Origin of the sequence: Streptomyces sp. NPDC000983, from assembly GCF_040299205.1 — a bacterium.
GTDB lineage: Bacteria > Actinomycetota > Actinomycetes > Streptomycetales > Streptomycetaceae > Streptomyces.
Genome location: NZ_JBEPBM010000016.1, coordinates 54752 through 110691, shown reverse-complemented (window position 1 = coordinate 110691; position 55940 = coordinate 54752). Strand labels below are relative to the sequence as shown.

The following is a 55940-nucleotide window of genomic DNA, read 5'->3' as shown; positions in this document are numbered from 1 at the left end:
TTCCCGGGAGGTCCCCATGCCGCTTCGGTCCGCCGGTACCGCCAGGATGCCGCGGGATGCCGTGCACCATCCCCTGTTCGCCCGTTTCTACGCCCGCCTCAGTGTGAACGCCGAGACCGGTCTGGGGATCGGTGGCCTGCGCGGGCGGCTGCTCGCCGGGCTGTCCGGGCGGGTCATCGAGATCGGCGCGGGCAACGGTCTGAACTTCGCCCACTATCCGGGCACCGTCTCGGAGGTCGTGGCGATCGAGCCGGAACGGCTGCTGCGGCGGCTGGCCGTCGAGGCGGCGCTGCGCTGCGAGGTGCCGGTGGACGTGGTGCCCGGGGCGGCGGAGGCCCTGCCGGTCAAGAGCGAGGCCTTCGACGCGGCGGTGGTCTCGCTGGTGCTGTGCAGCGTGCGTGACGTGCCGCGCGCGCTGGCGGAGATCCGGCGGGTGCTGCGGCCCGGCGGGGTGGTGCGGTTCTTCGAGCACGGGCGGGGCGGCGGGCGCGTGATGACGTTCGGCCAGCGGGCCCTGGACCGCACGGTGTGGCCGCTGGTCAGCGGCGGCTGTCACACGGCCCGGGAACCGGTGGCGGCCCTGCGTGGCGCCGGGTTCGAACTCGGCCCGTACCGGCGGGTCATGATCCCCGCGGAGGGGGTGCGGCTGCCGACGTCGTACTGCGTGCTGGGCACCGCCTGGCGGCCGGTGGGCGAGGACTGATCCCACGTACGGCACGGCGGGCGAGGACCGAACTCAGGTACGGCACCGCCCGGCCGCCGACCCAGGCCCCAGCGCCGGTGCGACACCGCCCGGCCACCGGCCCAAGCCCAAGCCCTGGCACCGGCACCGGCACCGGCACCGGCACCGGCGGGGAGCCTCACTCGCACCAGCGGCGCAGCTCCCGTGCGATGTCCTCGACCGTCGCCTCGCCGCTCTTGGCCAGCCGGGCCAGGTCGCGGACCTGTTCCGGCGAGGTGTGGACCTTCAGGCCGCTCGCGGCGAGGTAGGCGTAGGCCACCGCCGAGGCGAACAGGGCGTTGGAGCGCTCCAACGCCGGTACGTGGATGAGCAGTTGGAGCAGTGCGGCGGCCCGGTCGGGCGGGGTCTCGTAGACGGGGACGTCGAATATCTCGGCGTCGTGGCGGGCCACCGCGGCGATCAGCGCGCCCCAGTCGGTGACCTGCGGGTCACCCGGGGTGTGCCGTTCGGCGAGCATGAGCAGCCAGGCGAGGTCGATCCTGAGACGGCTCAACGGTTCAGCGACTGCCTTCGCGCTCCGCGCCGAACTCCTCGGCGAACACGGTCTCGTACTGCTTCATGAAGTCGGCCGCGGCCTCCACGAAGGTGTGGCCGACCTCGCCGGTGTCCTGCCGGACCAGTTCCTCGATGTAGCGGTTGACGCTCATACCGCGTTCCAGGGCGCGTTCGCGGGCCGCGCGGGCGGTTCCCTCGTCCACGCGCACGTTCAGCTGGGTCTTCGCCATACCTCGAAGCTAGCGCCGGGACGCTAGCAGGGGCAAGGGTCTCCTTCCTGGGGTGGAGACCGACTCGGCCCACAGGGGGATGTCGGGTGTGCGCCGGATCACACTAGGCTCGGCCCCGGCGTGGAAGTCGCGTTGTTCCAGGACCGAGGAGGCCGCCTTGTCCAGCCCCGCTCCGCTGCACGACCCGGCCGACGCAGTGGCGGCCCGGGCCCGCGCCCTGACCAAGGCGTACGGCTCGGGCGAGACCGCCGTGCTGGCCCTGGACTCGGTGGACGTGGACATCGCGCGCGGCCGCTTCACCGCGGTCATGGGACCGTCGGGTTCGGGGAAGTCCACGCTGATGCACTGTCTGGCCGGCCTCGACAGCGTCTCGGCCGGTCAGGTGTGGCTCGGCGACACCGAGATCACGGGCCTGAAGGACCGCGAGCTGACGCGGCTGCGCCGGGACCGGATCGGGTTCATGTTCCAGTCGTTCAACCTCATCCCGACCCTGAACGCCGCCGAGAACATCACCCTGCCCATGGACATCGCGGGCAAGAAGCCCGACGAGAAGTGGCTGGACCAGGTCATCGACACCCTCGGCCTCCGGGACCGCCTCAAGCACCGGCCGACGCAGCTCTCCGGCGGGCAGCAGCAGCGCGTCGCCTGCGCCCGCGCGCTGGCCTCCCGGCCCGAGCTGATCTTCGCCGACGAGCCCACGGGCAACCTCGACTCCCGGGCCGGGCTCGAAGTGCTGGGCTTCCTGCGCGACGCCGTGGACCAGCTCGGGCAGACGGTGGTCATGGTCACCCACGACCCGGGCGCGGCCGCCCACTCCGACCTGGTGCTCTTCCTCGGGGACGGGCGGATCGTCGACGAGATGGCCCGGCCCACGGCGGACGCGGTGCTGGAGCGCATGAAGCGGTTCGACGTGATCCGGGGCGGCGCCGCCGCCGCGCCCGAGGAGGACTGACCCGGTGCTCAAGGCGACCCTGCGCAGTTTCCTCGCCCACAAGGGACGGCTGCTGCTCTCCGCCCTGGCGGTGCTCCTGTCCGTCGCGTTCGTCGCGGGCAGCCTGATCTTCTCCGACACCGTCAGCCGCACCTTCGACCGGCTCTTCGCCTCGACGGCCGCCGATGTCACAGTCAGCCCCAGGGAGAACCTCGACGAGGCCCTGCCCTCCGGGTTCACCCCCACCCTGCCGGCCTCGCTGGCGGAGCGCGCGGCCCGGGTGCCGGGCGCCGAGGCCGCCCGGGCCGACGTGGACGTGGAGGGCATCACCGTCGTCGACCGGGACAACGAGTCCGTCGGGCCGACCACCGGCGCCCCCACCATGGGCACCGACTGGAACCCCACCGAACGCAGCCCCGTGGAGCTGACCTCGGGGCACGCCCCCGAGGGCCCCGGCCAGGTGATGATCGACGCGGACACCGCCGACAGCAAGGACGTGGAGATCGGCGACCCGCTCACCGTGATCGCCGCGCCCGGCTCCTTCGACGTCGAGGTAGTCGGCATCGCGACCTTCACCACCACCAACCCCGGCGCCGCGCTGGTCTTCTTCGACACCGCGACAGCGCAGACCAAGCTGCTGGGCGATCCGGACGCCGCGACCGCCATCACCGTCGACGCCGCCGAGGGCGTGAGCGACGCGCAGCTCAAGCAGCGGGTGGCGGCCGCGCTGGGCGCCGACGCCTACGACTTCCGTACGGCCGACGAGCAGGCCGAGTCGGACGTGGAACAGCTCGGCGGGTTCCTCGACGTCATCAAGTACGTGATGCTCGGCTTCGCCGGGGTCGCCGTGCTGGTCGGGGTGTTCCTGATCGTCAACACCTTCTCGATGCTGATCGCCCAGCGCACCCGTGAGCTGGGCCTGCTGCGCGCGCTCGGCGCCGACCGGCGCCAGGTGCGGCGCTCGGTGCTGCTGGAGGCGCTGCTGCTCGGACTGGTGGGCTCCTCGCTGGGCCTGGCCGGCGGCATCGGGCTGGCCGTGGCGCTGATCGAGCTGATGGGCCTGCTCGGCATGAACATCCGCTCCGCCGACATGGTGATCGGCTGGGCGACCCCGGTGTCGGCGTACGCCGTCGGCCTCGGTGTGACCTTCGTGGCGGCGTATCTGCCGGCCCGGCGGGCCGCGACGGTCTCCCCGATGGCGGCGCTCTCCGATGCCGAGATCGCCGGGGTGGGGCGGCCGCTCAAGGTGCGCGCCGCGGTCGGCGCGGTGGTCGGCGCCCTGGGCGCGGCGGCACTCGTGGGGTGCGCCACCTCCACGTCGACCTCGTCGTCGGCCTCGCTGCTGGGGCTCGGTGTGGTCCTGACCCTCGTGGCGACCGTGATCGCGGGGCCGCTCCTGGTCCGGCCGGTGATCCGGGTGCTGGGCGGGGCGTTCCCGGCCCTGTTCGGCCCGGTCGGGCGGATGAGCCAGCGCAACGCCCTGCGCAACCCGCGCCGGACGGGGGCCACCGCCGCCGCGCTGATGGTGGGGCTCGCGCTGGTCGGCGGGATGTCGGTGGCGAGCGCCTCGATGACCAAGTCCTTCGACGAGCAGATCGACCAGACCCTCGGCGCGGACTTCGTCGTGCAGAACACCAACTTCGTGCCCTTCCCCAGGGAGATCACCGAGAGGATCCGCGCCACCGAGGGCGTCGGCCTGGTGGTGCGCTCGCAGCTCACCACGATCGCGGCCGGGCTGCCCGACGGCGAGCGGGTCGAGACGACCGCCGCGGGGTACGGCGAGCGCCTCGACGACGTCGCCAACATCACGTACGCGCAGGGCGACACGGCGGCCGCGCTGGCCCCGGACCGCATGGCGATGGACCGGGACTTCGCGCGCGAGCACGGGGTGCGGGTGGGCAGCACGGTCGCGGTCGAGTTCCGGGGCGGGCGCACGGCCGAGCTGACGGTCGGGGCGCTGACCGACCAGGAGTCCGCCGACGGGTTCGGCACCCAGGGCGGCATGTACTTCGGACTGGAGACGCTGGAGCGGTACGCGCCGGGCGGCCAGGAGTCGGCCGTGTACGTGAACGCGGCCGCCGGCACGGACGCCGACGAGCTGCGGGCGGACCTGGAGCGGACCCTGGAGCCGTATCCCCAGGTGCAGGTCAGGGATCTGGCCGACTACAAGGAGCTGGTGCGCGACCAGATCGCCGTGCTGCTGTACCTGGTGTACGCGCTGCTCGGGCTCGCGATCGTCATCGCGGTGCTCGGGGTGGTGAACACCCTGGCCCTGTCGGTGGTGGAGCGCACCCGGGAGATCGGGCTGCTGCGGGCCATCGGGCTGTCCCGGGTCCAGTTGCGGCGGATGATCCGGCTGGAGTCGGTGGTGATCGCCGTGTTCGGCGCGGTGCTGGGCCTGGCGCTCGGGCTGGTGTGGGGGGTGTGCACCCAGCAGGTGCTGGCCCTCCAGGGCATGACGGCGCTGGCGATCCCGTGGGGCACGCTCGTCGCGGTGGTGATCGGGTCGGCGGTGGTGGGCATCGTCGCGGCACTGCTGCCCGCGCTGCGCGCGTCGCGGATGAACGTGCTGGCGGCGATCGCCCACGACTGACGTCTCCCCGCGGCGCCCTTGCCGTTACCGTGCCGTCCGCATGCCGGAATTCCGGGTCCGCGCCCAGGCGCCCGTGGTCTGATCGCGCCATGACCGAGCTGCGCATACGGGCCGCCGGGCCCCAGGACCTCGACCTCGTACTGGCGTTCTGGAAGACCGCCGCCGAGGGCACGAGCATCAGCGACGACCGGGACGGGGTGGAGCGACTGGTCGCCCGGGACCCCGAGGCGCTGATCCTGGCCGAGCTGGACGGTGAGCTGGTCGGCACGGTGATCGCGGGCTTCGACGGCTGGCGCTGCCATCTGTACCGGCTCGCGGTGCGCCCGGACCGCCGCCGCAGGGGTGTGGCCACGGCCCTGCTCGCCGCCGCCGACGAGCGGTTCGTACGGCTGGGCGGCCGACGCGCGGACGCCATGGTGCTCCAGCGCAACGAGCGGGCGCACCACACCTGGCGCGCGGCGGGCTACACCCCGCAGGACGCGTGGCTGCGCTGGGTGAAGCCCCTCACCGACTGACCCACTTTGCCCCTCCTTTACCATGGGTGGATCACTCTCGGTCCTGTCACGAAAGGTGTGTGAGCGTCCGCCCATGGGCGAGCCTCCCAGTCCGCGACATCGCGCGTTCCCCGTCATCCCGTCCGATCATGGGACGGAGGTGACCCGATGATGACCGAAGTGCTCCTGCTGCTGGTGGCGGTCCTGCTGTCACTGGCCTGCGGCGCGTTCGTCGCCGCCGAGTTCTCCCTCACCACCGTCGAGCGCGGCGAGCTGGAGCAGGCCGCCGCACGGGGTGAGCGCGGCGCCTCCGGGGCCCTGAAGGCCGTACGGAACCTGACCTTCCAGCTCTCCGGCGCGCAGCTCGGCATCACCGTCACCAACCTGGTGGTGGGCATGCTCGCCGAGCCGTCCATCGCCGCGCTGCTCGCCGGTCCGCTCGAATCGATGGGGATCTCCGGGTCCACGGCGCGCACCGTCGCGCTGGTGATCGGTACCGGGCTGTCCACGGTGGTCCTGATGGTCGTCGGTGAGCTGGTGCCCAAGAACTGGGCGATCTCCTCTCCGCTGGCCGTGGCCAAGCACGTGGGCAACGCGCAGCGCTGGTTCAGCGCCGCGTTCCGCCCGTTCATCACCCATCTGAACAACACCGCCAACCGGATCGTCCGCCGCTTCGGTGTGGAGCCCGCGGAGGAGCTGGCCTCGGCCCGCGGGCCCCAGGAGCTGGCGGCCCTCGCCCGGCACTCCGCCAAGGAGGGCGCGCTGGAGGCGGACACCGCCGAGCTGTTCGTGCGGACCCTGAACCTGGCGGACCTCACCGCGGAGAACGTGATGACGCCGCGCGTGCAGGTGATCGCCCTGGAGGCGTCGGCGACCTGCGAGGATGTGGCCAACGCCACCCGCGCGACGGGGCTGTCCCGCTTCCCGGTCTACCGGGGCAACCTGGACACGGTGGTGGGCACCGCGCACATCAAGGACGTCCTCGCCGTCCCCGCCGGGCGCCGTCCGAAGGTCCCGGTCGCGGAGCTGATGCGCGAGCCGCTGCTGGTCCCCGAGACCCTCACCGTCGACCGGCTGCTGGACCGGCTCTCCGGAAGGCGCACCATGGCCGTCGTGATCGACGAGTACGGCGGTACGGCGGGCGTGGCCACGCTGGAGGACATCGTGGAGGAGGTGGTCGGCGAGGTCCGCGACGAGCACGATCCGCACGAGACGCCCGACATCGCCCCCGCAGGCAGCGACGAGACCGGCCGGGTGCTGTACTCCGCCGACGGTTCGGCCCGGGTGGACCGCCTCGCGCGGGTGGGCCTGCGGGCACCGGAGGGGCCGTACGAGACGCTGGCCGGGCTGGTGGCGACGGACCTCGGGCGGATCCCCGAGGTCGGGGACTCGGTGCGGGTCGCCGGCTGGGTCCTGGACGTCACGGACGCCTCGGGGCACCGGGCGGCACGCGTGCTGATGCGCGCGCCCCTGGGCGACGCTTCCGAGGCGGAAGCGGGTCGCGACGGCAAGGAGGAGAAGCTGTGACCGCGGTCCAACTGCTGATCGGTCTGGCGACCCTCGTCGTCAACGCCTTCTTCGTGGGCGCCGAGTTCGCGCTGATCTCGGTGCGCCGCAGCCAGATCGAGCCCTACGCCGAGCAGGGCGACCGGCGCGCGAAGAGCGTGCTGTGGGGGCTGGAGCACGTGTCGGCGCTGATGGCCGCCGCCCAGCTCGGCATCACGCTGTGCACCCTGGTCCTCGGTGTCGTCGCGGAACCGGCGATCGAGCACCTGCTGGAGCCGGTGTTCCACGCGCTGGGTGTGCCGGAGGGCGCGGGGCACCTGGTGTCGTTCGTGATCGCGCTGACGGTGGCGACGTATCTGCACATGCTGCTCGGCGAGATGGTGCCGAAGAACATCGCGCTGGCGGAGCCGGTGCGCAGCGCGCTGCTGCTCGGGCCGCCCCTGGTGACCCTGTCCCGGGCGCTGCGCCCGGTGATCTTCACCATCAACGCCTTCGCCAACGCGCTGCTGCGGCTGCTGCGCGTGGAGACCAAGGACGAGGTCACCGCGACCTTCTCGGACGCGGAGCTGGCCCGTCTGGTGCGTGACTCCGGCGAGGCGGGCCTGATCGACGAGCGGGCCCGGGAACGGCTGCACGACGCGCTGGAGCTGGGCCGCCGCCCGGTGCGTGACGTGGTGCTGCCGCTGGAGCGGGTGGTCTACGCGCGCGTGGGCGTCACCCCGCAGGAGCTGGAGGGCCTGGCGGCGGACTCCGGGTTCTCCCGCTTCCCGGTGGTGGACGAGGGCCGGCGGATCGTCGGCTACCTCCATGTGAAGGACGCCCTGGACGCCCCCGCGCGGGATCAGCGGTTCCGGGTGCAGGACATGCGGCCCATCGCGCGGGTGCGGGAGAGCACGCCGATGGACGACGTGCTCACCGCGATGCGGGGCAGCCGCACCCACCTGGCGGCGGTGCTCGGGGACGACGGGCGGCTGTCGGGCCTGGTGACCATGGAGGACGTGCTGCGGGAGCTGTTCGGCCAGCGGGCGTGAGCGGCCCGGCCCGGAGGGGAACGATCTCCTCCGGGCCGACCGACCGACGGGTATGCCGCTCGGGATACGATATGCCTCGCCATGCGAACGAACGTCGAACACACCAGCCTGGTCGCCGTCGGCGACTCCTTCACCGAAGGCATGTCGGATCTCCTCCCGGACGGTTCCTACCGGGGCTGGGCCGATCTCCTCGCGACCCGGATGGCCGCCCGGACGCCCGGCTTCCGGTACGCCAACCTCGCGGTCCGGGGCAAGCTCATCGCCCAGATCGTCGAGGAGCAGGTCGAGGTGGCCGCCGCCATGCGCCCCGACGTGATCACGCTGGTCGGCGGCCTCAACGACACCCTGCGCCCCAAGTGCGACATGGTCCGCGTCCGCGCCCTGCTGGAGGAGGCCGTCGAGCGCCTCGCACCGGCCTGCGGGCAGCTGGTCCTGATGCGCAGCCCCGGCCGCCAGGGCCCGGTGCTGGACCGGTTCCGGCCGCGCATGGAGGAGCTGTTCGACTGCGTCGACCGGCTGGCCGCGCGGCACGGCGCCCTCGTCGTCGACCTGTACGGCGCCCCTTCCCTCGGCGACCCGCGCATCTGGGACGTGGACCGGCTGCACCTCTCCCCCGAGGGCCACCGCAGGGTCGCCGAGGCGGTGTGGCAGGCCCTCGGCTACGAGCCGGAGGACGCCGAGTGGCGCACTCCGCTCCCGGCCTCCCTGCCGCCCGGCTGGGTCGACCGGCGCGTCGCGGACGTCCGCTTCGCCCGGCAGCACCTGCTGCCGTGGATAGGCCGCCGCCTGACCGGCCGCTCCTCGGGCGACAACCTCCCGGCCAAGCGCCCCGACCTCCTCCCCTTCGAGGACCCGGCCGTCTGACCTGCGCCTGTACCTTCCTCCAAACCCCCCGGTGGCGCCGACCTGCACGAACCGCCAGTAGAATCCGTACACGTGACTTCTGCGCCCGCCAAGCCCCGCATCCCGAACGTCCTCGCCGGACGCTACGCCTCCACCGAGCTCGCCACGCTCTGGTCGCCCGAGCAGAAGGTGAAGCTGGAGCGTCAGCTCTGGCTCGCCGTGCTGCGGGCCCAGAAGGACCTCGGGATCGAGGTGCCCGAGCAGGCCCTCGCCGACTACGAGCGAGTCCTTGACCAGGTCGACCTGGCCTCCATCGCGGAGCGCGAGAAGGTCACGCGGCACGACGTGAAGGCGCGGATCGAGGAGTTCAACGACCTCGCCGGGCACGAGCACGTCCACAAGGGCATGACCTCCCGTGACCTGACGGAGAACGTCGAGCAGCTCCAGATCCGGCTGTCGCTGGAGCTGATGCGCGACCGTACGGTGGCGGTGCTGGCGCGTCTGGGCAGGCTCGCGGGCGAGTACGGCGAGCTGGTCATGGCCGGCCGTTCGCACAACGTGGCCGCGCAGGCCACCACCCTCGGCAAGCGGTTCGCCACCGCCGCCGACGAGCTGCTCGTGGCCTACGGCCGGGTCGAGGAACTGCTCGGCCGCTACCCGCTGCGCGGCATCAAGGGCCCGGTCGGCACCGCGCAGGACATGCTCGACCTGCTCGGCGGCGACGCCGGCAAGCTCGCCGAGCTGGAGGACCGGATCGCCGGGCACCTCGGCTTCTCGCAGGCCTTCACCTCGGTCGGCCAGGTCTACCCGCGCTCCCTCGACTACGAGGTCGTCACCGCGCTGGTGCAGCTGGCGGGGGCGCCGTCCTCACTGGCCAAGACGATCCGGCTGATGGCCGGGCACGAGCTGGTCACCGAGGGCTTCAAGCCCGGCCAGGTCGGCTCCTCGGCGATGCCGCACAAGATGAACACCCGCTCCTGCGAGCGCGTCAACGGCCTGATGGTCATCCTGCGGGGATACGCCTCGATGACCGGCGAGCTGGCCGGCGACCAGTGGAACGAGGGCGACGTGTCCTGCTCGGTGGTCCGCCGGGTCGCCCTGCCGGACGCCTTCTTCGCCCTGGACGGCCTGCTGGAGACCTTCCTGACGGTGCTCGACGAGTTCGGCGCGTTCCCCGCCGTCGTCGCCCGTGAACTCGACCGCTACCTTCCGTTCCTGGCCACCACCAAGGTCCTGATGGGCGCCGTGCGGGCGGGTGTCGGCCGCGAGGTCGCGCACGAGGCGATCAAGGAGAACGCGGTCGCCTCCGCGCTGGCCATGCGCGAGCAGGGCGCCGAGCGCAACGAACTGCTCGACAAGCTCGCCGCGGACGAGCGGATCCCGCTGGACCGTGCGCAGCTCGACGCGCTGATGGCCGACAAGCTGTCCTTCACCGGTGCCGCCGCCGCCCAGGTCGCCACGGTCGTGGGCCGCATCGAGGAGATCGTGAAGCAGCGCCCCGAGGCCGCCGGCTACACGCCGGGAGCGATCCTCTGACGCGCTTCACCGCCGCGGAGCTGGAGGCCGCCCGCGACCGTCCCGTACCGGACGTGGTCGCGGGCGGCCTCCGCGTGCTGTTCTGCGGCATCAACCCGGGGCTGATGACGGCGGCGACGGGCCACCACTTCGCCCGCCCCGGCAACCGCTTCTGGCCGGTCCTGCACCTGTCCGGGTTCACCCCCCGGCAGCTCGAGCCCGCCGAGCAGGCCGAACTGCTGTCCTACGGGCTGGGCATCACCAATGTGGTGGCACGGGCGACGGCCCGGGCGGACGAGCTGAGCACGGAGGAGTACCGCGAGGGCGGACGGCTGCTGGCGGCCAAGGTGGGCCGGCTGAAGCCGGACTGGCTGGCGGTGGTGGGGGTGACGGCGTACCGGGCGGCCTTCGGCGACCGGAAGGCGCAGGTGGGTCCGCAGGAGCGGATGTTCGGGGGGACCCGGGTGTGGGTGCTGCCCAACCCGAGCGGCCTCAACGCGCACTGGACGGCGCAGACCATGGCACAGGAGTACGCCCGGCTGCGGGTCAGGGCGGATCGGTCGTCGTGACCACGACGAGCACCTGGAGCGGTGTGTCGCCGTCCGCGTCGACGACCGTCAGGGTCAGCCGGCGGTCGTCCGGGCGGGGCCAGGTGCGCAGTTCGGTCGCCAGGGCGCCGAGCAGCGCCCACGGCTCGGGTATGTGCTCGCCGCGCGCGAGGCGCTCGACGAGCGTCGTGGTGCCCCAGCGTGACGGCTCGCCCCAGCGGTCCGTCAGCCGCTCGGCCAGGGCCGCCTCGTAGGCGTAGCAGTCCTCCGCGCTCGGCCAGTCGCTCGGCCCCAACACGGCGCGGTGGTAACCGGGCGGGTCGGTGACCGCGTCCGCCCCGAGCGACCCGCCGTGCGCCTCGGGGAGGTCCCGGGCACAGAGCCGGTCGATCAGGGCGAGGTCGCTCGCGATGTCCATGGGATCCAGTAAAGCGGCCGCCACTGACATCGGGCCGGGCGCCGGCCGGCCTTGCGTCAGGCGTCCCTGCGGCGGACGCTCCACGCCCCCGCGGTGAGCGCCGCGGCCGTCCACAGCGCGGTCACCGCGAGCCCGGACCACGGGCCGAGCGTGCCGTCGTGGTGCTCCTGGATCGCCAGCAGACCCGCCCGGTCGGGCAGGAACTCGGTGACGCCCCCGGCCGCGTCGCCGATGACGAACGAGACGACCAGCACGAAGGGGATCAGCAGGGAGAGCGTGGCCACGCCGCTGCGCAGCACGGCCGTCAGCCCGGCCGCGAACAGCGCCATCAGCGTGAGGTAGAGCGCGGCGCCGACGATGCCGCGCGCCTGCTCGCCCGCGCCGAGCCCGTCGGCCGCGTCGCCGAGTCCGGCGCGTCCGGCGGCGAAGGCGGCGCACGCGGTGAGCAGTCCCCCGGCCAGGGCCGGCCCGGCGACCGCGGTCGTCTTGGCCGCGAACCACTGTCCACGGCGCGGGACCGCCGACAGCGACAGCCCGAGCGCGCCACCGCGGTACTCGGCGGAGACGGCCAGGGCGCCGAAGGAGATGGCCGCGATCTGGCCCGGCAGGATGCCCGACAGGGCCGTGGCCAGCGGGTCGAGCCCCGGCTCGGCGGTGTCGGCGCCCGCCAGCGCGGAGAAGGCCGTGGTGACGGCGACGAGGGCCAGGAGCGCCCCGTACAGGGAGCGCAGCGTGCGGATCTTCAGCCACTCGGCGTGCAGGGCGGGTGCGAACCCCATGTCAGACCTCCTGGGCGTGCGGGGCGGACGGGCGGGCGGCGAACTCGGTGTCCGCGGCGGTCAGATCGAGGTAGGCCTGCTCCAGGGTGGCCTCCTCGGCGGCGAGTTCGAGCAGGGGGATGCCCTCGGCGGCGGCGAGGCGTCCGATGTCGTCCACGCGCGCGTGGTGCACCGTCCAGTGCCCGTCGGGGTGTTCCTCCGCGGTGTGGCCGTGCCGGGCGAGCAGTCCGCCGAGGGCCGCCGGGTCGGTGGTACGGACGCGGACGCGGGGCCGTACGCGCGCGTGGATGAAGTCGCGGGTCGGGGTGTCGGCCAGCAGGCGTCCCCGGCCGAGGACCACGAGGTGGTCGGCGAAGGCGGCGGTCTCGTGCATGAGATGGCTGGAGACCAGGACCGTGCGGCCCTCGGCGGCCAGTGCGCGCAGCAGCCCGCGGATCCAGATGATGCCTTCGGGGTCCAGGCCGTTGGCGGGCTCGTCGAGCAGGACGACCTCGGGGTCGCCGAGGAGGGCGGCGGCGATGCCGAGCCGCTGGCGCATGCCCAGCGAGTACGTGCGCACCCGGCGGCCCGCGACCGACGCCAGTCCGGTCTCCTCCAGCAGGCTCTCCACCCGGGTGCGCGGGATGCGGTGGGTGGCGGCGAGGACCCGGAGGTGGTCGCGGCCGGTGCGGGAGCCGTGCGCGGCACGGGCGTCGAGCAGGGCGCCCACCCGGCGCAGGGGTTCGTCGAGGCCGGCGTAGGGGCGGCCGCCGACGGTGGCGGTGCCGCAGGTCGGCCGGTCCAGACCGAGGACGAGCCGCATCGTGGTGGACTTCCCGGCGCCGTTCGGGCCGAGGAAGCCGGTGACCCGGCCGGGGAGGACGCTGAAGGTGAGCCGGTCCACCGCCTTGCGGGTGCCGTACTCCTTGGTGAGGTCTCGGACTTCGATGCTGGTCATGCGCTCAGCGTCGCCGTCCGCACGGGTTCGGGGCCTCCCCCGGGCGGGGAGTCGCTCTCCCCCGTGCGGGGGAGGCCCGTTGTCGGTGGCGGCTGGCACGATGACGCCATGACCCGCCTGTTCCGCCCGCTGCTGAAGGGGATCACCTACACGCGCATGCTGCATCTGTGGGTGCCCATGCTCGTCGTCAGCGTGTGGATGTTCATCGACCCGTCGACCCCCTGGGTGCCGGCGCTCGTGCTCGTCCCGGTCGGCCTGATCCCGGCCGTCCGGACCGGCGAGGGCGTGCAGGCGCGGCTGCTGCTGATGCCCGGCGCCGAGGACCCGTTCGTCTCGGTGCATCCGTCGGCCACCTGGCGGGACCGGCTGCGCACGGTGCTCTGGCTCCAGACGCGGATGGCCCTGGGCGCGGCCACCGTCTTCGCAACCGTGTGGCTGCTCGTGCTCGCGTTCGAGCTGGCGCGGATCTCGGCGGGCCGCGTCCCGGACGACGTCCCCGTGCTGCGGGACGCGTCGGCGCACTGGTCGTACGCCTTCCTGGTCCCCGTGCCGCTCCTCGTGCTGTACGGCGTGGTGGTCGGGCTCGGGGAGCTGGTCACCGCCGCCGCGCGCGGGCTGCTCGGCCCGTCCGCCGCCGAGCGGATGGCGGCGCTGGAGGAGCGCACCGAGCAGCTCCTGGAGCGCAACCGCATCGCCCGTGAACTGCACGACTCCATCGGGCACGCCCTGACCGTCGCCGTCGTGCAGGCCGGTGCCGCGCGCACGGCGGGCGATCCGGCGTTCACGGACCGCGCGCTGGAGGCCATCGAGGAGACCGGGCGGGCCGCGCTGGCGGAGCTGGACCGGGTGCTCGGGGTGCTGCGGGAGTCGGAGCGGCCGGTGAGCGGCAGACCCACGCTGGTGGACGCCGACCGGCTGCTGGAGTCGGCGCGCGCGGCCGGGGCGAAGGTGGACGCCGAGTTCTCCGGGCCCCTCGACACGGTTCCCGGGCCGGTGTCGCGGGAGGGCTACCGCATCCTCCAGGAGGCGCTGACCAATGTGCTGCGGCACGCGGCCGGCATGCCCGCGGGCGTGCGGGTCGCCGTCACCGGGCGGGTCCTCGTGCTGGAGGTGCGCAACGCGCTGGACGGCGGGGCGTCCGGCTCCGGGCGGGGCAGCGGGCTGCGCGGCATCCGGGAGCGGGCCGCGCTGCTCGGCGGGCGGGCCCGGACCGGAGCCGCCGGCGGTGAATGGCAGGTGCACGTCGAGCTGCCGCTGCGTTGATCTACGCTGGCCGGATGCCGGTCACCGTTCTCCTCGTCGACGACGAGCCCCTCGTCCGCGCGGGCCTGCGGGCCGTGCTGGACGCCCAGCCGGACATCGAGGTCGTCGGCGAGGCGGCCGACGGGGCGGCGGTGATCCCGCTGGTCCGCTCGCTGCGGCCGGACGTGGTCGCGATGGACGTACGGATGCCGCTGCTGGACGGCATCGAGGCCACGCGTGCGGTGCTGCGGACGGTGGACTCCCCGCCGAAGATCCTGGTCGTGACGACCTTCGAGAACGACGAGTACGTCTACGAGGCGCTGCGGGCCGGGGCCGACGGCTTCCTGCTGAAGCGGGCCCGTCCGGCCGAGATCGTGCACGCGGTGCGGCTGGTCGCGGAGGGCGAGTCGCTGCTGTTCCCGGCGTCGGTACGGCAGTTGGCGGCCGATCACGGCGCCGTCGGCGGGAATCCCGCGGCGCGCGCGGCGCTGGAGGGGGCCCGGCTGACGGAGCGGGAGGCGGAGGTGCTGCGGCTGATGACGCGCGGGCTGTCCAACGCCGAGATCGCCGCGCGGCTGGTCGTGGGCACGGAGACGGTGAAGTCGCATGTGAGCGCGCTGCTGGCCAAACTGGGCGCCCGGGACCGCACGCAGGCGGTGATCACGGCGTACGAGTCGGGATTCGTGGCACCGGGCTGAGCGCGTGGCACGGGGCGGGGCCGGGGCCGGACGGCGGGAACCGCTCGGCGGGTCCCCCGCCACTCGCCGGGGCCCACGGGGCCGAGTACGATCCGGCCAACACGCGCACGAGCTGGGAGGACGGACGGTGGGGCGGCTGACCGGCGGGGATCCCTCGCTGCTGCGAAGGATCAATTCCGCTGTGGTGCTGCACGCGCTGCGGGCCACGGACAACGCGACGCTGACCGAGATCACCCGGGTGACCGGACTGTCCCGGCCGACCGTCGAAGGGGTCGTGGAGGACCTCATCGCGGCGGGCTACGTCGTGGAGAAGGCCGCCGACGACGGCGGAGCGCGCCGCCAGGGCCGGCCCGCCCGGCGGTTCAGATTCCGGGCCGAGGCGGGACATCTGCTGGGCCTGGACATCGGTCCGCACCGGGTCGCCGCGCTCCTGGCCGACCTCGACGGCAAGGTGCTAGGCGCCGTCGCCAAGGACGTCGAGGAGACGGCCACCGCCGACGAGCGGCTGGAACGGGTGCGCACCGCGGTGGCGGAGCTGCTGCGCCGGGCCGGGGTGGCGCGCGGCTCGCTGCGCGCGGTGGGGGCCGCCACGCCCGGGATCGTCGAGGCGGACGGCACCGTGCGGCTCAGCACCGCCCTGCCGCAGTGGTCGGGGCTGCCGCTCGGGGAACGGCTGAGCCGGTCCTTCAAGTGTCCGGTGCTGGTCGAGAACGACGCCAACGCCGCGGCCGTGGCGGAGCATTGGAAGGGCGCGGCGACCGACTCCGACGACATCGTGTTCGTGCTCGCCGGGCTCAGCCCGGGCGCCGGGTCGCTGATCGGGGGGAAGCTGCACCGGGGGTTCGGGGGCGCGGCGGGCGAGATCGGCGCGCTGCACCTGCTGGGCCGGGGGGTGACGCCGGAGACGCTGCTGTCCACCACGGACGAACCGCTGCACCCGCTCGACGAACAGGCGGTGGCGCAGGTGTTCGCCGAGGCGCGCGAGGGCGACCTGCGGGCCCGGGCGGCCGTGGACCGGTTCATCCAGCGGCTCGTGCACGACGTGGCGGCCCTGGTCCTCGCCCTCGACCCGGAACTGGTCGTGGTGGGCGGCTGGGCGGCCGGTCTGGACGGCGTACTGGAGCCGCTGCGCCGGGAGTTGGCGCGGTACTGCCTGCGGCCGCCGAAGGTGACGCTGTCCCTCCTGGGCGAGGCTGCGGCGGCAACGGGTGCGGTACGGCTGGCCCTTGACCATGTGGAGGCGGAACTGTTCGCGGTGGAAGGGTCGGTGACCGCGCGCGGGTGACGGGGTCCGGGCCCGCCCTGACGGGCCGGCGCCGGTCGGGGCGCGCGGTTGCCCCCGGATCGCGGCATCGGTCGGGGGCCCCGGGGTTGACCCCGGACCCCGGCCTCGGTCGGGGCAAGAGCCGACGCCGGACCCCGGCCCCAGGCAGGCGTGGGGCCTCGCACGACGCGCGCCCCGGAGGTTCTCCGGGGCGCGGTGGTCGGGGAGGCGGGCTCAGGAGGCCCGGCGCTCCGCGTCGGGGTCCGGGTGGATCTCCACGCCGCCCGAGTCGCCGAAGGTGAGCCGGCAGGTGTCCGCCCGGTAGGTGGCCACCGAGAGCGCCGCGGTACGGCCCTCGCAGAAGTAGCGGGTGGTGACGACGAGGACGGGCGCGCCGGGCAGCCGGTCCAACTGCCGGGCGTCGTCCGCGCGGGCCGACCCGAGCTCGACGGCGCTGTCCCTGCCCTCCAGCTCCAGCCGCTGGAGTTCGCGCAGCACCGCACGCGCGCGTGCCGGTCCGGCGGGCGCGTCGATGGCGGTGAGGTCGGGCACCGAGGCCCCGGGTACGTACAGCAGTTCGGCGGCGACGGGCTGGCCGTGCGTCACCCGGGAGCGGCGCACCAGGTGCACCGGCTGCTCCGCGCCGGTCTCCAGAGCCGCGGCGACGGCGGCCGGCGGCACCTCCAGGGCGCTGTCCGCGGGCTGCCAGTCGTCCCCGGCCGCCCCCGGCCAGCTGTGCTGCTCGGCGTCCACCGCGACCCCCACGCGCGGCGGCGCCACCGTAGTGCCGACTCCGCGTCGGCGCTGCAGCCTGCCTTCCAGTTCGAGCTGTTCCAGAGCCTGGCGCAGGGTGGCCCGCGCCACCCCGAACCGGGCCGCGAGTTCCCGCTCGTTGGGCAGGATCTCGCCCACCGAGAACTCCGAGTCGAGCGCCTCGCTGAGCACGGTCCTGAGATGCCAGTATTTCGGTTCCGGCACCGATTCCAGTTGCGTGGTCCCCACCCTGTCCTCCGCAATCACCGTGGTCCGGCGGCGTTTTAACGCCTTTGTTTATTAAAGGTTGTTGCACTTCTCTGCGACCATAGGGCGGCCCTCACCCTTGGTCAATACCAATCCTCGATCCCCTGCGGGCGGCGCGCGGCACCTGCCGCAGAGCGTTCACGGGGCGTTCGCACAAGGCGGTTTTCGTGACGCGGCGGCAAAGTCCCCGCCGTGGAACGAGGGCTTCCGGGGGCGGTGTTCAGCCGAGATTCAGGGACCGCAGTTTGTCGGGATTCCGGATGACGTAGATCGACTGGATACCGCCGTTCAGGATCTCCAACTGGAAAACGCTGTCGGGTTTTCCGTCGGAGAGGGCCAGCAGGGCGGGGCCGCCGTTGAGCTCCAGGAAACGGAACGACACCGCGGGTACGCCCTTGAGGGCCGCGCCGACCAGGAAGCGGCCCACCCGCTCCGCGCTCTCCACGACCCGCAGCGGCGCGCTGGACTTGCCGCCGCTGTCGCCGACCAGGCGCACGTCGGGCGCGAGCAGCGACAGCAGCCCCTCCAGGTCGCCCTCGGAGGCGGCGGCGAGGAACCGTTCGGTCAGGTCACGGCGTTCGACGGGGTCCACGTCGTAGCGCGGCCGCCGCTCGTCGACGTGCCGGCGGGCCCGTCCGGCCAGCTGGCGGACGGCCGGTTCGCCCCGGTCGAGCATGGTGGCGATGTCGCCGTAGGGATAGCCGAAGGCCTCCCTGAGCACGAACACCGCGCGCTCCAGCGGTGACAGCGACTCCAGGACGACGAGGACGGCCAGCGAGACGGTGTCGGCGAGCACCGCCCGTTCGGCGGTGTCCTCGACGGTGTCGCCGAACTCGGTGACGTACGGCTCGGGCAGCCAGGGGCCGACGTAGGCCTCGTTGCGGGCCTTGACCTGACGCAGCCTGTCGATGGCCAGGCGGGTCGTGACGCGGACCAGGAAACCCCGCGGGTCGCGCACACCCGCGCGGTCCGCTCCGGTCCAGCGCAGCCACGCCTCCTGGACGACGTCCTCCGCGTCGGCGACGCGCCCGAGCATGCGGTACGCGACCTCCAACAGGACGGGGCGGTGCTCTTCGAAGACGTCGGTCACGGTGTCGGTGCTCACCGTTCCATCCCAGCCGACGGCCCCGCCCGTGTCCAGGCGAGGCGTCGCAGGCGCAAAGAACCAGGCGCGAATCGTGCGCTGCCGCACCGCCCTCCGGGCGCGTGGCGGAGGGACGGCCGACGGGACTACCCGTCGGTAGCAATCGCTGACAAGCTGTCCACGTCCGTCGACACCGGTCCACGGACGGTCGTCGCCGTCACCTGCCGGCCCATCAGTTCCGACGAGGAGCGCACATGTCCGCCACTGTCTCGTTCCAGGTCCCCTCCCCGGGGGGTCCGCGGTCCGTCACCCTGTCCTACGCGCGCGTGGGCCGGGGCGAGCCGCTGCTCCTGCTGCACGGCATCGGCCACCACCGGCAGGCCTGGGACCCGGTGCTGGACATCCTCGCCACCGAGCGGGACGTGATCGCCGTCGACCTGCCCGGCTTCGGCGCGTCCCCCGCGCTGCCGGAGGGTCTCCCGCACAACCTGCCCACGATCACCGCCGCGCTCGGCGCGCTGTGCGAGGCGCTTGAACTGGACCGGCCGCATGTCGCGGGCAACTCGCTCGGCGGCCTGCTCGCCCTGGAACTCGGCCGGGCCGAGCTCGTACGGTCCGTCACCGCCCTGGCCCCCGCCGGGTTCTGGTCGCAGGCCGAGCGCCGGTACGCCTTCACCCTGCTGCTGTCGATGCGGCGGATCGCCCGCGGCATGCCGCAGCCCATGGTGCGGCGGCTGTCCCGTTCGGTGGCCGGGCGCGCCGCGCTGACCAGCACCATCTACGCGCGGCCGGGCCGTCGTTCACCCGAGGCCGTGGTCGCCGAGACGCAGGCCCTCGCCAACGCGACGGGGTTCACCGAGACCCTGCGGGCCGGGAACACGGTCCGCTTCACCGACGACGTCGCCGGTCTCCCGGTCACCGTGGCCTGGGGCACCAAGGACCGGGTGTTGATCCGTCGTCAGGGCGTGCGGGCCAAGCAGATCATCCCGCGGGCCCGGCTGATCCGGCTGCCCGGCTGCGGGCACGTCCCGATGAACGACGACCCCGCGCTCGTCGCGCGCGTCATCCTCGACGGCAGCAGCAACGCAAGCTGACGGGCGCTCGGGGCCCGGTGCGGGAGCGGCCCCGTCGCCCGAAGGGCGGCGGGCCCCGGCCGGTGTGCGGGAGCCGAGCGCGACCCCGGCGCCGACCAGGGCGCTGCCCACGGCCTGGGCGGCGCCGTAGGAGCCCGTTCCGACCAGGGGCGCGGTGCAGGCCGCGGTGACGGGGATGAGGCCGGAGAAGAGCGTGGCGCGCTCCGCGCCGATCCGCTGCATGCCCATGTACCAGCACACGAAGCCGATCACCGTGACGACGACCGCCTGCCACAGCAGCGCCGCCGTCTCGGTGCCGTCCGGCCTCCGCAGCCATCCCGCGCCGTCGGCGAGCAGTCCGACCGCGGCGGACTCCGCGGCGGCGAGGCCGCACACCGTGGCGGACAGCAGCCGCGGGCCCAGGGGCCGCAGGACGGGCACGGCGAGGACGGCAAACCCGACCTCGCCGGCCAGCGCGCACACCGAGAAGGCGAGGCCCGCCGCGTCGGTACGGCCCCACCCCTGGACGGTGAGGGCGCCGAGCGCGACGAGCAGGGCGCCGCGCAGCACGGCCCGCTGCGGGCGGCGCCCCTCCAGCAGCGGGACGAGGACGGCCACGACCATGGGCGCGCAGCCCACGAACACGCCCGGAACGGCGGGCTCCGCCGTGCGCTCCGCAGCGATCACGGCCAGGTTGAAGCCGACCATCCCGATCCCCGCGAGCAGTGCCAGGCGCACCCACTGGCGGGCGGAGAGCGCCCGCAGCCGGGCCGTCGAGCCCTTTCCGGCGAGCGGGGCCAGCAGCAGGAACGCCAGGCCGTAGCGGAGGAACTGGCCGCCCGCGTACGGGTAGGCGCCCAGGACGCTGTTGGCGGTGAAGGACCCTCCGACGAGGACACAGGCGAGCGCGGCGAGCAGGGCTCCGCGCGTGGTGGTCGCGTTCATGGGAGCGACGCTAGGAAGCGGGGCGGCCCGGTTTAAGGTCCACTTCCATGACGGCATCGCGGACCAATCGTGGCGGGGACAGAGGTGCGGGCGGGGGCTCGGGTGCGGGCGGGGGTTCGGTCGCGTGGGAGGTGCTGCTGCCCGCGGCGGGCGCGCCGGCACGCGCGCGTGGGCGGGCGCTTCAGGCCGCGCTGCGCGAGGCGGTGCGGTCCGGGCGGCTCGTCCCCGACACGCGGCTGCCGTCCAGCCGGGACCTGGCCGCCGACCTCGGCGTGTCGCGCGGGCTGGTCACCGAGGCGTACGAGCAGCTCACGGCGGAGGGCTATCTGCGCAGCGGGCGCGGTGCCGGTACCTGGGTGGGCGGCGCCGTACGGTCGGCTCGGCCACCCGCGCGTGACCTGGCGCCGCGCGCGCCGGGCGCGGTGGCCGACTTCGTGCCCGGCACGCCGGATCTGTCGCTGTTCCCCCGGGCCGCGTGGGCCGCCGCGCAGCGCGGGGTGCTGGCGGAGCTGCCGCACCAGGAGCTGGGGTACCCCGATCCGCGGGGTCTGCCCCGGCTGCGCACGGCACTGGCCGAACTGCTGTCCAGGCGCCGGGGTGTGGTCGCCGATCCGGAGCGGCTGCTGGTCGTCTCCGGGGTGGCCCAGGCGACGACCCTCCTCGGCTTCGCGCTCCACGCGCGCGGGATCGGCACGGTGGCCGTCGAGGACCCCGGCAGCCCGCAGCACAACGACCTGTACACGGCCGCCGGCGTCAGGACCGTGCCGCTGCCGCTGGACGACGAGGGCCTCGCCGTCGGCCCGCTGCGGGCCTCGGACACGCGCGCCGTCGTCACCACCCCCGCCCACCAGTACCCGACCGGCATCGCCTACTCGGCGCGCCGGCGCGCCGAACTCCTGGACTGGGCGCGGTCCGTGGACGGTTTCGTGCTGGAGGACGACTACGACGGCGACTTCCGGTACGACCGCGCCCCGGTGGGCGCGCTCCAGGGCCTGGACCCGGAGCGCGTGGCCTACGCGGGCTCGGTCAGCAAGTCGCTCGCGCCGGGTCTGCGGCTCGGCTGGCTGCTGGTCCCCGAGGCACTGGCCGAGGAGGTCGTCGAGCGCAAGCGGACCATGGACCTCGGCCATCCCACCCTGGATCAGGCGCTGTTCGCCCGGTTCGTGGAACGCGGCGACTACGACCGCCAGTTGCGCCGCTGCCAGCGCGCGTACCGGGAGCGGCGGGACGCCCTGGTCGCCGCGCTGGCGGAGCACTTCCCGGGCTCCCGGGTCTCGGGCATCGCCGCCGGGCTCCACGCGATCGCGGTACTGCCGCGGCGGTTCGCGCCCGAGGCGGGGTTCCTCGCGCGCGTGACGGCGGCCGGGATCGCGGTCCGGGCCCTGGCGGACTGCACGCACGCGCGTACCGGCCATGAGGACGTACGGCTCGTCCTGGGGTACGCGCACCTGCCGCCGGCGCGGATCCGGGAGGGCGTGCGGCTGATGGCGGAGGCCGCCGAGGGGTGAGGGCGTCCCGCTCGGGGCGCGCCGCCGGGGAGTTGTTCACTTCCGGTTCGCGTGTGCGCCGTGAGCCACCAGTAGGTGTGGACTGCACACTGGCCGGATCCCGTCCTGGAGGCGTATTCATGGCACACAGTCCGTTCCCCGGTCGTCGCGGTGTTCTGCGCGGCTCGCTCGCCGCCTCGGCGGCGCTGACCCTGCCCACCGCGCTCGGCGCGGCACCCGCCTTCGCCCGGTCCGGGCGGCCCCGGGCGGGCTGGGGCGTGCAGACCGGCGACGTGACGACCGACTCGGGTCTGGTGTGGGTCCGTTCCGACCGTCCCGCGCGGATGATCGTCGAGACCTCCGCCACCGAGTCGTTCCGTAACCCGCGGCGATGGCACGGTCCGCTGCTCGGCCCGGGCAGCGACTTCACCGGCACGACCCGCCTGCGGGGCCTGCCCCCGGGCGAGCAGATCCACTACCGCGTCCTGCTCGCCGACCCCGACGACCCCAGGCGCACCGGCGAGCCGGTGACCGGCACCTTCCGCACCGCTTCCGCGAAACGGCGCGACGGCGTGCGGTTCGTCTGGTCCGGCGACCTCGCCGGGCAGGGCTGGGGCATCAACCCGGACCTCGGCGGCTACCGCATCTACGACACGATGGCCGGCCTCGACCCCGACTTCTTCCTCTGCAGCGGCGACAACGTCTACGCCGACGGTCCGATCGCGCCGACCGTGACCCTGCCCGACGGGCGGATCTGGCGGAACGTCACCACCGAGGAGAAGTCGAAGGTCGCCGAGACGCTCGCGGAGTTCCGCGGGAACTTCCGCTACAACCTCCTCGACGACAACCTGCGCGCCTTCAACGCGCAGGTCCCCTCGGTCGTCCAGTGGGACGACCACGAGGTCACCAACAACTGGTACCCGGGCGAGATCCTCGGCGACGGCCGCTACACCGAGAAAAGCGTGGACGTGCTGGCCGCCCGCGCCCGGCAGGCGTTCTCGGAGTACTTCCCGATCTCCACCCTGCGCCGCCCCGGGGGTCGGGTCCACCGGGCCCTGCACCACGGCCCGCTGCTCGACGTGTTCGTGCTGGACATGCGCACCCACCGCAACGCCAACTCGCCCGGCGGCCAGTCCACCGACCCGGTCGGCATCCTCGGCCGCGAGCAGCTGGAGTGGCTCAAGCGGGAGCTGTCCCGGTCGCGGGCGGTGTGGAAGGTGATCGCCTCCGACATGCCGATCGGCCTGGTCGTGCCGGACACCGGCGACGGCCTGCCGAACATCGAGGCGGTCGCGCAGGGCGACCCGGGCGTCCCGCTCGGCCGTGAGCTGCAGATCGCCGAACTGCTGCGGTTCGTCAAGCACCGGCGGATCACCGGCACGGTGTGGCTGACCGCGGACGTGCACTACACCTCCGCGCAGCACTACCAGCCCTCGCGGGCCGCGTTCACCGACTTCGAGCCGTTCTGGGAGTTCGTCTCCGGCCCGCTCAACGCGGGCGCCTTCCCGGCGAACGCGCTCGACGGCACCTTCGGCCCGGAGCGGGTGTTCCTCAAGGCGCCGACCGTCGCCAACGTCTCCCCCGCCGAGGGCTACCAGTTCTTCGGCGAGGTCGACATCGACGGCGGCAGCGGCGAGCTGACGGTCCGGCTGCGCGAGCAGGACGGCACGGTGCTGTTCACGCAGGTGCTTCAGCCGGGGCGGGTCGGTCAGTAGCCCCGACGGCCTCGGGCCGGGCCGGGCCGGCCGTGGCCGCCGTAGGCTTCGGACGTGTCGCGCCCCGGCGTCATCCCCCGGGGCGCGGCATGCCCAACCTGACCGCGCCGAGGGTGTTTTGGCTGGTCGGGGCGATTGTCAGTGGTCGCGTCTACGGTTTTTCCCATGACGCGATCACTGCAGGCAGTGGCCTATCGCCGACCCTCCGTGCTGGAATCCGCCGCGGACGGCCGCCGTCTGGGCCTGGAGACCTCCCGGGGTGCGACGCCCACCGGCACCGCCGACCACCCCCGTTTCTTCGCCGGGTTCCTGACGGATCCCCAGGTGGCCTCGGCGGGGCTGCTCGCGGTGGCCGACGTGGCGGCGGCGCGCTACTACCAGCGGCAGCTGCGAGCGTCCCTCGACCCGGTGGTGACGGGTAACGGCGACAGGCTGCGCTTCGAGTCGTTCTCCGGCTGCGGCGGTGTGTACGCCCGGCTGGACGTGCTGTCGGCGGGCCTGGACGGGGCCGAGGTGGGCCACGGCACGACGAACGTGGACGTCAACAACCCGCTGCGCGAGGCCCTGTCGAGGATCGGCACGGACGACCCGCTGCATCTGCGGGTCGGTCCGGACGAGCTGGCGGTGACCACGCTGGACGGGCCGGTGGTGGAGAAGAAGGTTCCGCTCCCCGACCGCTGGCTGCGCGGCTTCGCGGAGTCCCAGGTCGTCGCGGCCGGTTTCGACCTGCGCGCCGAACTGCCCGCCGCCGAGGCGATACGGCTGCTGCGCGCGCTGCCGAAGGCCGGGACCCGGGGCACGGCGGGCGGGCCGCGCTGGCTGGTCCCGGCGGGCCGCACCCTGCGCCCCACCACGCGCGCGGTGCCGGGGGCGGTCTGTCTGCCGGGTCCGGAGCGGCTGATCGCGCTCCAGCGGGTGCTGCGGCACGCCACGACCCTGCGGGTGTACGGACCCGCGGTCGGCGCGGGAGCCGCGGCCACCGCGAGCGCCTGGGAACTGGTCCTGCCGGGCATGCGGCTCACCCTCACGCTCTCCCCCGACGCCTCCCGCGGCTTCTCCGGCGAGGGCGGGGTCCTCGACGCGCTCGCCACGGACGAGGCCGCCGAGGACGCGGAACTGATCTCGGTGCTCCTCGCGTGGGAGCCGCGGGTCGACGTCACCGACCTCGCCGTGGCCTCGGGGCTCGACGCCGGGCGCGTCCGGGCCGCCCTGGTACGCCTGGGGACCTCGGGGCGGGTCGGCTACGACACCGCGGAGGCGGCCTACTTCCACCGGGAACTGCCCTACGACGCCGCGCGCGTGGAACGGCACAACCCCAGGCTGCGCTCCGCGCGGGCGCTGGTGGCGGCGGGCGCGGTCGCCCTGGACGGCGCCCTCGGCACGGTGACCGCCGAGGACGGCCATGTGCACCGGGTGCGGGCGGAGGCGGGCGTGCTCACCTGCACCTGTCAGTGGTGGGCGAAGTACCGGGGCGGGCGCGGGCCCTGCAAGCACGCGCTGGCGGTACGGATGGTGCGGCGGGGCGACACGGGCGCGGTACGGGACACCGGCGCGGCGTCGGAGCGGGACACGGTGGCGGCGCGGGTCGACGGGGGTGTGCGATGAGTTCGCTGATGAGCGTGGTCCGGGCGGGCCGGATCGCCGAGACGGTGAGTCTGCTGGACGGGACGACGGACGCCGAACGGCGTGCCCTCGTGCCCGAGTTGCGGGCGCTGCGCAAGGAGCTGCGCCCGGAGCGCTGGAGCGGGCACAGCCGTGGCACGCTGCCCGCGCTGCACCTGGCCGGCGCGGCCTGCCAGACCGGCGCTGCGGCCGCGGCGGACTGGCTGGGGGCGGTGGACTTCGCCTGGTTCCCCGCGCCGCCCGCGCGGCTGATCGAGGTGCTGGCCGACCGGGACCCCGCCTGGCTCGCCGACGTGGCGCACCGGCTCGCCCGCCGCCCGGAGAGCGCGCGTGTGCCGTACGAGCTGATGAGCGGTCTGGTCCGGCTCGCCGCCTGCCCGGTCCCCACGACGGACACCTACGTGCGGGGCTGGGTGGCCCACATCGGTGGGAGATGGTCCCACGCGGGCACCCTCGCGAAGCGGCTGCGCCAGGAACCGCAGGTGGCCGAGCTGGTGGCCGCGCTGTTCGAGGTCGACGAGATCGGCTGGGCCTTCGCGTGGACCGCCGGAGAGGCGCCCAACAGCTGGCACGTCGCGCTGACCGGACTCGCCGAGGAGGGCGTCCTGGACCGGAAGGCGCTGCTGGACGGGTGTGTGGCCCGTCTGCTGCGGGGCGGCCGGACCTCGGACGTCCGGGCGTTCCTGCATCTGCTGCGCGCGCTGGCCCCGACCCGCGAGGAGGAGCGGGAGCGGGTGGCCGACTGGACGGCGCTCGCCGGGGAGGCCGCGTCCCCGGTCGCCGCGCACGCCCAGGCGGTGCTGGCCGCCCTGGCCCTGGACGGCGAACTCACGCCCCGCCGGCTGGCGGAGACGTCCGAGGCGGTGCTGTTCCGCGCCGAGAAGAAGCTGGTGCGGTCCCAGCTGGTGCTCCTCGGGAAGGTTCTCGCCCGGGACGGGTCCGCCGCCGAGGTGCTGCTGCCCGCCCTGGCGCAGGCGCTCGGGCACCCGGACACCGAGATGCAGGAGCGGGCCGTCAAGCTGCTGGAGCGGCACGCGCCGAAGGTGAAGGACGCGCGGATCCGCGAGGAACTCGTCGCCGCGGCCGAACAGTCGACTCCCGCGCTGCGTTCACGGGTGGCCGACGCGCTCGGGGTGTCCACGGCGCCGGCGGCGCCCTACGAGGAGACCCTGCCCCCGGCACCGGTGCCGGGGCGGCTGGCGCCCGCGCCCGAGTCGGCTGCCGAACTCGCCGAGGAGGTCGGGGCGTTGCTCGCGGCGGAGGACGACGTGGCCGCCTTCGAGCGCACCCTGGACGGCCTGGTGCGCCATGCCCACCGCGACCGGGGCGCGCTGCGGGAAGCCCTGGAACCGGTGCTGGGCCGGCTGCCCTGGCTCTCCTGCGACTCCATCAGCCCCGGTGACTTCTTCGGCCACCGGCATCTGGAACTCGTCCTCGCGGCGCTGCTGGAGAAGACCCCGCGGCACGCGTTCCGCACCCTGCCGCAGGACCGTTGGGCGACGGCGGACTGTGTGCACTCCCCGCTCAGCCGGGCGTTCAACGTCCGCATATGGGAGATCGCCCAGCGGGTGCGGACGGATCCGCCGCCCTTCCTGCTCGCCACTCCGACCTGGAGCACCGGCCTCCTCGAACCGGACGAGCTGGTGTCCCGGCTCGACACCTACCGGGAGCTGGGCGTCCGCGCCGCGCCCGTCGACTTCGCGCACGCCCTGCTGCGGGTCCGGCGGCAGGACCGGGCGGCGGCCGAGTCGGCCGCGGAACGGGCGGCGGCCCTCGGCACCCCGGAGGGCACCCGGCTGGCCCGGTGGCTCACCTCGGGCGCGCCGCACCTGCCGGCCGTACGGCGGCGCACCGCGGGCCCGCGCGTGCTGCTGGAGTTCTCCGAGGTCGAGGAGCTCCAGCAGGACTTCCCGCCGGAGCTCCAGCCCCTGGGCCGTCCGGTGAGCGTCTACCGCGAGCGCTGGTACTGCTACCACTGGGAGGGCGCCCTGCGCCCGCACTGGGCGGCCCTGCTGCCCGAGCGGAGGGAACTGGTCGCCGTACGGCTGCTGCGGGACCTGTCCTCGACCGCCGTGGAGGACACCCGGGGTGCCGCCGCGATCCTCCCGCTGCTCGCGGAATCCGACGGCGAGGCGGGCGCGGCCCTGCATCTGGGGGTGGCGTACGGGCTCGGGGCGCGGCACGAGGCGGACCGGCTCGCCGCGGTGGACGCGCTGCTGGTGCTGGCGGCCAGGGGACAGCTCGACACCGCGCGGCTGGGCGAGGACCTCGGGCAGTTGGTGGCGGGCGGGGCGGTCAAGCCGTCGCGGCTGGTGGAGTCCATCCGGACGGTGGCGGCGACCGGGGCCGCGGCCACCGTCTGGGAGACGCTGCGGCACACGCTGCCCGCCGTGCTGGCCGAGCCGGCGGACGGCCGTCGCCGCCCGCCGGCGCGGGGGCTCGCGGATCTGGTGGCCGTGGCCGCGGACTGCGCCGAGCGTTCCGGGGCCCGGGGCGAGGTGCCGCGGCTGGTCCAGACCGCCGAGCGGGGCGGCTCCTCCCGGCTGGTGGCCCAGGCGCGCCGACTGCGCAGCACGCTGGAGGTCGAGGTGGCCGCGTGACGTAGTCACCGGGGGCCCGGGTGCGGGCCCCCGGTGGACGCCGGTGGGGCGGCCGGGGAGGAAACGCGAGCGTGCGGAGCCGACCGCACAACAGTAAAAAGAGCGGCAAAAGGCGCAGAAGCGATCTTTACCGCCCGGTCACAAAGCGTTCGTGATCACGCAACACCATTCCTTCACAGTGACTGCATGACTCGAGACATGTCTGATGTGACCCGTGCGAAGCACGGCCGTCCCGTCCACCACTGGCGGCGGGACGTCATCGAACTGGCCGCGCTGTTCACGGCGGTCGCCGTGGCGGACGCCGTGGCCAACCTGATCGGGCACGGCCCTGACGGACCCCAGCTGCTGCTGGTGTCGGCGGTCGTGCTGGTCGCCACGGCGCTGTTCCACATCTGGTGGGCACGCCGCCACGGTCACGCACCGCCCGCGGACCATACAGGTGCCCGGTCCGCCGCAGAGCGGCAGGCCGGGCCCGCGGACCGATCGGCGCGTCCGGCCGGGGACACGGCCGCCGAGAGCACGCTGTGGCGGATGCGGACGACCGTGAAGGACGAACCCGGATCGCTGGCCGCGCTGTGCACCGCCCTCGCGGAGCACCGGGTGGACATCCTCAGCCTCCAGACGCATCCGCTGGGCGACGGCACGGTCGACGAGTTCCTGCTGCGCGCCCCGGGCGAGCTGGCCGCCGCCGAGATCACCCGGGCCGTCTCCCTGGCGGAGGGCACGGACACCTGGATCGAGCGTGCCGACGCCCACGACCTGGTGGACGCGCCGACCCGGGTCCTCGGGCTCGCCACCCGCACCGCCCTGGACGCCGCGGAACTGCCCCTGGCGCTGCGGCAGTTGCTGGGCCGCTGCACGATCCGTCAGCTGCCGGGCGCCCCGGTCGCCGGCCGGGCGCCGGAGGGCGTCCCGGTGGAGGGCGTACTGGAGGACACCGTGATGCGGCTGCGGGCACCGGAAGGCGGAGTGATCACCGTGGAGCGGCCGTACCTGCCGTTCACCCCCACCGAGTTCGCGCGGGCGCGGGCCCTGGTGGAGCTGGACGCCCGGCTCGGTCCGCGGGTGCCCGGCGGACAGGACGTGCTGACGCTCCCCGAGGGCAGCGACATCACCGTACGGCGGGCCGACACCGATGACGTCGAGGCCGCCAAGGCCATGCACGAACGGTGCTCCGCGCAGACGCTGAGCAGGCGCTACCACGGTCCGGTGGGCGACGCGGACCGGTATCTGAACCACCTGCTCAGCCCCCGGTACGGGCGCACGCTCGCGGTGCGGACCGCGTCGGGGCGCATCGTGGGCCTCGGGCATCTGCTCTGGGACGGCGACGAGACCGAGGTCGCGCTGATCGTCGAGGACGCCTGGCAGCGCAGGGGCATCGGGACGGAGCTGCTGCGCCGGCTCGTGGCCATGGCCGTCGAGGCCGACTGCGACAGCGTGTACGCGGTGACGCAGGCGTCCAACACCGGCATGGTCGCCGCGATGCGGGGTCTTGGACTGCCCCTCGACTACCAGATCGAGGAAGGCACGCTGGTGATCACAGCGCGGCTCGCTCCGCAGGTGGGGTCGAGGGGCACGGTGGGCGTCACCCGGGCCGAGACCTCGTAGGGGTCAGACCCGGCCGGCCATCGACGGTTCGCCGTGGTGGCCGGCCGCGGTCCCGCCGCCGGCGCCCAGGGCGCCGTCCAGGTCGGACCACAGGTCCTCCACGTCCTCCAGGCCCACCGACATCCGCAGCAGCCGGTCGCTGACCCCGGCGCCCTTGCGGTCGTCGGCGTCGACGATGCGATGGCTGATGGACGCCGGGTGCTGGATGAGGGTGTCGACGCTGCCGAGGCTGACCGCCGGGGTGATCAGACGGACCGCGGCGATCACCTCGTGCGGGTCGCCGTGCACCTCGAAGGCGACCATCGCGCCACCGATGCGCGGGTAGTGCACCCGCGCCACCCGAGGGTCGGCGGTCAGCCGCCGGGCCAGTTCGGCGGCGGTCGCGGAGGCCGCGCGGACCCGGACCGGCAGCGTCGACAGGCCGCGCAGCAGGAGGTAGCCGGCCAGCGGGTGCAGGACACCGCCGGTGGCGAACCGCACCTGCCGCAGCCGTCCGGCGAACTCCTCGTCGCAGGCGACCACGCCGGCCATCACGTCCCCGTGCCCGCCGAGGTACTTGGTCGCGCTGTGCAGCACCAGGCGCGCCCCCTGCTCGGCCGGGCGCTGGAGCACGGGTGTGGCGAAGGTGTTGTCCGCGAGCAGCGGCACCGACCCACAGGCGTGCGCGACCGCGCGCAGGTCGACCTCGGCCAGCGTCGGGTTGGCCGGCGACTCCACCATCACCAGGCCGGTGTCCGGGCGCAGGGCGTCCGCGATCCCGGCCGGATCGGTCCAGGTCACCTCGGAGCCGAGCAGCCCCGCCGTCAGCAGGTGGTCGCTGCACCCGTACAGGGGCCGCACGGCGACCACGTGCCGCAGTCCCGTCGCCGCCCGGGCCAGCAGCACCGCGCTCAGCGCGGCCATGCCGCTGGCGAAGGCGACGGCCGACTCGGTGCCCTCCAGCCGGGCCAGCGCGGTCTCGAAGCGGGCGACGGTCGGGTTGCCGAGCCGTCCGTACACGGGCGGGCCGTCCGGATCGGCGCCCGTCTCGGCGAACGCGTCGATCCGGGCGGCCTCGCCGCGGCTGTCGTAGGAGGGGTAGGTCGTGGACAGGTCGATCGGCGGGGCGTGCAGGCCCAGACCGGCGAGATCGTCGCGGCCTGCGTGCACGGCTTCGGTGGCGAGGGCTCTCGATCGCACAGGGGTCTCCATGGCCGGAAGAGTGAACGCCGACCGGGCCGCGGCGACGGAACCCCGTGTTACGTTCGATTCATGGCCGAATCTGTCGTACTGGATCCGGTGGACCTTCATCTGCTGCGGCTGCTGCAGAACGACGCCCGGGCCACGTACCGGGACCTCGCCGCTCAGGTCGGGGTCGCGCCGTCGACCTGTCTGGACCGGGTGACCCGGCTGCGGCGAGCCGGGGTGATCCTCGGCCATCAGCTGCGGCTGGACCCGGCGAAGCTCGGGCGTGGACTTCAGGCGCTGCTGTCGGTACAGGTCAGGCCGCACCGCCGGGAGCTGGTGGGGCCGTTCGTGGAGCGCATCCGGGCGCTGCCGGAGTCGCTGACCGTCTTCCACCTCACCGGGCCCGACGACTATCTGGTCCATGTCGCGGTCGCGGACATGGCCGATCTCCAGCGCCTGGTTCTGGACGAGTTCACCGCCCACCGGGAGGTCGCACGGGTGGAGACCAGGCTGATCTTCCAGCAGTGGGACTGCGGCCCGCTGCTGCCGCCTTCGCCCTCGGCTCAATCAGGGTGACGTGCGGCGGCCCCCGTTGGAGGATGGGCCGCATGTCAGAGACGAAGAGCCTGCTGCCCCGTGAGGTCGCCGACGCCTATGTCGACGACCTCATCGCCCTCGATCCGGTCACCGGTACGTATCTCGGCAAGAAGGAGAGTTCGAGCAGGCTGCCCGACCTCTCGCCCGCGGGCCAGGAGGCGCTCGCGGAGCTCGCCCGGGCGACGCTGGCCCGGCTCGACACGGCCGAGCGGCAGCCCGGCGCGGACAGCGCCATCGAACGCCGGTGCGCCCGCCTGCTGCGCGAACGGCTGACCGCCGAACTCGCCGTGCACGAGGCGGACGAGGGGCTGCGCGCGGTCGGCAACCTGAGTACGCCCGCGCACTCCGTGCGCGAGATCTTCGCCATCACCCCGGCCGAGACCGAGGAGGACTGGGCGGCGATCGCCGAACGGCTGCGCGCGGTGCCCCGGGCGCTGGCCGGCTACCGCGAATCGCTGGAACTCGGCCTGGAACGCAAGCTGTACGCGGCGCCCCGGCCGACCGCGACCTTCCTGGAGCAGCTCACCGAGTGGGCCGACACAGGCGAGGGCCGGGGCTGGTTCGAGGACTTCGCCGCGGCGGGCCCCGAGGCGCTGCGCACCGAGCTGGACGAGGCGGCGCGCGCGGCGACGGCGGCCGTGGTGGAGCTGCGGGACTGGATGCGCGAGGTGTACGCGCCGGCCGTCGAGGGCGCCCCCGACGTGGTGGGACGGGAGCGGTACGCCCGGCTCTCCCGCTACTTCAACGGCACGGACCTCGACCTGGACGAGGCGTACGCCTACGGCTGGTCGGAGTTCCACCGGCTGCTCGGCGAGATGAGGAGCGAGGCGGAGAAGGTGCTGCCCGGCGCGGAGACGCCGTGGACGGCGCTCGCGCACCTCGACGAGCACGGCAGGGCGATCGAGGGGGTCGACAAGGTACAGAGCTGGCTCCAGGGGCTGATGGACCGGGCCATCGAGACCCTCGACGGCACCCACTTCGAACTCGCCGAGCGGGTACGGAAGGTGGAGTCGCGGATCGCTCCGCCGGGGGGTGCGGCGGCCCCGTACTACACGTCGCCGAGCGAGGACTTCTCCCGGCCGGGCCGCACCTGGCTGCCGACGATGGGCGCGACCCGCTTCCCGGCGTACGACCTGGTCTCCACCTGGTACCACGAGGGCGTTCCGGGCCACCACCTCCAGCTCGCGCAGTGGGTGCACGTCAAGGACGACCTCTCCCGCTACCAGGCCACCGTCGGTATGGTCAGCGCCAACTGCGAGGGCTGGGCGCTGTACGCGGAGCGGCTGATGGACGAGCTGGGCTTCCTCGCGGACGCCGAGGAGCGGCTCGGTTACCTCGACGCGCAGATGATGCGCGCCGCCCGGGTCATCGTCGACATCGGCATGCACCTGGAGCTGGAGATCCCGGCCGACTCCCCCTTCCACCCCGGTGAGCGCTGGACGCCCGAGCTGGCCGAGGAGTTCTTCGGTGCGCACAGCAGCCGGCCGAAGGACTTCGTGAGGAGCGAGCTGACCCGCTATCTGACGATCCCCGGGCAGGCGATCGGCTACAAACTGGGCGAGCGGGCGTGGCTGCTGGGCCGGGAGAAGGCGCGGGAGCGGCAGGGCGACGCCTTCGACCTCAAGACCTGGCACATGGCCGCCCTGTCCCAGGGCTCCCTGGGTCTGGACGACCTCGTCGACGAACTCGCCGCGCTCTGAGGGTGGTTCGGCGCTCTTCGGGGCGGGTTCGGCTCCGGTAGCCGCCCCGTCGGTCGCACGTCGGCCGACGGGACGGGCGGCTTCGTCGTAACTACGCCGCCAGCGGCCGCAGTTGGACGAGGCCGAGCCAGGTCTCCGCGCCCGGTCTCGTCCACGCCGCGCGCACCGCGTACGGGCCCGGAGTCAGCGGGATGCGCAGCGAGGCGGCACCCCGGGTCTCGGTGCCGGGCCGGGCGGAGTCGAAGAGGAACACCGGCCCCGGCACCTTCCAGCGGACCTCCGCGCCCCACTCCGCGCCGGCGAGGGCCGCCGGGAGTCCGGCGAGCAGGTCGGCCTCCGAGCGGGCGGCGGACCACCGTACGAAGGTGCCCTGGTCCGGGAGGTAGGTGGTGGTGGCGGGCTCGTCACCCAGGACCAGGGCCGCGCTGTCCCCCACGGGCAGCAGGCCTACGAGGCCGTCGATCTCGCAGGCCCGGTCGTAGTCGGAGGCGGTCTCGTCGCCGTCGGCGCCCGCCCAGAAGGGCAGGACCGTCTCCGGCACCGCTATGAGCGGACCCCCGCCCGACTCCACCCACCGCACCCTGTGTCGCACCATGGCGCAGAAACCTACACGCCCGCTCCGCGGCCGAGTTCGGTGTCCCGGGCACCTTTCCGACGGGCCGGCGGGGGCCTTCTCAGCAGCCGCAGTCCTCGCTGTCGACCGGCGCGGTCAGCGGGTCGGCAGCCTTGCGGGCCTCGCCCTCCCAGGTCTCGTAGGCGAAGCCCTCGCGGGCCCAGTACTCGAAGCCGCCCAGCATCTCCTTGACCTGGTAGCCGAGTTCGGCGAGGGCGAGGGCGGCCCGGGTGGCTCCGTTGCAGCCGGGGCCCCAGCAGTAGGTGACCACGGGCACCGACCTGTCCAGGAGGCGCTCGGCCTGCTCGGCGATGAGCGCGGTCGGCAGGTGTATCGCGCCCGGGATGTGGCCCTGGTCCCAGGAGGCGGTGCTGCGGGAGTCCAGGACGACGAATCCGGGGTCGCCGTCGGCCGCGAGCGCGGCGGCGACGTCGGAGACGTCCGCATGGAAGACGAGGCTCGCCCGGAAGTAGGCGGCCGCCTCGGCGGGAGCGGCGGGGGCCACCCGCAGGACGGGGTTGACGGCGGTGGCGGGGCTGGTCATCTGCTGGCCTTTCCGGGGTGGCTGCTCATGACCTGAAATCTACGGCGGGAAGATCAACTCCTTGAAGGGCGAATCCCCGGCACCGCTCTTGATCGGCCGGGGAATCCCTGTTAGCTCTGGTTCATGACCACGTTTTCACCGGACGCCACCGACTGGCGCATCCTCGATGTCCTCCAGCGCGAAGGGCGGGCCAGTTTCGCGGAGCTGGCGCGGGCCGTGTCGATGTCGGCCAGCGCGGTCACCGAGCGGGTCCGCAGGCTGGAGGAGGCGGGGGTCATCCAGGGGTACTCGGCGGTGGTGGCGCCGGAGCGGCTGGGGTTGCCGATCCTGGCGTTCGTGCGGCTGCGGTATCCGACGGGGAACTACAAGCCGTTCCATGATCTGGTGGATGTGACGCCGGAGATTCTCGAGGCGCACCATGTCACGGGGGACGACTGCTTTGTGATCAAGGTTGCCGCGAGGTCCATGCGGCATCTTGAGGAGGTGTCGGGGAAGATCGGGGCGTTGGGGTCTGTGACGACGTCTGTGGTGTATTCGTCGCCGCTGCCGCGGCGGCCTCTTGGGCGGTGACGCTTTTCGGGTGCGGCGGCGTTGTGGCTTGTCGCGCAGTTCCCCGCGCCCCTGGGTGGATGGGGCCGGCGGTTGCTCGGTCGGGTGCGGCGGGGTTGTGGCTCGGCGCGCCGTTCCCCGCGCCCCTATGGGGCGCCCTGGGGGCGCGCCCATGGCGGTGTTAAGGGCCGGTTGTGGTTTGTTGGTTGAGGGTTGAGCCTGATCGGGTTTTGGTTACTTCCAGTTGGGTGTGGACTCTGCGGCGGAGGTCGGGGACGTGGCTGACGATTCCCACGCTGCGGTCGCGTTCCCGTAGGGAGTCGAGAACGTCGAGGACCTCGTCGAGGGTCTGGTCGTCGAGGCTGCCGAAGCCCTCGTCGATGAAGAGGGTGTCCAGCCGGACCCCGCCCGCCTCGTCGGTGACCACGTCGGCGAGGCCGAGGGCGAGGGCCAGCGAGGCGAAGAAGGTCTCCCCGCCGGACAGGGTCGCGGTGTCCCGCTCGCGGCCGGTCCAGGCGTCGACGACATGCAGCCCCAGACCGCTGCGGCCGCGTCCGGCGCGGTCGTCGGAGTGGACCAGCGTGTAGCGGCCGGACGACATCCGCCGCAGGCGTACGGTCGCGGCGGCCGCGACCTGCTCCAGCCGGGCGGCCAGGACGTAGGACTCCAGGCGCATCCGGCGTTCGTTGTCGGCCGACGTGCCTGCGGTGAGGGCGGCCATGCGGGCCACCCGGTCGTACCGCGCGCGCAGCGGGGCGAGCCCTCGGGCGGACTCCGCCGCGCGGGCGGAGAGCCGGTCGAGTTCGGTGCAGCGGCGGGCGGCGGCGTCGTGCGCGGAGGACGCCTCGCGCAGGCGTCGGGCGGCTTCGGCGGCGGTCCGCTCCGCCTCCGCGAGGTCGGCGGGCGGGCGCTGGGCGGCGGCTGCGGTGTCGGCCTCGGCGAGTACGGCCCGTACCGTCGCCTCCTCCGACTGCCAGGCGTCCAGGCGCTGTTGGAGTTCGCGGTGGGCGGCGCGGTCCAGCAGGGCGTCGGCGGCGGCCTGCGGGGTCTCGAAGCCGGCGCGGAACGCGGCGTCGGCGAGCCGGGAGTCGGCGTCCTTGAGCCGGCGGGCGCTGTCCTCGGCCGCCCGGGCGGTCTCGGCGGCGTCGGCGAGCAGCGCGACCTGCCGTTCCAGTTGGGTGAAGCGGGCGGCCACGCTCTCCTGGGCGCCCCGGGCCTCGGCCAACTCCGCTTCCAGCAGGGCCCGTTCGCGGTCGAGCCGGTCGCGGTGGCCCACCCGGGCGGCGGTGCGCACCTCCGCCTGCCGACGGGCCGTGGCGCGCCGTTCGTGTTCCTGTTCGGCGGCGAGGAGTTCCTCACGGGCCGGGAGCAGGTCGGAGGCCTCCTGGCGGGCGGCGGCGAACAGCCGCTCCAGTTCCTGGACTTCGTCGTCGAGCTGCCCGGTGGCGGTGTCGCCGGCTTCGGCGCCGGCGGCGGCCAGCGCCTCACGGACGACGCCGAGCCGCCGCTCGCGCTCGGCCTGGGCCCGCTCGGCGGCCTGGAAGGCTGCGTGCGCCCGTTCCTCCGCCGCGCGGTCGACGTGTCCGGCGTCCTTGCGGGCCGGCGCGGGGTGCTCGGTGGCACCGCAGACCGCGCAGGGGCTGCCGTCGGTGAGCTGGGAGGCGAGTTCGGCCGCGATGCCGTTCAGGCGGCGCTCCTTGACCTCCAGCCAGTGCGCCTTGGCCGTCAGCGTCTCCTGTTGCGCGGCGCGGGTCAGGTCCGCGGCGGCGTCGGTGTCCCGGGCCAACTGGTCGCGCAGCCGGGCCGCGCCGAGCCGCTTGGCAGCGGGTTCGCGGCGGCCGGCGAGCTGTTCGGCGCGGGTGGCCGCCTCCTGGGCGGTGTCGATACGGCTCCGCAGGTCCGCGCGGGTGGCCTCCCAGCCGGCCAGCCAGGCCTCGGCGTCCTGGAGGACGCCGTCGTCGGCGCGTTCCTGGCGGTCGAGCCCGGCCCGCTCGTCGACGAGTTCGGCCAGGCGCTGTTCGGCGCGGCGGGCGGACTCCAGGCCGCCCAGTTCCTCGGCGGACCGGCGTGCCGCGGCGGCGAGCCCGGTGGCGCCGGCGTCGGCGAGGGCGTCCGGGAGCAGGGCGTACGCGCGGGACCGGGCGAGGTCCGCGCGCCGGTGTTCGGCGTCGGTGTCGTCCCGCAGTTCCAGGGCGGGGGCGACCGTCTCGGCCTTGCGGGCCCGCTCCATGCGGGCCTGTGCCTCGCGGTGTCCGTCGGCCCGCTCCTGGAGGAGCCGGGCCCGCTCGCCCGCCTCGGCGAACCTGCGTTGCAGGCGCGCGGTCTCCCGCACGTCGGCCAGGGCGCGCTCGGCGGTGTGCTGGGCGGACTCGGCGGTGGCCAGTCGGCAGCGGGCGACGGTCAGTTCCTCGCGCGCGCTGCTGCGGGCGACGGCGGCGGCGGCGAGGACGGCGTCGGCGAGCCCCGGCTCGCCGGGGTCCAGCGCGGGCAGCTCCATGGCGCCGCCCGCGGCCTGCTGCATGCGGTGCGCGTCGGCCAGCAGCGCGGTGTCGCCGTCGCGCACCTCGGCCTCGGCGGAGCGCCGGCGCTCCGCGAGGTGCTTCTCCACCTCGGCGAAGCGGTGGGTGTCGAAGAGCCGGCCCAGCAGCCGGCCGCGGGCCTCGGCGTCGGCGCGCAGGAAGCGCGCGAAGTCGCCCTGGGGCAACAGGACGACCTGGCAGAACTGTTCGCGGCTCATGCCGAGCAGCTGGGTGACCTCCTCGCCGATCTCCTGGTGGGAGCGGCTGAGGTCCTTCCAGGCTGCGGTGGTGGCGTCGTACTCGCGCAGCCAGCTCTGCGCCTTGTCCAGGGTGGTGCCGGTGCCGCGCTTCTTGGGGCGCTGCCAGGGCGGCTGCCGGGTGATCTCCAGTCGGCGTCCGGCGACGGTGAGGTCGAGGCGGACCTCGGTGCGGGTGGCGGGTTCCGCGTGGTCGCTGCGCAGGGTGAGGCCCTGGCCGCTCTGGCGGGCGCCGGGCACGGTGCCGTAGAGGGCGTAGCAGACGGCGTCGAGGACCGTGGTCTTGCCGGCGCCGGTCGGTCCGTGCAGCAGGAAGAGCCCGGCCGCTGACAGGTCGTCGAAGTCGACGCTCTGGGAGCCCCCGAAGGGTCCGAACGCCGTGATGTCGAGCCGGTGCAGCCTCACCGGGTCGCCTCCCCGGGCACGGCGCGGAAGGTCGGCCGTCGCTTCACCGGGCCACCTCCCGTACCACCGCGTCCGCGCGGACCGCGTCGAAGGCGTCGCGCAGGACGGTCCGCTCGGCCTCGTCCGGTCCGGCGCCGCGCACATGGGCGACGAAGTCCTCGGCGATCTGCTGGTCGTCGCGCCCGGCCAGCCGCCGGGCGTAGGAGACGTCGGGGTCGTCCGGGGAGCGGTCGGGGTCGAAGACCAGGCTGAGGGTGTGCGGGAAGCGTTCGGTGAGGCGGGCCATGGGCTCGGCGGGGCGGACGGCGTCGGTGAGGGTGGCCTCGATCCAGGCGTCCTGGTGGCGGGCGAGGCCGGGATCGGCGAGGAGTTCCTCCAGCGGTCCGCGGATCCGGGCCAGCGCGCGCGGGGCGGGGCAGTCGAGGCGCTCGGCGGTCACCTCGCCGTCGGCGTCCAGCTCGACCAGCCACATGCTCTTGCGGTGGTCGGCCTCCGAGAAGGAGTACGCGAGCGGGGAACCGGAGTAGCGCACCCGGTCGGTGATGGTCTGGCAGCCGTGCAGATGGCCGAGCGCGGTGTAGTCGACGCCGTCGAAGACACCGGCCGGTACGGCGGCGACCCCGCCGACGGTGATGTCCCGCTCGCTGTCGCTGGCCTCGCCGCCGGTGACGAAGGCGTGCGCGAGGACGACGGACCGGGTGCCGGGGGCGCGGGCCGCGAGGTCGGCGCGCACCCGGTCCATGGCGGCGGCCAGCACCGCCTCGTGTCCGGGCCGGTCGACGGCGAACTCGTCCTTCACCAGCGCCGGTTCGAGGTAGGGCAGCCCGTAGAAGGCGACGTCGCCGTGGGTGTCGGTGAGCACCACCGGGGTGCCGCAGGCCGACGGGTCGGTGCGCAGGTGGATGCCCGCGCGGTCGATCAGCCCGGCGCCGACCCCGAGCCGGCGCGCCGAGTCGTGGTTCCCGGAGATCATCACGGTGGGTACGCCGAGGGCGGCGAGGCGGTGCAGGGCGTCGTCGAAGAGTTCGACGGCGGCGAGCGGGGGGACCGCCCGGTCGTACACGTCTCCCGAGACGAGCACCGCGTCCGCCGCGTGCTCCCGCACGGTGGTGACGAGGTGGTCGACGAAGTCGGCCTGGGCGCCGAGCATGTTCACGCGGTGGAACGCCCGGCCGAGGTGCCAGTCGGAAGTGTGCAGGAGCCTCATGATCCCCGAAGACTAACGGCCGGGTCTGGCATCACGGGCGGTTACTCCCGTATCGGCCGCGATGACCGCAGCACAAGTGCCCTGTATGTCCGCTGTGTCGGGCACGGTGTGTCAGGCGTCTCCGTACGCCTCCCCGCCCAGCTCGAACCCGGCGCTCCCCGCGGTGACGTCGGCCAGCCACGCCCGGAACGCGTCGACGTCGGCGTCGGGCAGTCCGATCTCGATGGTGACCGCCTCGGCGTAGCGCACCGAGCGGACCTCGCGCCCGGTGGCGCGCAGATCGTTCTCGACCTTGCCGGCCCGCTGGTGGTCGACGGTCACCGTGGCCAGCCGGAAGCGGCGGCGGGTGATCGTGCCCAGGGTGTCGAGGGCCTCGCCGACGGCGCCGCCGTACGCCCTGATGAGGCCGCCGGCGCCGAGTTTGACGCCGCCGTAGTAGCGGGTGACGACGGCGACGACGTACCGCATGTCGCGGCGGAGCAGCATCTGGAGCATCGGGACGCCCGCGGTGCCGCCCGGTTCGCCGTCGTCGCCCGCCTTCTGGACCGCCGCGTCGGCGCCGATGACGTACGCGAAGCAGTTGTGGGTGGCGTCGGCGTGCTCCTTGCGGACCGCGGCGAGGAAGTCCTGGGCCTCCTGCTCGGTGGCCGCCGGGGCGAGGGCGCACAGGAAGCGGGAGCGGTTGACCTCGGTCTCGTGCACGCCCGCGTGGGCGACCGTGCGGTACTCGTCCTGCATCCGGCCAGCCTATGACAGGGCCGGTCGGCCCTTCTTCCCGCGGGGCACGGCGAACCAGGTCAGCAGGGCGGTGCCGGGGGCGAGGGCGCTCCAGGAGGGGCCGCGCCAGGCCAGCACGGCGACGGCGGACGTGGGGAACTTCACCCGGACCGCGTCCAGCGCGTCGTCCAGGCTGTCCCCGGCCAGCTCGGTCACCAGTTCTTCGAGACCGGGGTTGTGCCCGACCAGCAGGAGCGTCTCCACCTCTGCCGGTGTCGCGTGCACGGCGTCGAGCAGGTCGGCGACCTCGGCGGCGTACAGCTGCGGCACGTACCGCACGGGCGGCGGGGTGCCCCATTCGGCGGACGCCAGCTCCCAGGTCCGGCGGGCGCGTACCGCGGTGGAGCACAGGGCCAGGTCGGGCAGCAGGTCGGACTCGGCGAGCGCGCGGCCGGCGGCCGGGGCGTCCCGCAGACCGCGCGGGGCGAGGGGTCGGCGGTGGTCGGCGACCCCTTCGGGCCAGGCCGACTTGGCGTGCCGCAGGACGACCAGTCTGCGCAGCGGTCCCGCGCCGGGGCGCGCGATCACGAGGGGTGCCCCAGGTCGCGGACCAGGTCGAGGCCGAGCAGCCGGTCGGCGTAGGCGTAGGTCTCGAAGCGGGCGCCGTCCGGCAGTTCCGGCTCGTCGGCCACCCGGTCCAGCAGCCGCAGCACCCCGGGTACGTCCAGGTCGTCCTCCCAGGCCGCGCGCAGGTCGGTGCGGATGTGGTCCGGGATGGGCCGCGAGGGGTGCCGCGCCCAGCCGGCGACCGCGCGCCGCCACCGTACGAGGGTGTCGTGGGCCTCGGCCAGGGCCTCCGTGTCCAGCTGTACGGGCCGGTCCCGGCGCGGGGTCAGCAGGGCCAGGCGCAGGGCGACGGGGTCGGCTCCCGCGAGGGGCGCCGGCGAGACCGCGTGCACGGGCGCGACGGCGACGAGGACGCCGTCGGGGGTGGCGTGGTCCTCGGCGACGACATGAATGACCTGTTTCTCACCCAGGCTCTGCCCGACCTCCCGGGCGTCCTCCAGCGGCCGGATGCCGAGGGCGGCGGCGCCGGCCCGCAGCTCGGGCTGCTCGCGGTGGGTGCGCAGCACCGCCCAGACGGGGGTGCCGCCCAGTTCCAGGGCCCGGACCAGCAGGTCGGTGACGAGGAGCACGCGCAGGGCGCCCGTGTCGAAGCCGGACACATGGGCCTCGACCCGGGTCAGGCCGCGCCGGGCGGGCGTGGCGTCGACGGACGCGCCCGTTCGGGCGTCGGTGATGCGCAGCACTCCCCGAGCGTAGGCGGGCGCGCGCCCGGGCGCAGCACGCGCCGCCGTTTCCGGACAGCGCGGACGCCGGGAATCTCCGCGCGCCCTCGGCCGTTCTCCGGAGAACAGGCATGTCATGAGGCCGAGGAGGCACGGGTGCACGACGACGAAGCGGCGATCCGCAGGATCCTCACCGAACTCGGCGACACCTGGGCGGTGGTCGGCCTGTCGTCGAACCGGCGGCGGGCGGCGTACGGCGTCGCACAGGTGCTCCAGCGTTACGGCAAGCGTGTGGTGCCCGTCCACCCCAAGGCGGAGACGGTGCACGGCGAGCAGGGTTACGCCTCGCTGGCGGACATCCCCTTCGAGGTGGACGTCGTCGATGTCTTCGTCAACAGCGAACTCGCGGGACCGGTGGCCGACGAGGCCGTCGCCAAGGGCGCGAAGGCGGTGTGGTTCCAGCTGGACGTGATCGACGAGGCCGCCCGTGAGCGGACCCGGGCGGCGGGTCTGGAGATGGTGATGGACCGCTGCCCGGCCATCGAGATACCCCTGCTGCGCTGACCCGGGCTCGTCGGCGCCGGGTTCATGGCGCGGACGCCGGCCCGGATTGCGTCGGCGTCGGGTCCATGGCGTGGACGCCGGCCCGGATTGCGTCGGCGCCGGGATGTGGCACGGCCCGCCGGTCCGGCTGCCTCGGCGCCGGTATGCGGCACGGACCGCCGGCCCGGTTACCTCGGCGCCCGTATGCGGCACAGGCGCTCCCCCGGCCGCACCGGCGCCGGGTTCATGGCGTAGACAGGGACCCCGTACCCGTCGCAGGCCCACGAGGATGCACCGATGCACGAGTCCCCGTCCCCCGGCCCCTGCTGCATGCCGCCGTCCGGCACGGGCACCGGTGCCGGCACCGGCACCCCCGCACCGGCGGCGCCCCCTCGCACCGAGCCCACTGCCGCGTGCGGTCCCACCTCCCCGTCCGGGCCCGCCGCCAGCGACGGCACCGTCGCTCTGCCGGGCGGTGCGTTCCTGATGGGCGCCGAGGACAGCGAGGGCTTCCCAGCCGACGGGGAGGGCCCGGTGCGGACGGTGCGGCTGTCCCCGTTCCGGATGGACGCCTGCGCGGTGACCAACGACGCGTTCGCGGCCTTCGTCGCCGACACCGGTCATGTCACCGACGCCGAACGACTGGACTGGTCCTACGTCTTCGCCGGGTTCCTGCCCGCCGCGCTGCGCCGCGGGGCGCCCCGGCCCGAACCGACGCCCTGGTGGTGCGCGGTCGCCGGCGCGTCATGGGACCGGCCGGAGGGGCCGGGAAGCGATCTCTCCGGCCGCGGCGACCACCCGGTGGTCCACGTGTCCTGGTACGACGCCACGGCCTACGCGGCCTGGGCGGGCAAGCGCCTGCCCACCGAGGCCGAGTGGGAGTACGCGGCCCGCGGCGGACTGGAGGGGCGCCGCTATCCCTGGGGCGACGAACTGGACCCGGACGGCACCTACCGCTGCAACATCTGGCGCGGCACCTTCCCGACGAAGAACACCGCGGCCGACGGCCATCGGGGCACCGCCCCCGTGACCGCCTTCGCTCCCAACGGCTTCGGCCTGTACAACACCTCGGGCAACGTGTGGGAGTGGTGCGCCGACTGGTGGTCCACCGGGCACCGCGGCTCCCTCGACGCGGCCGGCCCGGCGGAGGGCACCGCCAAGGTGATCCGCGGCGGCTCCCACATGTGCCACGCGTCGTACTGCAACCGGTACCGCGTCGCCGCCCGCAGCGCCAACACCCCCGACAGCTCCAGCGGCCACGCGGGCTTCCGCTGCGCGGCCGACGGCTGACCCCGGCCGCTGTCCCGATCCCCGGCGGCGCCACATAATGCTCGGGTGACTCACCCCTCCCCCCACCCCAACTCCCCTGCCCCACAACGCTTTCCGGTGGTCGTGGTCGGCGCCGGACCGGCCGGGCTCACCCTCGGCAACATCCTGCGGGCCGCGTCCGTCGACTGCCTGGTCCTGGAGACCGAGAGCCGCGCGTTCATCGAACAGCGGCCCCGGGCGGGCGTGTTGGAGGAGTCGGTGGTCCGCGGACTCCAGCGGCGGGGCCTCGCGGACAACCTCCTCTCCCGCGGCCGGACGCACGACACCTGCGAGTTCCGCTTCGCCGGGGAGCGCCACCGCTTCGGCTACACCGAGCTGACCGGACATCACCACTACATCTATCCACAGCCGTTGCTCGTGACGGACCTGGTGCGGGAGTACGCGGACGTGCGCGGCGGCGCGATCCGCTTCGGGGTTCGCGACGTGGCACTGCACGACCTCGACTCGGAGCGGCCGTCGGTGTCGTACACGGACCCCGAGTCCGGCCGGCGGCAGGTCGTGCACTGCGACTTCGTCGCCGGGTGCGACGGGGCGCGCGGGGTGTCAAGGGCCGCGCTGCCGCCGGGGCGGGCCCGGATCGCGCGGTACGACCACGGCGTCGGCTGGCTGGCGCTGCTCGCCGAGGCGCCGCCGTCCAACGACTGCGTGGTCTTCGGCATGCACCCGCGGGGTTTCGCCGGACACATGGCGCGCAGCCCCGAGGTCACCCGCTACTACCTGCAGGTCCCGCCGGGCGACGACCCCGGGAACTGGTCCGACGAGCGCGTCTGGGCCGCACTCCGGGAGCGGCTCGGGGCGGCCGGAGCGCCCGCGCTGACGGAGGGGCCGCTGATCGAGAAGCGCGTGCTGGACATGCACGGGTACGTCGTGGAGCCGATGGCGTTCGGCCGGCTCTTCCTGGCCGGGGACGCCGCTCACCTCACCGCGCCGATCGCCGCCAAAGGCATGAACCTCGCGCTGCACGACGCCTTCCTGCTCGGCGAGGCGCTGGTCGCGCACCTCACCAGGGGCGAGTCGGCCGGCCTCGACGGCTATTCGCGGGCGTGCCTCGGGCGGGTCTGGGAGTACCAGGAGTTCTCGCAGTGGCTGTCGGAGGTGTACCACGGCACCTCCTCGGGCGACCCGCACCGGGCGGGCACGACGCTGGCCCGGCTGCGCCGCCTCTTCGACTCCCCTCGGCCGCCCTGGCCTTCGCGGAGCAGTACATCGGCAAGACACCGATCGGCTGAGCCCCGCCGCCCCGATCGTCAGTCGTGCGGGGGCCGGTCGCCGAGGCGGTGGTCGGCGACGTTCAGCGCCTCGTCCACCAGTCGGCGCAGGTGGCCGTCGCGCAGGGCGTAGATCACCCGGCGGCCCTCCTTGCGGGTGCTCACCAGACCGGCGAGCCGCAGCCGGGCCAGATGCTGGCTGACGGCCGGCCGGGCCGCGCCGCACACCTCGGTGAGCGTGGTGACGTCGGCCTCTCCCCCGGTCAGCGCGTGCAGCAGGGTCAGCCGGGTGCGGTCGCCGAGCAGGGCGAGGACCTCGGCGGCGAGGGCGAACTGCTCCTCGCCGGGGCTGCGCGGATGCGCATGGTGTGCAGGTGACAGGTGCATGCGTGCGCTCATACGCACATAATGGCGGCAGGGGACCGCCAAGTCCACCGCCACCGTCCGCGAGGGGGACCCGTGAGCAACTCGCACCACCACCCGCACCCGCACTCACACCCGCATCATCACCCCCACCACCCTCGCCGCCACCGCATCGCCCACCTCCTCAAACCCCACTCCCACGACTCCGCCGACAAGGTCGACACCGCCCTGGAGTCCTCCGCCCGCGGCATGCGGGCCCTGTGGGTGTCGCTCGCGGTGCTCGGCGCGACCGCGCTCGCGCAGGCGGTGGTGGTGCTGATGTCCGACTCGGTGGCACTGCTCGGCGACACCGCGCACAACACCGCGGACGCGCTGACCGCCGTACCGCTGGGCATCGCCTTCGTCCTCGGCCGCCGCGCGGCGACCCGGCGGTTCACCTACGGCTACGGGCGCGCCGAGGACCTCGCGGGCCTGGCGATCGTGCTGACGATCGCCGCCTCGGCCGTCTTCGCCGGGTGGACGGCGGTCGACCGGCTGCTCGATCCGCGCCCGGTGCAGCATCTGCCGGTGGTGGCCGTCGCGGCACTGGTGGGCTTCGCGGGCAACGAGTGGGTGGCGCGGTACCGGATCCGGGTGGGCCGGGAGATCGGCTCGGCCGCGCTGGTGGCCGACGGTCTGCACGCCCGTACGGACGGGTTCACCTCCCTGGCCGTGCTGCTGGGCGCGGGCGGCGCGGCGCTCGGCTGGCGGGCGGCCGACCCGGTCGTGGGGCTGGCGATCACCGCGGCGATCCTGCTGGTGCTGCGGGACGCGGCGCGCGAGGTGTTCCGGCGGATCCTGGACGCCGTCGACCCGGCCCTGGTGGACCGGGCCGAGGAGGCGCTGCGGGAGGTCCCGGGGGTGCACGGCGTAGGTGAGCTGCGGCTGCGCTGGATCGGGCACCGGCTGCGCGCCGAGGTGGCGGTGACGGTGGACGGCGAGGCGACGCTGCGGCAGGCGCACGCGATCGCCGTGGACGCCGAGCACGCCCTGCTGCACGCGGTCCCGCGGCTCACCGCGGCCCTGGTGCACGCGGACCCGGCGCCGGTGCCCGGTGCGGCGGACCCGCACCAGGCGCTGGCCCACCACGCGGCGCGCTGACTCAGGCGAGCCCGAGCCCCTCCAGCACCACGGCGCCGGGCAGTTCGGCGAACGCCTTGCCCGGCACCAGCAGTTTGCCGCGGCGGCGCCCGCTGCCGACGAGGACGTAGGGGAGGTCGACGACCGCGGAGTCGACCAACAGGGGCCAGTGGGCGGGCAGTCCGATCGGGGTGATGCCGCCGTACTCCATGCCGGTCTCCCCGGTGGCGGTGTCCATGGCGGCGAACGACGCCTTGCGGGCACCCAGTTGGCGGCGTACGGCGCCGTTGACGTCGACGCGGGTGGTGGACAGCGCCACGCACGCGGCCAGGGTGGTCTCGCCGCCGCGCCTGCCCGCGACCACCACGCAGTTCGCGGACCGTTCCAGCAGGTCCTGACCGTAGTGCTCGACGAAGACGGCGGTGTCGGCCCACTGCGGGTCGGTGTCGACGTAGACGATCCGGTCGGCGGGGACGCCGCCGCTCCAGTCCCGCAGGGCGGCGGCGACGGGGGCGGTGAGTTCGTCGAGGCAGTCGGGGGCGGGGACGGCCCGGTCGAAGTGTCCGATGGGTGCGCGCATGGCCGCACGGTAGCAACCGCGCGGCGGCGCTCAGCGCACGGGCGGCACGGAGACGACCAGCACCAACTCCATGGGGACGTCGCCGTCGTTGCCGTAGGTGTGCGCGGCGCCCGCCTCGAAGTAGGCGCTCGCTCCGGCCGGGACGCGGTACGCCTCGCCGTCGACGGTCAGCGTCAGTTCACCGGCGGTGACATGGAGGAGTTCGACGGTGCCGCCGGGGTGCGGGTCGGAGGTGCTGCTCTCGCCGGGCATCAGCCGCCAGTTCCACATCTCCAGCGGTCCGGGGGCCTCGGTGCCGACGAGGAGCCGGCTGTAGCCGCCGCTGTCGGAGTGCCACATCCGCACCGCCTGCTCGGCCGGTACGACCCGCACCTTGGGCCCCTGCTCGTAGTCGAGCAGCGTGGGGATGCTGACGCCTAGGGCGTCCCCGATCTTCACGACCGTGCCCAGGCTGGGGTTGGTGCGGGCCTGCTCGATCTGGATGAGCATGCCGCGGCTGACTCCGGCGCGGGCGGCGAGGGTGTCCAGGGTGAAGCCGCGCTCGGTGCGCCAGCGCTTGACGTTGCGCGCCAGGGACTGGGTCAGCAGGTCGAGGTCCGACACATTCCGTCCAACATTGTGGTCCAAAATAATGAATGCCAAAGTTCAGTCTATTGAACTACGGTGAGCTGCACCGATTGTGCACCGAACTGTACTGCGAGGGGACCCGTGACAGCACTGTTCGCCCTGGCCGCCAGCCTGCTGTGGGGGCTGGCCGACTTCGGCGGCGGACTGCTGACCCGGCGCCTCCCCGCGCTCACCGTGGTGGTCGTCTCCCAGACGGTGGCCGTGGTCGTGCTGGGCGCGGTGGTGGTCGCCACCGGCGGCTGGACCGAGGCCGGCCCCCGGCTCTGGTTCGCCGTCGCGGCCGGCGTGGTCGGCCCGATCGCGATGCTCTCCTTCTACCAGGCGCTGGCGCTGGGTCCGATGGGCGTGGTGTCACCGCTGTGCTCGCTGAGCGTCGCCGTCCCGGTGGCGGTGGGCCTCACGCTCGGCGAACGGCCCGGGGCCCTCCAGCTCGGCGGGATCGCGGCGGCCGTGGTCGGCGTCGTCCTGGCGAGCGGGCCGGGCGCCGGGGGCACGCGGGTGCGGCGACGGGCCATCGCGCTCACCCTGGTCGCGGCGCTGGGGTTCGGCGCGGTGATGGCGCTGATCTCGCAGGCCTCGACCGGTGTCACCGGCCTGTTCCTGGCCCTGTTCGTCCAGCGCGTCGTCAACGTCGCCGTGGGCGGCACGGCCCTGTACGTCTCCGTGCGGCGCGGCGCCGCCGCCCTGCCCGAGGGCGGCTTCCCCTGGCGGGCGCTGCCGACGCTCGGCTTCGTCGGACTCGCCGACGTCGCCGCGAACGGCACCTACGCGATCGCCGCGCAGAACGGCCCGGTCACCGTGGCCGCCGTACTCGCCTCGCTGTTCCCGGTGGTGACGGCACTGGCCGCGCGGTTCGTCCTGGACGAACGGCTGCGCGGCATCCAGGCGGTGGGCGCGGGCCTGGCCCTGGCCGGCACGCTGCTGCTCGCCACGGGCTGACTCGGGCCCCCGGCCGGACCCCGGCGACCAGGCCCCGGGCGCGACGCCGCCGCCCACCCGCCGACCCGTTTCCGAGCCCCGCCCCCGGCAAGTGCGCCGGAGCGCCGACTCAGCCCTCCGCGTCCAACTGCGCCAGCCGAGCCACCGACTCCTCGTCCAGTCCCGCCAGCGCCGCCAGCTGGCCCGGCGTCACCCCGTCCGGGATCGGCACCGGCGCCGGTGTCCTGAGCGGTGGCTGCCAGCCCTCGGCGGGAGTCCAGCGCCGTACGACCCTGGCGGGCGCGCCCGCCACCACCGCGTGGTCCGGCACCACGCCGCGGACCACGGCTCCGGCCGCGACCACCACGTTCCGGCCGATCCGCGCGCCCGGCAGGATCACCGCGCCGGTGCCTATCCAGCACCCCGGGCCGATCGACACCGGCTCCATCCGCGGCCACTGCCTGCCGATCGGCTCGTGCGGATCGTCGTAGGAGTGGTTCGTGGAGGTGACGTAGACGTAGGGCCCGAAGTAGCAGTCGCTGCCGATGGTGACCGTGGTGTCGGCGATGACGTGGCTGCCGCGGCCGAGGACCACGCCGTCGCCGATGCGCAGGATCGGCTCGGGGCCGAGGTCGAGGTCGGGCATCAGGCCGGCGGTCAGGGTGACCTGTTCGCCGACGATGCAGTGCGAGCCCAGGTGGATCCACGGCTCGCCGAAGACCGTGCCGAGCGGGAAGGCCAGGCGGGTGGCCTCGCCGATCGCGCCGAACCGGAAACGGCCGGGGCGCTCGGCGGTCACCGAGCCGGTGCGCTGCACCCAGGCCCAGCCGGCGTGGACGGCGCGCTGCGTCGCTCGGCGACTCCAGGACGAGAACGTGTTCTTGCTCTTCGGCACTGGTTCACGGTACTGAGCGCACGGCACCCGGATACCGCGACGGTGCTGTGATCTTCGCCCCAACGGGTGGCGTACCGTGCCGGTACCAGCTGATCGGGAGGCAGGAATGATCAAGGGCATCGGCGGCCGGGAGCCGAAGGTCGACCAGGACGTCTTCGTGGCGCCCACGGCCTCGGTGATCGGCGACGTGACGCTGCTCCAGGGAGCGAGCGTCTGGTACGGAGCGGTCCTGCGGGGTGACGTGGAGCGGATCTCCGTCGGGGCGAGCAGCAATGTGCAGGACAACTGCACGCTGCACGCGGACCCCGGGTTCCCGGTCACCGTGGGAGAACGTGTTTCCATCGGGCACAACGCCGTCGTGCACGGGGCGACCGTGGAGGACGACTGCCTCGTCGGGATGGGGGCGACCGTGCTCAACGGCGCGGTGATCGGCGCCGGGTCACTGGTGGCCGCGCAGGCACTGGTCCCGCAGGGGATGGTCGTGCCGCCCGGCTCGCTGGTCGCGGGCGTGCCGGCGAAGGTCAGGCGGGAGCTGACCGAGGAGGAGCGGGCCGGGCTCACGCTCAACGGCACGATGTACGCGGCCCTCGCACAGGCGCACCGCGAGGAGCACGACGACGAGAAGTAGCCGGCGGGGTGCGGGGCCTGCCCGGCCTCCCGCACCCCGGCTCGGGTCCTACTGCCCGGCGGGCACCGGCTCGGCTTCCGCGGCCCGGCTCTGCGCCTGCTTCGCCTTGCGCTTCAGCACCAGGAACGAGGTCAGGCCGATCAGGACGGCCACGACCAGCCCCAGCCACGAGAAGCGCTTCAGCCAGGACTCGGCCACCACGCCGACGTAGTAGATGACGGCCGTCGTCCCGCCCGCCCAGAGGATGCCGCCGAGCACGTTGGCGGTGAGGAACTTCCAGTACGGCATGCGCAGGACGCCCGCGAGGGGGCCGGCGAAGATCCGCAGCAGGGCCACGAAGCGGCCGAAGAAGACCGCCCACATGCCCCACTTCTGGAAGGAGCGCTCGGCGGTCGCGATGTGCGCCTCGCTGAAGTGCCGCGGGAACTTCCCGCCGAGCCAGGCCAGCAGCGGGCGTCCGCCCCGGCGGCCGATGGCGTAACCGATGGAGTCGCCGATGATGGCGCCGGCGGTCGCGCAGGCGCCGAGGACGACCGGGTCGATGTCGCCGTGCTGCGAGGCGAGCAGCGCCGAGGAGACCAGGATGATCTCGCCCGGCAGCGGGATACCCAGGCTCTCCAGTCCGATGACCAGGCCCACCAGCAGATAGATGGCGAGCGGGGGCACCGTTTCGAGCCATTCCTGGACGTGCAACGCCGCATCCTCTCGTGTCCGGCGCCTGTTCCGGGCGCGCGCCGGGGCAGCCTACCCGCTCACCCCGACGCCGCCGTGTCGCCGGGGAGCGCAGGCCCCGGCCACGACAGCTGCGTGACGACGGGTTCCGCGAGCGCGCCCGTCCGCTCCACCGGGTCCGCCGCGGGCTCGGGTGCGCTGCCGGTACCGGCGCCGGCCTCGCTGACGCGCGTCGCGTACGGGTCCCCGTCGACCGGCGCCGAGTCCGGTCCGGCGTCGGACTCCCGCCGCTGCTCGGCGGTCCCGGCGTCGAAGTGCCAGCTCTGGTCGGTGGACAGGTCCCGGTCGGCGGTCGTGACCGTGCGGTCCTCGCCGGGCGCGAGGGCCCGGCCGCCGCCGTCCCTGGGGAGGAGTTCGCCGCGGACGGTGAGGTCGTAGCCCGCCCGTCCGTCGTCCACGGGGCAGTCGGCGAGCAGCACGGCGCCCTCACCGGCCGTCGGCCGGGCGCACAGCGCCGGATCGGCGGCGCTGCGCAGCAGCCCGTCGTCCTGGTAGGACCACCGCTGCGACCCGGCGGCCGAGCACCCCGCGAGCACCGTCGGCGCACCGGCCCGGGGCGCCCTGCCTCGGACGTCGAGACAGAGGCCGGTGCCCAGGTTCACCAGCCGGCCGCGACCCCGCTCGTCCGGGCGGCGGTCCGCGGCGGCGCCGGCCGCGGAGACCTCCGTGCCGGTGCCCTGCGCGCTCCAGGTGACGTGCGGGTCGGGGGCACCGCCCTCGCCGAACCCGCCGTTGCCGACCAGGACCGTCGCGAGCAGGGCGAGGGAGGTCAGACCGACCCCGACGACGCCCCTCGCACGGCCCGCCGAGGACAGCGCCGGCCACTCCTCCGCGTGCGGGACCGGCCCGGCGCCGAGGCGTACCGGTACCGATGCCGATGCAGTGCGCGCCGCGATACGGCCCGGGCGGGATTCCAGATAGCGGCGGGCGCCCCAGCCGAGGACCGTCTCGGCGAGCAGCTCACCCAGGCCGCCGCCCGGTGCTTCGTCGAAGTGGCCGAGCTGTTCGGCCGCGTACCGGCAGTAGCGGCACCGCGTCAGGTGCCGCTGGATCTCGGGCGGCTCGATACCGGTCCGACGGATCGGGAGGTCGAGCAAGCGGTTGTGGGAACGGCATCCCGGAGTGGGCGCGTGCGCGCGGTGGGCGCGCACACAAGCGGTGCGGAATTGCTCGCGGGCCCACTCCAGAGCGGCCGACGCGGTGGCGGTGTCGATACCCAGCAGACGGGCCGGTACGGATATCGGGTCCTGCTCAACCTCGGTGTGCCACAACAGGCATTGGGAGGATTCCGGAAGGGATCGGAAGGCGTGCTCGGCGAGCCGTCGCCTTTCCGGTGTCACCGACCTCGCCGCGCGCAGTCCGCGGCCCCCGGTGGGTTTGCGGAGTTCCGGCAGCACGGCGGAAACGCTTTCATCGGCGGCCCATTCCATGACCGTGTTCCGCACAGTCATCAGAAGGTAAGGCCGTAGCGCGCCGCGGGAGGAATTGCCGAGCAGCCGGTGGAACGCGGCGGCGGTCACGATCGACGCCCCGCTCCCGGTCGCGGCCAGGCAGATCGCCGCGTACTCATGGGTGGCCCGCCAGTGCCGCGCCATGAGCAGCTGCACTTCCGTACCGGTTCCGGACGGGCCCAGTCGGGCGACGAGATCGCGGTCGGAGTCCGGGGAACCGGCTCCGGACCGTGGCGGGAACGGGGGGCGTGGGGGGTTGGGGGGTGGCATGGAACGGTTCCTTCCAAGCCGCCGTACGACGGTCGGGTGACCGTCCGTCGGAAAGCGGACGTGCGATTGGCGCATACCTGAGCGGTGCGAGCTGGGGCACAGCCGGTCCAGGGGGCGCTCACCTTCGCACGAACGACTCACAGGAAACAAGAAGTTCGAACGCCGGGGGCAGAAAGCCCGGGGAATGCGGATTAGTTACCGCCGGTATCCACATCCGATGCGGAACCAGCGGTCCGGAAACGACACAGCGGGCCCCCTTACGGGACCCGCTGACCAGAAAAATCCGAGCGTTCAGCTATTGGGACGGAGTGTCCACACGACGGTCATCTCGGTGGTGACCGCGCCGTCCTCGCGCTGGATGGCGACGCCCACCGGGAACTCCGGCCGCTTACCGGCGTCCAGTTCGGCGACGACCTCGTCGATCGGCCGGCCGAGGGTGGCGGTGGCGGTGACGGAACCGAGGGCGATCTTCTTGAACGCGATCTCGGCGGTCACCGGCAGCGGCACCGCCCGCGACAGCTGGTCGCCGAAGGCCGCGAGCACGATGGCGCCACTGGCCGACTCGCCCAGCGTGAACATCGCGCCGGCGTGCGGTCCGCCGACATGGTTGCGGTACTCGTCCTGGTCCGGCAGAACCAGCACGGCCTTCTCCGGGGTGGTCTCGCGGTACTCCAGGTTCAGGGTGCGAACCATCGGCACGGTGGCGGCGAGCAACTCGCCGATCGACATCTGATCTGCGCTCATGGCGGCATGTTACCCACGAGTAGCCACCGCTGGCCAGATTCGTGCCGTGATCGTCACGATCCGGCCGGCACCTCACCCGCGCCGTATTGCTACGTCCCTGACAAGGCCCGGTGACCGAATCGTGTCCATGGCGCCGCTAGGGTGACTGCCCATGTGGCCAGGACAGCAGCCGCCCGGGGGCGAGCAGAACCCGCAGCAGAACAACCCGTACCAGCAGCCGGGGTACCAGCAGCCGAATCCGTACCAGCAGCCCGGCTACCAACAGCCCAACCCCTATGGGCAGCAGCCGCAGTGGAACGCGCCGACCTCGCCGGGGTCGCCGGCGCCGCAGGGCGGTGGTGGGGGCAACCGCACCAAGCTGGTGGCGATCGTGGCGGCCACGGCCGTGGTCGTGGCGGCCGGTGTCACCGGGGTCCTGGTGCTCGGCGGCGGCGACGACGACAAGGCGGACGGCAAGGCCTCGCCGAGCCCGACCGTCAGCAAGACGGCCGACCCCAGCCCGTCCGGCTCCGGATCGGACTCCGACCCGCGCGGCGAGGAGGAGCTGGAGCCGACCGTCGAGGGCTGGAAGGTCGTCGTCAACACGCGCTTCGGAACGATGTTCGACGTGCCCGCCGACTGGGAGATCGAGAGCGCGGACACCAGCGTCGGCTTCGAGTGGGAGGAGAAGGACGGCAAGATCGACCGCACCACCGTCACCGCTCCCGCCTACCTGAAGTCCAAGTGGTGCACGGTCGACTCCGACAAGGACGGCCGGAACGAGGACACCGCGCTGGTCACCGCCGGTACCCGTGGTGAGGGCGGGGCCAAGGACCTGGAGGAGGCGGCGACGACCCGCGTCCCGTGGTGGATCTACGGCGGCTACACCCAGCCGGACAAGAAGAGCGTGAAGTACGGCAAGGCGAAGCCGTACACCACGGCCTCGGGCATCGAGGGCAGCGTCATCACCGCCCACTCGGAGAACACCCCGCAGAACGGCAAGTGCGACAGCGAGGGCAAGGCGATCACCTTCGCCTTCGAGAACGGCGCGGGCGATTTCGTCACCTGGAACCTGTTCGGCGCCAAGGGCGTCAAGGACGAGCTGCCGGAGGCGACGATCCAGAAGATCCTCAGCACCGTGCGCCTGACGGAGACCATGCCCACGGACACCTGACCGCCGATCGCGGATTCGGCCCCAGCCGCAGGTCACGGGGCGAGAACGGTCGGGATTCGACTTGGCAAGTCGGCCCCGCCGCGGTGATAGTCGCCAGGTGAAACCCACCGTCTCGCTCCGCCGCCCGACCTGGGCGGGCCGCAACTACTCACTGCTGACCGCCGCCGCGGTCGTGACCAACCTCGGCAGTCACGGCGCGCTCATCGCCGCCGCGTTCGCCGTGCTGGAGAACGGCGGCGACGGCGGCGACGTGGGTCTGGTGGCGGCGGCGCGGACGCTGCCCCTGGTGCTGTTCCTGCTGATCGGCGGCGCCGTCGCGGACCGGTTCCCCCGGCACCGGGTGATGGTCGCCGCCAACGCGCTGAACTTCCTCTCGCAGGGCGCGTTCGCCCTGCTCGTCCTGTCCGGTGAACCCAGGCTGTGGCAGATGATGCTGCTCACCGCGCTGGGCGGCACCGGACACGCGTTCTTCTCCCCCGCCGCCGAGGGCATGCTGCTGTCCTCGGTCAGCGGCGAGCAGGTCAGCCGGGCGTTCGCCGTCTTCCGGATGGCCATGCAGGGCGCCGCGGTGGGCGGTGCGGCGCTGGGCGGCGCGATGGTCGCCGCGATCGGACCCGGCTGGGTGCTGGCGGCGGACGCCGTGGCCTTCGCCGTCGCCGGGTCGCTGCGCGCCTTCCTCGACGTCGGCCACATCGCGCCCCGCACGCCGGGCGGCGGTCTGCTGTCCGACCTGCGCGAGGGCTGGCGGGAGGTCACCGGCCGGACCTGGCTGTGGGCCGTGGTCGTGCAGTTCTCGGTGGCGAACGCGGTGGTCGGCGCGGCGGACGCCGTCTACGGTCCGCTGGTCGCCCGGGACCATCTGGGCGGCGCCGGACCCTGGGGCCTGGCCCTGGGCTTCTTCGGCGCGGGCACGGTCGCGGGCGCCCTGCTGATGACCCGCTGGAAACCCCGCCGGCTGCTCCTCGCGGGCACCCTGTGCGTCTTCCCGCTGGCCCTGCCCTCCGCCGCGCTGGCGATCCCGGTCTCCGTCGGCCTGCTGTGCGCGGTGATGTTCGTCACCGGCGTGACCCTGGAGGTGTTCGGGGTCAGCTGGATGACCGCCCTGCACCAGGAGATCCCGGAGGACAAGTTCTCCCGGGTCGCCGCCTACGACTGGTTCGGCTCGGTCGCCCTGGTGCCGATGGCCACCGCCCTGGCGGGCCCGGCGGAGTCGACGCTCGGCCGGACCTCGGCGCTGTGGGGCTGCGCCGCGCTGGTCGTGGTGGTCACCGCGGGCGCGCTGTGCGTGCCGGACGTACGCAACCTGCGCCGCCATACCCGGCACGTCACGTCGGCGGCGCGGCCCTCAGCCGATGCCGAAAGCCCCGTCGGGGGGAACGGGTGAGGGCACCGCGTCCTCGTCCCGCACCGGGCGGGCCCCGCCGATGAACTCCCCCAGCGCCGCGCCGTGTTCGACCCGGGCCGGGAAGGCGTCGGAGGCCGCCAGCCGGGTCAGCGCGGCGAGGTCGACCGGCCGGTGCGAGGCGACCAGCACCGCGTTGCCGAAGCGCCGCCCGCGCAGCACCCCGGGCTCCGCGATCAGCGCCAGCTCCTCGAACACGGCCGCGAAGTTGGCCAGTTGGGAGCGGAGGAAGGCGAAGGGCGCGGCGTCGGCGAGGTTGGCGAGATAGACGCCCGACGGGCGCAGCACCCGCTCGGCCGCGCGGGCGTAGGCGAGGGTGGTCAGGTGCGCGGGCACCCGTGAGCCGCCGAAGACGTCGGCGAGCAGGACGTCGGCCGAGCCGGCGGGCGCCCGCTCGGTCCAGGCCCGCGCGTCCGCCGTGTGCAGGGTGATCCCGGTGCCGTCGGGGACGGGCAGCACCTGCGCGATCAGCTCCGTGAGGCCCCGGTCGGCCTCGACCACGTCCTGCCGGGACCCGGGCCGGGTCGCCGCCACATAGCGGGGCAGGGTGAGCGCCCCGCCGCCGAGGTGGAGCACGTCGAGGGCCAGCCCGGGCTCCGCGACGACGTCCAGGACATGGCCGAGCCGACGGGTGTACTCGAACTCCAGGTGGGTCGGTTCGTCGAGGTCGACGTAGGACTGGGGAGCCTCGTCGACGGTGAGCAGCCAGGCGCGCTCCCGGTCGATGTCGGGCATCAGCTTGGCGGTGCCGTGATCGACGGCCCGGCTCACGGGGACTGGTTCGCTCACGCCTCCATTGTGCGGCGCGCCGGGCCGCGGCACGGAGGCGGGGACCACGGCATGCCCGTGGCCCCCGCCGGCGGTGTTCACTCCACGGCGGTCACCGTCCCCGCCCCGACGGTCCGGCCGCCCTCGCGGATGGCGAAGCCGAGGCCGGGCTCCAGCGGCGTCTCCCGCCCCAGCTCGACCGTCATGGTCACCGTCTCGCCGGGC

At 74.0% G+C, this 55940-nt stretch carries 52 protein-coding genes and 2 pseudogenes (1 of these 54 cut by a window edge); 29 read left to right on the top strand and 25 right to left on the bottom strand.

The features are described from left to right. The first annotated feature begins 16 nt into the window (after positions 1 to 16). The gene (locus ABT296_RS20140) at positions 17 to 703 is read left to right on the top strand and encodes a class I SAM-dependent methyltransferase (RefSeq protein WP_351929117.1); all 687 of its coding nucleotides are present in this window, start codon (positions 17 to 19) and stop codon (positions 701 to 703) included. Between the two features lie 157 nt (positions 704 to 860). Here ABT296_RS20140 and ABT296_RS20135 read toward each other — a convergent pair whose 3' ends face one another. Together ABT296_RS20135 and ABT296_RS20130 are read right to left on the bottom strand one after the other, a co-directional pair. Then, positions 861 to 1235, bottom strand: coding sequence for a fic family toxin-antitoxin system, toxin component (locus tag ABT296_RS20135; RefSeq protein ID WP_351929115.1), 375 nt, complete (start codon positions 1233 to 1235; stop codon positions 861 to 863). 4 nt (positions 1236 to 1239) lie between these two features. Next, complete coding sequence (locus ABT296_RS20130) at positions 1240 to 1467, bottom strand: toxin-antitoxin system HicB family antitoxin (RefSeq protein WP_351929113.1); 228 nt, start codon at positions 1465 to 1467, stop codon at positions 1240 to 1242. 157 nt (positions 1468 to 1624) lie between these two features. Here ABT296_RS20130 and ABT296_RS20125 point away from each other — a divergent pair, with 157 nt between their 5' ends. From ABT296_RS20125 to mug, 8 genes are all read left to right on the top strand, one after another. Next, entirely contained in the window at positions 1625 to 2419 is a 795-nt protein-coding gene (locus ABT296_RS20125; protein ID WP_453172720.1) for an ABC transporter ATP-binding protein, read from the top strand. 4 nt (positions 2420 to 2423) lie between these two features. Continuing rightward, entirely contained in the window at positions 2424 to 4991 is a 2568-nt protein-coding gene (locus ABT296_RS20120) for an ABC transporter permease (protein ID WP_351929111.1), read from the top strand. 89 nt (positions 4992 to 5080) lie between these two features. Next, a complete protein-coding gene (locus ABT296_RS20115; RefSeq protein WP_351929109.1) occupies positions 5081 to 5506 on the top strand; it encodes a GNAT family N-acetyltransferase in 426 nt (141 codons plus the stop codon). A gap of 150 nt (positions 5507 to 5656) precedes the next feature. After that, positions 5657 to 7012, top strand: coding sequence for a hemolysin family protein (locus ABT296_RS20110; protein ID WP_351929107.1), 1356 nt, complete (start codon positions 5657 to 5659; stop codon positions 7010 to 7012). After that, complete coding sequence (locus ABT296_RS20105; protein ID WP_351929105.1) at positions 7009 to 8022, top strand: hemolysin family protein; 1014 nt, start codon at positions 7009 to 7011, stop codon at positions 8020 to 8022. The genes ABT296_RS20110 and ABT296_RS20105 overlap by 4 nt, the downstream gene beginning before the upstream one ends. 81 nt (positions 8023 to 8103) lie before the next feature. Further along, a complete protein-coding gene (locus ABT296_RS20100) occupies positions 8104 to 8886 on the top strand; it encodes an SGNH/GDSL hydrolase family protein (RefSeq protein WP_351929103.1) in 783 nt (260 codons plus the stop codon). A 72-nt stretch (positions 8887 to 8958) separates the two neighbouring features. Next, complete coding sequence (gene purB, locus ABT296_RS20095) at positions 8959 to 10401, top strand: adenylosuccinate lyase (RefSeq protein ID WP_351929101.1); 1443 nt, start codon at positions 8959 to 8961, stop codon at positions 10399 to 10401. Then, positions 10398 to 10949 carry a G/U mismatch-specific DNA glycosylase gene (gene mug, locus ABT296_RS20090; protein WP_351929235.1) on the top strand — a complete coding sequence of 184 codons (552 nt, stop codon included), beginning with the start codon at positions 10398 to 10400 and terminating at the stop codon, positions 10947 to 10949. The genes purB and mug overlap by 4 nt, the downstream gene beginning before the upstream one ends. On the opposite strand, the gene ABT296_RS20085 is transcribed toward mug, so the two are convergent. Genes ABT296_RS20085 through ABT296_RS20075 form a run of 3 tightly spaced genes read right to left on the bottom strand, consistent with a single transcriptional unit; the run spans position 10927 to position 13062 of the window. After that, positions 10927 to 11346 carry a hypothetical protein gene (locus ABT296_RS20085; RefSeq protein WP_351929099.1) on the bottom strand — a complete coding sequence of 140 codons (420 nt, stop codon included), beginning with the start codon at positions 11344 to 11346 and terminating at the stop codon, positions 10927 to 10929. The two genes, mug and ABT296_RS20085, sit on opposite strands and share 23 nt — an antisense overlap. A gap of 56 nt (positions 11347 to 11402) precedes the next feature. Continuing rightward, positions 11403 to 12125 carry an ABC transporter permease gene (locus tag ABT296_RS20080; RefSeq protein WP_351929098.1) on the bottom strand — a complete coding sequence of 241 codons (723 nt, stop codon included), beginning with the start codon at positions 12123 to 12125 and terminating at the stop codon, positions 11403 to 11405. 1 nt (position 12126) lies between these two features. After that, positions 12127 to 13062: an ABC transporter ATP-binding protein gene (locus ABT296_RS20075; RefSeq protein WP_351929096.1), complete on the bottom strand. Its 936-nt coding sequence runs from the start codon at positions 13060 to 13062 to the stop codon at positions 12127 to 12129. A 108-nt stretch (positions 13063 to 13170) separates the two neighbouring features. Here ABT296_RS20075 and ABT296_RS20070 point away from each other — a divergent pair, with 108 nt between their 5' ends. The 3 genes from ABT296_RS20070 to ABT296_RS20060 all read left to right on the top strand — a co-directional run bounded on the left by ABT296_RS20070 (position 13171) and on the right by ABT296_RS20060 (position 16287). Then, positions 13171 to 14325, top strand: coding sequence for a sensor histidine kinase (locus ABT296_RS20070; protein ID WP_351929094.1), 1155 nt, complete (start codon positions 13171 to 13173; stop codon positions 14323 to 14325). Between the two features lie 14 nt (positions 14326 to 14339). Continuing rightward, positions 14340 to 15002 (top strand): response regulator transcription factor, encoded by a 663-nt coding sequence (locus ABT296_RS20065; RefSeq protein WP_351929092.1) that lies wholly within the window; start codon positions 14340 to 14342, stop codon positions 15000 to 15002. A gap of 127 nt (positions 15003 to 15129) precedes the next feature. Then, a complete protein-coding gene (locus ABT296_RS20060) occupies positions 15130 to 16287 on the top strand; it encodes an ROK family transcriptional regulator (protein ID WP_351929090.1) in 1158 nt (385 codons plus the stop codon). A gap of 213 nt (positions 16288 to 16500) precedes the next feature. Here ABT296_RS20060 and ABT296_RS20055 read toward each other — a convergent pair whose 3' ends face one another. Then, positions 16501 to 17268 carry a GntR family transcriptional regulator gene (locus tag ABT296_RS20055; RefSeq protein WP_351929088.1) on the bottom strand — a complete coding sequence of 256 codons (768 nt, stop codon included), beginning with the start codon at positions 17266 to 17268 and terminating at the stop codon, positions 16501 to 16503. 238 nt (positions 17269 to 17506) lie between these two features. Next, a complete protein-coding gene (locus tag ABT296_RS20050; RefSeq protein ID WP_351929086.1) occupies positions 17507 to 18391 on the bottom strand; it encodes an RNA polymerase sigma-70 factor in 885 nt (294 codons plus the stop codon). Positions 18392 to 18624: 233 nt separating this feature from the next. On the opposite strand from ABT296_RS20050, the gene ABT296_RS20045 reads away from it, so the two are divergent. Continuing rightward, on the top strand, positions 18625 to 19464 hold the full coding sequence (locus ABT296_RS20045; protein WP_351929084.1) for an alpha/beta fold hydrolase: 840 nt from the start codon (positions 18625 to 18627) through the stop codon (positions 19462 to 19464). A gap of 135 nt (positions 19465 to 19599) precedes the next feature. On the opposite strand, the pseudogene ABT296_RS20040 reads toward ABT296_RS20045, so the two are convergent. Further along, positions 19600 to 20388: pseudogene (locus ABT296_RS20040) on the bottom strand (DMT family transporter); the annotation flags it as partial. 47 nt (positions 20389 to 20435) lie between these two features. Here ABT296_RS20040 and pdxR point away from each other — a divergent pair. The 5 genes from pdxR (at position 20436) to ABT296_RS20015 (ending at position 29421) form a co-directional block, all read left to right on the top strand. Further along, the gene (pdxR, locus tag ABT296_RS20035) at positions 20436 to 21896 is read left to right on the top strand and encodes a MocR-like pyridoxine biosynthesis transcription factor PdxR (RefSeq protein WP_351929082.1); all 1461 of its coding nucleotides are present in this window, start codon (positions 20436 to 20438) and stop codon (positions 21894 to 21896) included. Positions 21897 to 22015: 119 nt separating this feature from the next. Further along, complete coding sequence (locus tag ABT296_RS20030; protein WP_351929080.1) at positions 22016 to 23590, top strand: alkaline phosphatase D family protein; 1575 nt, start codon at positions 22016 to 22018, stop codon at positions 23588 to 23590. Between the two features lie 165 nt (positions 23591 to 23755). After that, a complete protein-coding gene (locus tag ABT296_RS20025; protein ID WP_351929078.1) occupies positions 23756 to 25195 on the top strand; it encodes an SWIM zinc finger family protein in 1440 nt (479 codons plus the stop codon). Beyond that, on the top strand, positions 25192 to 27813 hold the full coding sequence (locus ABT296_RS20020) for a DUF6493 family protein (protein WP_351929076.1): 2622 nt from the start codon (positions 25192 to 25194) through the stop codon (positions 27811 to 27813). The genes ABT296_RS20025 and ABT296_RS20020 overlap by 4 nt, the downstream gene beginning before the upstream one ends. A 198-nt stretch (positions 27814 to 28011) precedes the next feature. Next, the gene (locus ABT296_RS20015; protein WP_351929074.1) at positions 28012 to 29421 is read left to right on the top strand and encodes a GNAT family N-acetyltransferase; all 1410 of its coding nucleotides are present in this window, start codon (positions 28012 to 28014) and stop codon (positions 29419 to 29421) included. A gap of 3 nt (positions 29422 to 29424) precedes the next feature. Here the strand turns inward: ABT296_RS20015 and ABT296_RS20010 are convergent, their stop codons facing one another. Further along, positions 29425 to 30612, bottom strand: coding sequence for a trans-sulfuration enzyme family protein (locus tag ABT296_RS20010; protein WP_351929073.1), 1188 nt, complete (start codon positions 30610 to 30612; stop codon positions 29425 to 29427). Between the two features lie 60 nt (positions 30613 to 30672). On the opposite strand from ABT296_RS20010, the gene ABT296_RS20005 reads away from it, so the two are divergent. Together ABT296_RS20005 and ABT296_RS20000 are read left to right on the top strand one after the other, a co-directional pair. Next, positions 30673 to 31164 (top strand): Lrp/AsnC family transcriptional regulator, encoded by a 492-nt coding sequence (locus ABT296_RS20005; protein ID WP_351929071.1) that lies wholly within the window; start codon positions 30673 to 30675, stop codon positions 31162 to 31164. 32 nt (positions 31165 to 31196) lie between these two features. Next, positions 31197 to 32885: a DUF885 domain-containing protein gene (locus ABT296_RS20000; RefSeq protein WP_351929069.1), complete on the top strand. Its 1689-nt coding sequence runs from the start codon at positions 31197 to 31199 to the stop codon at positions 32883 to 32885. A gap of 91 nt (positions 32886 to 32976) precedes the next feature. Here ABT296_RS20000 and ABT296_RS19995 read toward each other — a convergent pair whose 3' ends face one another. Together ABT296_RS19995 and ABT296_RS19990 are read right to left on the bottom strand one after the other, a co-directional pair. Then, positions 32977 to 33480 carry an immunity 21 family protein gene (locus ABT296_RS19995; protein WP_351929067.1) on the bottom strand — a complete coding sequence of 168 codons (504 nt, stop codon included), beginning with the start codon at positions 33478 to 33480 and terminating at the stop codon, positions 32977 to 32979. 79 nt (positions 33481 to 33559) lie between these two features. After that, positions 33560 to 34042, bottom strand: a complete 483-nt coding sequence (locus ABT296_RS19990; RefSeq protein WP_351929065.1) for a rhodanese-like domain-containing protein — start codon at positions 34040 to 34042, stop codon at positions 33560 to 33562. Between the two features lie 123 nt (positions 34043 to 34165). On the opposite strand from ABT296_RS19990, the gene ABT296_RS19985 reads away from it, so the two are divergent. After that, complete coding sequence (locus ABT296_RS19985) at positions 34166 to 34612, top strand: Lrp/AsnC family transcriptional regulator (protein WP_351929063.1); 447 nt, start codon at positions 34166 to 34168, stop codon at positions 34610 to 34612. A gap of 160 nt (positions 34613 to 34772) precedes the next feature. Here the strand turns inward: ABT296_RS19985 and ABT296_RS19980 are convergent, their stop codons facing one another. From ABT296_RS19980 to ABT296_RS19960, 5 genes are all read right to left on the bottom strand, one after another. Continuing rightward, positions 34773 to 37772, bottom strand: a complete 3000-nt coding sequence (locus ABT296_RS19980; protein ID WP_351929061.1) for an AAA family ATPase — start codon at positions 37770 to 37772, stop codon at positions 34773 to 34775. Between the two features lie 43 nt (positions 37773 to 37815). Beyond that, a complete protein-coding gene (locus tag ABT296_RS19975) occupies positions 37816 to 38979 on the bottom strand; it encodes an exonuclease SbcCD subunit D (RefSeq protein ID WP_351929059.1) in 1164 nt (387 codons plus the stop codon). Positions 38980 to 39090: 111 nt separating this feature from the next. Further along, the gene (locus ABT296_RS19970; RefSeq protein ID WP_351929057.1) at positions 39091 to 39717 is read right to left on the bottom strand and encodes a YigZ family protein; all 627 of its coding nucleotides are present in this window, start codon (positions 39715 to 39717) and stop codon (positions 39091 to 39093) included. A gap of 9 nt (positions 39718 to 39726) precedes the next feature. After that, positions 39727 to 40284, bottom strand: coding sequence for a SixA phosphatase family protein (locus ABT296_RS19965; protein ID WP_351929055.1), 558 nt, complete (start codon positions 40282 to 40284; stop codon positions 39727 to 39729). Continuing rightward, the gene (locus tag ABT296_RS19960) at positions 40281 to 41006 is read right to left on the bottom strand and encodes a hypothetical protein (RefSeq protein WP_351929053.1); all 726 of its coding nucleotides are present in this window, start codon (positions 41004 to 41006) and stop codon (positions 40281 to 40283) included. The genes ABT296_RS19965 and ABT296_RS19960 overlap by 4 nt, the downstream gene beginning before the upstream one ends. Positions 41007 to 41141: 135 nt before the next feature. On the opposite strand from ABT296_RS19960, the gene ABT296_RS19955 reads away from it, so the two are divergent. From ABT296_RS19955 to ABT296_RS19945, 3 genes and pseudogenes are all read left to right on the top strand, one after another. Then, the gene (locus tag ABT296_RS19955) at positions 41142 to 41549 is read left to right on the top strand and encodes a CoA-binding protein (protein WP_351929051.1); all 408 of its coding nucleotides are present in this window, start codon (positions 41142 to 41144) and stop codon (positions 41547 to 41549) included. A gap of 309 nt (positions 41550 to 41858) precedes the next feature. After that, positions 41859 to 42818 carry a formylglycine-generating enzyme family protein gene (locus tag ABT296_RS19950; RefSeq protein WP_502977292.1) on the top strand — a complete coding sequence of 320 codons (960 nt, stop codon included), beginning with the start codon at positions 41859 to 41861 and terminating at the stop codon, positions 42816 to 42818. A 45-nt stretch (positions 42819 to 42863) separates the two neighbouring features. Continuing rightward, positions 42864 to 44086: pseudogene (locus ABT296_RS19945) on the top strand (4-hydroxybenzoate 3-monooxygenase). Between the two features lie 18 nt (positions 44087 to 44104). On the opposite strand, the gene ABT296_RS19940 reads toward ABT296_RS19945, so the two are convergent. Beyond that, on the bottom strand, positions 44105 to 44464 hold the full coding sequence (locus tag ABT296_RS19940; protein WP_351929047.1) for an ArsR/SmtB family transcription factor: 360 nt from the start codon (positions 44462 to 44464) through the stop codon (positions 44105 to 44107). Positions 44465 to 44473: 9 nt separating this feature from the next. On the opposite strand from ABT296_RS19940, the gene ABT296_RS19935 reads away from it, so the two are divergent. Then, positions 44474 to 45568: a cation diffusion facilitator family transporter gene (locus ABT296_RS19935; protein WP_502977288.1), complete on the top strand. Its 1095-nt coding sequence runs from the start codon at positions 44474 to 44476 to the stop codon at positions 45566 to 45568. Position 45569: 1 nt separating this feature from the next. Here ABT296_RS19935 and ABT296_RS19930 read toward each other — a convergent pair whose 3' ends face one another. Continuing rightward, entirely contained in the window at positions 45570 to 46127 is a 558-nt protein-coding gene (locus ABT296_RS19930) for a YbaK/EbsC family protein (RefSeq protein ID WP_351929043.1), read from the bottom strand. A gap of 30 nt (positions 46128 to 46157) precedes the next feature. Continuing rightward, positions 46158 to 46730 (bottom strand): cupin domain-containing protein, encoded by a 573-nt coding sequence (locus ABT296_RS19925; RefSeq protein WP_351929041.1) that lies wholly within the window; start codon positions 46728 to 46730, stop codon positions 46158 to 46160. A 105-nt stretch (positions 46731 to 46835) separates the two neighbouring features. Here ABT296_RS19925 and ABT296_RS19920 point away from each other — a divergent pair, with 105 nt between their 5' ends. Beyond that, positions 46836 to 47693: an EamA family transporter gene (locus ABT296_RS19920; protein WP_351929039.1), complete on the top strand. Its 858-nt coding sequence runs from the start codon at positions 46836 to 46838 to the stop codon at positions 47691 to 47693. A gap of 109 nt (positions 47694 to 47802) precedes the next feature. Here ABT296_RS19920 and ABT296_RS19915 read toward each other — a convergent pair whose 3' ends face one another. Continuing rightward, positions 47803 to 48567 carry an acyltransferase gene (locus tag ABT296_RS19915; protein WP_351929037.1) on the bottom strand — a complete coding sequence of 255 codons (765 nt, stop codon included), beginning with the start codon at positions 48565 to 48567 and terminating at the stop codon, positions 47803 to 47805. A 106-nt stretch (positions 48568 to 48673) separates the two neighbouring features. On the opposite strand from ABT296_RS19915, the gene ABT296_RS19910 reads away from it, so the two are divergent. Further along, positions 48674 to 49195: a gamma carbonic anhydrase family protein gene (locus ABT296_RS19910; protein WP_351929035.1), complete on the top strand. Its 522-nt coding sequence runs from the start codon at positions 48674 to 48676 to the stop codon at positions 49193 to 49195. Between the two features lie 48 nt (positions 49196 to 49243). Here the strand turns inward: ABT296_RS19910 and ABT296_RS19905 are convergent, their stop codons facing one another. From ABT296_RS19905 to ABT296_RS19895, 3 genes are all read right to left on the bottom strand, one after another. Beyond that, entirely contained in the window at positions 49244 to 49888 is a 645-nt protein-coding gene (locus ABT296_RS19905; protein ID WP_351929033.1) for a DedA family protein, read from the bottom strand. A gap of 59 nt (positions 49889 to 49947) precedes the next feature. Then, positions 49948 to 51534, bottom strand: coding sequence for an RICIN domain-containing protein (locus tag ABT296_RS19900; protein ID WP_351929031.1), 1587 nt, complete (start codon positions 51532 to 51534; stop codon positions 49948 to 49950). 405 nt (positions 51535 to 51939) lie between these two features. Further along, a complete protein-coding gene (locus tag ABT296_RS19895) occupies positions 51940 to 52377 on the bottom strand; it encodes a DUF4442 domain-containing protein (RefSeq protein WP_351929233.1) in 438 nt (145 codons plus the stop codon). A gap of 166 nt (positions 52378 to 52543) precedes the next feature. On the opposite strand from ABT296_RS19895, the gene ABT296_RS19890 reads away from it, so the two are divergent. Further along, positions 52544 to 53545 carry a DUF8017 domain-containing protein gene (locus ABT296_RS19890; RefSeq protein WP_351929029.1) on the top strand — a complete coding sequence of 334 codons (1002 nt, stop codon included), beginning with the start codon at positions 52544 to 52546 and terminating at the stop codon, positions 53543 to 53545. A 97-nt stretch (positions 53546 to 53642) separates the two neighbouring features. Beyond that, on the top strand, positions 53643 to 54929 hold the full coding sequence (locus tag ABT296_RS19885) for an MFS transporter (RefSeq protein ID WP_351929027.1): 1287 nt from the start codon (positions 53643 to 53645) through the stop codon (positions 54927 to 54929). Here the strand turns inward: ABT296_RS19885 and ABT296_RS19880 are convergent. Both ABT296_RS19880 and tuf read right to left on the bottom strand, forming a co-directional pair. Beyond that, positions 54891 to 55736, bottom strand: a complete 846-nt coding sequence (locus ABT296_RS19880) for a spermidine synthase (RefSeq protein WP_351929025.1) — start codon at positions 55734 to 55736, stop codon at positions 54891 to 54893. The two genes, ABT296_RS19885 and ABT296_RS19880, sit on opposite strands and share 39 nt — an antisense overlap. 77 nt (positions 55737 to 55813) lie before the next feature. Further along, a protein-coding gene (tuf, locus tag ABT296_RS19875; RefSeq protein ID WP_351929023.1) for an elongation factor Tu crosses the window boundary here: on the bottom strand, positions 55814 to 55940 show its 3' portion. Its footprint extends 1043 nt past the window's final position; only the last 127 of its 1170 coding nucleotides appear in the window; its start codon lies beyond the right edge, outside the window; it ends in the stop codon at positions 55814 to 55816.

What these genes read in the sequence shown, in the direction of transcription:
- ABT296_RS20140 (WP_351929117.1), top strand. Translation starts at nt 17, where the DNA reads ATGCCGCTTCGGTCCGCCGGTACCGCCAGGATGCCGCGGGATGCCGTG.
- ABT296_RS20130 (WP_351929113.1), bottom strand. Translation starts at nt 1,467, where the DNA reads ATGGCGAAGACCCAGCTGAACGTGCGCGTGGACGAGGGAACCGCCCGC.
- ABT296_RS20115 (WP_351929109.1), top strand. Translation starts at nt 5,081, where the DNA reads ATGACCGAGCTGCGCATACGGGCCGCCGGGCCCCAGGACCTCGACCTC.
- ABT296_RS20110 (WP_351929107.1), top strand. Translation starts at nt 5,657, where the DNA reads ATGACCGAAGTGCTCCTGCTGCTGGTGGCGGTCCTGCTGTCACTGGCC.
- ABT296_RS20100 (WP_351929103.1), top strand. Translation starts at nt 8,104, where the DNA reads ATGCGAACGAACGTCGAACACACCAGCCTGGTCGCCGTCGGCGACTCC.
- ABT296_RS20085 (WP_351929099.1), bottom strand. Translation starts at nt 11,346, where the DNA reads ATGGACATCGCGAGCGACCTCGCCCTGATCGACCGGCTCTGTGCCCGG.
- ABT296_RS20080 (WP_351929098.1), bottom strand. Translation starts at nt 12,125, where the DNA reads ATGGGGTTCGCACCCGCCCTGCACGCCGAGTGGCTGAAGATCCGCACG.
- ABT296_RS20075 (WP_351929096.1), bottom strand. Translation starts at nt 13,062, where the DNA reads ATGACCAGCATCGAAGTCCGAGACCTCACCAAGGAGTACGGCACCCGC.
- ABT296_RS20070 (WP_351929094.1), top strand. Translation starts at nt 13,171, where the DNA reads ATGACCCGCCTGTTCCGCCCGCTGCTGAAGGGGATCACCTACACGCGC.
- ABT296_RS20065 (WP_351929092.1), top strand. Translation starts at nt 14,340, where the DNA reads ATGCCGGTCACCGTTCTCCTCGTCGACGACGAGCCCCTCGTCCGCGCG.
- ABT296_RS20045 (WP_351929084.1), top strand. Translation starts at nt 18,625, where the DNA reads ATGTCCGCCACTGTCTCGTTCCAGGTCCCCTCCCCGGGGGGTCCGCGG.
- pdxR (WP_351929082.1), top strand. Translation starts at nt 20,436, where the DNA reads ATGACGGCATCGCGGACCAATCGTGGCGGGGACAGAGGTGCGGGCGGG.
- ABT296_RS20030 (WP_351929080.1), top strand. Translation starts at nt 22,016, where the DNA reads ATGGCACACAGTCCGTTCCCCGGTCGTCGCGGTGTTCTGCGCGGCTCG.
- ABT296_RS20025 (WP_351929078.1), top strand. Translation starts at nt 23,756, where the DNA reads ATGACGCGATCACTGCAGGCAGTGGCCTATCGCCGACCCTCCGTGCTG.
- ABT296_RS20020 (WP_351929076.1), top strand. Translation starts at nt 25,192, where the DNA reads ATGAGTTCGCTGATGAGCGTGGTCCGGGCGGGCCGGATCGCCGAGACG.
- ABT296_RS20015 (WP_351929074.1), top strand. Translation starts at nt 28,012, where the DNA reads ATGTCTGATGTGACCCGTGCGAAGCACGGCCGTCCCGTCCACCACTGG.
- ABT296_RS20010 (WP_351929073.1), bottom strand. Translation starts at nt 30,612, where the DNA reads ATGGAGACCCCTGTGCGATCGAGAGCCCTCGCCACCGAAGCCGTGCAC.
- ABT296_RS20005 (WP_351929071.1), top strand. Translation starts at nt 30,673, where the DNA reads ATGGCCGAATCTGTCGTACTGGATCCGGTGGACCTTCATCTGCTGCGG.
- ABT296_RS20000 (WP_351929069.1), top strand. Translation starts at nt 31,197, where the DNA reads ATGTCAGAGACGAAGAGCCTGCTGCCCCGTGAGGTCGCCGACGCCTAT.
- ABT296_RS19995 (WP_351929067.1), bottom strand. Translation starts at nt 33,480, where the DNA reads ATGGTGCGACACAGGGTGCGGTGGGTGGAGTCGGGCGGGGGTCCGCTC.
- ABT296_RS19990 (WP_351929065.1), bottom strand. Translation starts at nt 34,042, where the DNA reads ATGACCAGCCCCGCCACCGCCGTCAACCCCGTCCTGCGGGTGGCCCCC.
- ABT296_RS19985 (WP_351929063.1), top strand. Translation starts at nt 34,166, where the DNA reads ATGACCACGTTTTCACCGGACGCCACCGACTGGCGCATCCTCGATGTC.
- ABT296_RS19975 (WP_351929059.1), bottom strand. Translation starts at nt 38,979, where the DNA reads ATGAGGCTCCTGCACACTTCCGACTGGCACCTCGGCCGGGCGTTCCAC.
- ABT296_RS19970 (WP_351929057.1), bottom strand. Translation starts at nt 39,717, where the DNA reads ATGCAGGACGAGTACCGCACGGTCGCCCACGCGGGCGTGCACGAGACC.
- ABT296_RS19950 (WP_502977292.1), top strand. Translation starts at nt 41,859, where the DNA reads ATGCCGCCGTCCGGCACGGGCACCGGTGCCGGCACCGGCACCCCCGCA.
- ABT296_RS19940 (WP_351929047.1), bottom strand. Translation starts at nt 44,464, where the DNA reads ATGAGCGCACGCATGCACCTGTCACCTGCACACCATGCGCATCCGCGC.
- ABT296_RS19935 (WP_502977288.1), top strand. Translation starts at nt 44,474, where the DNA reads ATGGCGGCAGGGGACCGCCAAGTCCACCGCCACCGTCCGCGAGGGGGA.
- ABT296_RS19930 (WP_351929043.1), bottom strand. Translation starts at nt 46,127, where the DNA reads ATGCGCGCACCCATCGGACACTTCGACCGGGCCGTCCCCGCCCCCGAC.
- ABT296_RS19910 (WP_351929035.1), top strand. Translation starts at nt 48,674, where the DNA reads ATGATCAAGGGCATCGGCGGCCGGGAGCCGAAGGTCGACCAGGACGTC.
- ABT296_RS19895 (WP_351929233.1), bottom strand. Translation starts at nt 52,377, where the DNA reads ATGTCGATCGGCGAGTTGCTCGCCGCCACCGTGCCGATGGTTCGCACC.
- ABT296_RS19890 (WP_351929029.1), top strand. Translation starts at nt 52,544, where the DNA reads ATGTGGCCAGGACAGCAGCCGCCCGGGGGCGAGCAGAACCCGCAGCAG.